The 57,671-nt window shown below is 58.7% G+C and carries 48 protein-coding genes and 1 pseudogene (2 of these 49 running past the window's edge); 23 read left to right on the forward strand and 26 right to left on the reverse strand.

Features of this window, described 5'->3' with window-relative positions; genetic code table 11:
• From argS to tatC, 12 genes are all read left to right on the forward strand, one after another.
• Positions 1 to 1,479, forward strand: partial view of an arginine--tRNA ligase gene (argS, locus tag CFN46_RS12475; RefSeq protein WP_088743696.1) — the 3' portion only. Its footprint begins 207 nt before the window's first position; 1,479 of the gene's 1,686 nt are visible here — the last part of the coding sequence; the start codon falls outside the window, past its left edge; the stop codon is at positions 1,477 to 1,479.
• Positions 1,480 to 1,482: 3 nt separating this feature from the next.
• Positions 1,483 to 2,124: an SPOR domain-containing protein gene (locus tag CFN46_RS12480; RefSeq protein ID WP_088743697.1), complete on the forward strand. Its 642-nt coding sequence runs from the start codon at positions 1,483 to 1,485 to the stop codon at positions 2,122 to 2,124.
• Between the two features lie 346 nt (positions 2,125 to 2,470).
• Positions 2,471 to 2,992, forward strand: coding sequence for an ATP-dependent protease subunit HslV (gene hslV / locus CFN46_RS12485; protein WP_024951281.1), 522 nt, complete (start codon positions 2,471 to 2,473; stop codon positions 2,990 to 2,992).
• A 1-nt stretch (position 2,993) separates the two neighbouring features.
• Complete coding sequence (gene hslU, locus CFN46_RS12490) at positions 2,994 to 4,319, forward strand: ATP-dependent protease ATPase subunit HslU (RefSeq protein WP_024951280.1); 1,326 nt, start codon at positions 2,994 to 2,996, stop codon at positions 4,317 to 4,319.
• A gap of 182 nt (positions 4,320 to 4,501) precedes the next feature.
• Positions 4,502 to 4,966: a gamma-butyrobetaine hydroxylase-like domain-containing protein gene (locus tag CFN46_RS12495; RefSeq protein ID WP_024951279.1), complete on the forward strand. Its 465-nt coding sequence runs from the start codon at positions 4,502 to 4,504 to the stop codon at positions 4,964 to 4,966.
• A gap of 135 nt (positions 4,967 to 5,101) precedes the next feature.
• Positions 5,102 to 5,848: a bifunctional demethylmenaquinone methyltransferase/2-methoxy-6-polyprenyl-1,4-benzoquinol methylase UbiE gene (gene ubiE, locus CFN46_RS12500; protein WP_024951278.1), complete on the forward strand. Its 747-nt coding sequence runs from the start codon at positions 5,102 to 5,104 to the stop codon at positions 5,846 to 5,848.
• 7 nt (positions 5,849 to 5,855) lie between these two features.
• Entirely contained in the window at positions 5,856 to 6,539 is a 684-nt protein-coding gene (locus CFN46_RS12505) for an SCP2 domain-containing protein (RefSeq protein WP_088743698.1), read from the forward strand.
• Complete coding sequence (gene ubiB, locus CFN46_RS12510; protein ID WP_024951276.1) at positions 6,536 to 8,164, forward strand: ubiquinone biosynthesis regulatory protein kinase UbiB; 1,629 nt, start codon at positions 6,536 to 6,538, stop codon at positions 8,162 to 8,164. The genes CFN46_RS12505 and ubiB overlap by 4 nt, the downstream gene beginning before the upstream one ends.
• 262 nt (positions 8,165 to 8,426) lie before the next feature.
• Positions 8,427 to 8,762, forward strand: coding sequence for a phosphoribosyl-ATP diphosphatase (locus CFN46_RS12515; RefSeq protein ID WP_024951275.1), 336 nt, complete (start codon positions 8,427 to 8,429; stop codon positions 8,760 to 8,762).
• A 110-nt stretch (positions 8,763 to 8,872) separates the two neighbouring features.
• Positions 8,873 to 9,127: a Sec-independent protein translocase subunit TatA gene (tatA, locus tag CFN46_RS12520; protein ID WP_024951274.1), complete on the forward strand. Its 255-nt coding sequence runs from the start codon at positions 8,873 to 8,875 to the stop codon at positions 9,125 to 9,127.
• 5 nt (positions 9,128 to 9,132) lie between these two features.
• Entirely contained in the window at positions 9,133 to 9,609 is a 477-nt protein-coding gene (gene tatB / locus CFN46_RS12525; RefSeq protein ID WP_088743699.1) for a Sec-independent protein translocase protein TatB, read from the forward strand.
• On the forward strand, positions 9,609 to 10,406 hold the full coding sequence (gene tatC / locus CFN46_RS12530; protein ID WP_024951272.1) for a twin-arginine translocase subunit TatC: 798 nt from the start codon (positions 9,609 to 9,611) through the stop codon (positions 10,404 to 10,406). The genes tatB and tatC overlap by 1 nt, the downstream gene beginning before the upstream one ends.
• A 134-nt stretch (positions 10,407 to 10,540) precedes the next feature.
• On the opposite strand, the gene elbB is transcribed toward tatC, so the two are convergent.
• The gene (gene elbB, locus CFN46_RS12535; RefSeq protein WP_088743700.1) at positions 10,541 to 11,230 is read right to left on the reverse strand and encodes an isoprenoid biosynthesis glyoxalase ElbB; all 690 of its coding nucleotides are present in this window, start codon (positions 11,228 to 11,230) and stop codon (positions 10,541 to 10,543) included.
• A gap of 420 nt (positions 11,231 to 11,650) precedes the next feature.
• Between elbB and hemB the strand changes: the two genes are divergently transcribed.
• On the forward strand, positions 11,651 to 12,670 hold the full coding sequence (hemB, locus tag CFN46_RS12540; protein ID WP_088743701.1) for a porphobilinogen synthase: 1,020 nt from the start codon (positions 11,651 to 11,653) through the stop codon (positions 12,668 to 12,670).
• A gap of 42 nt (positions 12,671 to 12,712) precedes the next feature.
• Positions 12,713 to 14,998, forward strand: coding sequence for a polyphosphate kinase 1 (ppk1, locus tag CFN46_RS12545; RefSeq protein WP_024951269.1), 2,286 nt, complete (start codon positions 12,713 to 12,715; stop codon positions 14,996 to 14,998).
• Between the two features lie 247 nt (positions 14,999 to 15,245).
• Here the strand turns inward: ppk1 and CFN46_RS12550 are convergent, their stop codons facing one another.
• Positions 15,246 to 17,399: a PhoX family phosphatase gene (locus tag CFN46_RS12550; RefSeq protein WP_088743702.1), complete on the reverse strand. Its 2,154-nt coding sequence runs from the start codon at positions 17,397 to 17,399 to the stop codon at positions 15,246 to 15,248.
• Between the two features lie 241 nt (positions 17,400 to 17,640).
• Complete coding sequence (locus CFN46_RS12555) at positions 17,641 to 18,786, reverse strand: 3-deoxy-7-phosphoheptulonate synthase (RefSeq protein WP_088743703.1); 1,146 nt, start codon at positions 18,784 to 18,786, stop codon at positions 17,641 to 17,643.
• 777 nt (positions 18,787 to 19,563) lie between these two features.
• Between CFN46_RS12555 and CFN46_RS12560 the strand changes: the two genes are divergently transcribed.
• Together CFN46_RS12560 and CFN46_RS12565 are read left to right on the forward strand one after the other, a co-directional pair.
• The gene (locus CFN46_RS12560) at positions 19,564 to 20,118 is read left to right on the forward strand and encodes a sigma-70 family RNA polymerase sigma factor (RefSeq protein ID WP_024951267.1); all 555 of its coding nucleotides are present in this window, start codon (positions 19,564 to 19,566) and stop codon (positions 20,116 to 20,118) included.
• Positions 20,097 to 20,807, forward strand: a complete 711-nt coding sequence (locus tag CFN46_RS12565; protein WP_024951266.1) for an anti-sigma factor — start codon at positions 20,097 to 20,099, stop codon at positions 20,805 to 20,807. Before CFN46_RS12560 ends, CFN46_RS12565 begins: the two co-directional genes overlap by 22 nt.
• A gap of 131 nt (positions 20,808 to 20,938) precedes the next feature.
• On the opposite strand, the gene folM is transcribed toward CFN46_RS12565, so the two are convergent.
• The 5 genes from folM to trxA form a co-directional block, all read right to left on the reverse strand.
• On the reverse strand, positions 20,939 to 21,652 hold the full coding sequence (gene folM / locus CFN46_RS12570) for a dihydromonapterin reductase (RefSeq protein WP_088743704.1): 714 nt from the start codon (positions 21,650 to 21,652) through the stop codon (positions 20,939 to 20,941).
• A 21-nt stretch (positions 21,653 to 21,673) separates the two neighbouring features.
• Complete coding sequence (locus CFN46_RS12575; protein ID WP_024951265.1) at positions 21,674 to 22,468, reverse strand: NAD(P)H-flavin reductase; 795 nt, start codon at positions 22,466 to 22,468, stop codon at positions 21,674 to 21,676.
• An 86-nt stretch (positions 22,469 to 22,554) separates the two neighbouring features.
• Positions 22,555 to 24,024 (reverse strand): 4-hydroxy-3-polyprenylbenzoate decarboxylase, encoded by a 1,470-nt coding sequence (gene ubiD, locus CFN46_RS12580; RefSeq protein ID WP_088743705.1) that lies wholly within the window; start codon positions 24,022 to 24,024, stop codon positions 22,555 to 22,557.
• 164 nt (positions 24,025 to 24,188) lie between these two features.
• Positions 24,189 to 25,448, reverse strand: coding sequence for a transcription termination factor Rho (gene rho / locus CFN46_RS12585; RefSeq protein ID WP_024951263.1), 1,260 nt, complete (start codon positions 25,446 to 25,448; stop codon positions 24,189 to 24,191).
• 526 nt (positions 25,449 to 25,974) lie between these two features.
• Positions 25,975 to 26,301 carry a thioredoxin gene (gene trxA / locus CFN46_RS12590; RefSeq protein ID WP_024951262.1) on the reverse strand — a complete coding sequence of 109 codons (327 nt, stop codon included), beginning with the start codon at positions 26,299 to 26,301 and terminating at the stop codon, positions 25,975 to 25,977.
• Positions 26,302 to 26,667: 366 nt separating this feature from the next.
• Here trxA and ppx point away from each other — a divergent pair, with 366 nt between their 5' ends.
• Positions 26,668 to 28,200: an exopolyphosphatase gene (ppx, locus tag CFN46_RS12595; protein ID WP_088743706.1), complete on the forward strand. Its 1,533-nt coding sequence runs from the start codon at positions 26,668 to 26,670 to the stop codon at positions 28,198 to 28,200.
• On the opposite strand, the gene tilS is transcribed toward ppx, so the two are convergent.
• From tilS to rpsB, 18 genes and pseudogenes are all read right to left on the reverse strand, one after another.
• On the reverse strand, positions 28,197 to 29,594 hold the full coding sequence (gene tilS / locus CFN46_RS12600; RefSeq protein ID WP_088743707.1) for a tRNA lysidine(34) synthetase TilS: 1,398 nt from the start codon (positions 29,592 to 29,594) through the stop codon (positions 28,197 to 28,199). The genes ppx and tilS overlap by 4 nt on opposite strands.
• A 154-nt stretch (positions 29,595 to 29,748) precedes the next feature.
• Positions 29,749 to 30,702: an acetyl-CoA carboxylase carboxyl transferase subunit alpha gene (gene accA / locus CFN46_RS12605; RefSeq protein ID WP_088743708.1), complete on the reverse strand. Its 954-nt coding sequence runs from the start codon at positions 30,700 to 30,702 to the stop codon at positions 29,749 to 29,751.
• A gap of 236 nt (positions 30,703 to 30,938) precedes the next feature.
• Positions 30,939 to 34,439, reverse strand: coding sequence for a DNA polymerase III subunit alpha (gene dnaE / locus CFN46_RS12610; RefSeq protein WP_088743709.1), 3,501 nt, complete (start codon positions 34,437 to 34,439; stop codon positions 30,939 to 30,941).
• A 362-nt stretch (positions 34,440 to 34,801) separates the two neighbouring features.
• A pseudogene (gene rnhB / locus CFN46_RS12615) lies at positions 34,802 to 35,446 on the reverse strand (ribonuclease HII); the annotation flags it as partial.
• A gap of 132 nt (positions 35,447 to 35,578) precedes the next feature.
• The gene (gene lpxB / locus CFN46_RS12620) at positions 35,579 to 36,730 is read right to left on the reverse strand and encodes a lipid-A-disaccharide synthase (protein WP_088743711.1); all 1,152 of its coding nucleotides are present in this window, start codon (positions 36,728 to 36,730) and stop codon (positions 35,579 to 35,581) included.
• A gap of 2 nt (positions 36,731 to 36,732) precedes the next feature.
• Positions 36,733 to 37,500, reverse strand: coding sequence for an acyl-ACP--UDP-N-acetylglucosamine O-acyltransferase (lpxA, locus tag CFN46_RS12625; protein WP_088743712.1), 768 nt, complete (start codon positions 37,498 to 37,500; stop codon positions 36,733 to 36,735).
• Positions 37,497 to 37,940: a 3-hydroxyacyl-ACP dehydratase FabZ gene (fabZ, locus tag CFN46_RS12630; RefSeq protein ID WP_035159064.1), complete on the reverse strand. Its 444-nt coding sequence runs from the start codon at positions 37,938 to 37,940 to the stop codon at positions 37,497 to 37,499. The genes lpxA and fabZ overlap by 4 nt, the downstream gene beginning before the upstream one ends.
• Before the next feature lie 175 nt (positions 37,941 to 38,115).
• Entirely contained in the window at positions 38,116 to 39,153 is a 1,038-nt protein-coding gene (gene lpxD, locus CFN46_RS12635; RefSeq protein WP_088743713.1) for a UDP-3-O-(3-hydroxymyristoyl)glucosamine N-acyltransferase, read from the reverse strand.
• Positions 39,154 to 39,244: 91 nt separating this feature from the next.
• Entirely contained in the window at positions 39,245 to 39,757 is a 513-nt protein-coding gene (locus CFN46_RS12640; RefSeq protein WP_024951253.1) for an OmpH family outer membrane protein, read from the reverse strand.
• A gap of 119 nt (positions 39,758 to 39,876) precedes the next feature.
• Positions 39,877 to 42,213: an outer membrane protein assembly factor BamA gene (gene bamA, locus CFN46_RS12645; protein WP_176426471.1), complete on the reverse strand. Its 2,337-nt coding sequence runs from the start codon at positions 42,211 to 42,213 to the stop codon at positions 39,877 to 39,879.
• A gap of 244 nt (positions 42,214 to 42,457) precedes the next feature.
• On the reverse strand, positions 42,458 to 43,813 hold the full coding sequence (gene rseP / locus CFN46_RS12650; RefSeq protein ID WP_088743714.1) for a sigma E protease regulator RseP: 1,356 nt from the start codon (positions 43,811 to 43,813) through the stop codon (positions 42,458 to 42,460).
• Positions 43,814 to 43,899: 86 nt separating this feature from the next.
• Entirely contained in the window at positions 43,900 to 45,129 is a 1,230-nt protein-coding gene (gene ispC / locus CFN46_RS12655; RefSeq protein WP_088743715.1) for a 1-deoxy-D-xylulose-5-phosphate reductoisomerase, read from the reverse strand.
• Complete coding sequence (locus CFN46_RS12660) at positions 45,126 to 45,929, reverse strand: phosphatidate cytidylyltransferase (protein ID WP_088743716.1); 804 nt, start codon at positions 45,927 to 45,929, stop codon at positions 45,126 to 45,128. Before CFN46_RS12660 ends, ispC begins: the two co-directional genes overlap by 4 nt.
• Positions 45,929 to 46,672, reverse strand: coding sequence for a polyprenyl diphosphate synthase (gene uppS / locus CFN46_RS12665; protein ID WP_024951248.1), 744 nt, complete (start codon positions 46,670 to 46,672; stop codon positions 45,929 to 45,931). Before uppS ends, CFN46_RS12660 begins: the two co-directional genes overlap by 1 nt.
• 55 nt (positions 46,673 to 46,727) lie before the next feature.
• Positions 46,728 to 47,285 (reverse strand): ribosome recycling factor, encoded by a 558-nt coding sequence (gene frr, locus CFN46_RS12670; RefSeq protein WP_024951247.1) that lies wholly within the window; start codon positions 47,283 to 47,285, stop codon positions 46,728 to 46,730.
• A 4-nt stretch (positions 47,286 to 47,289) separates the two neighbouring features.
• Positions 47,290 to 48,030, reverse strand: a complete 741-nt coding sequence (pyrH, locus tag CFN46_RS12675; RefSeq protein WP_024951246.1) for a UMP kinase — start codon at positions 48,028 to 48,030, stop codon at positions 47,290 to 47,292.
• A 116-nt stretch (positions 48,031 to 48,146) separates the two neighbouring features.
• The gene (gene tsf / locus CFN46_RS12680) at positions 48,147 to 49,016 is read right to left on the reverse strand and encodes a translation elongation factor Ts (protein ID WP_088743717.1); all 870 of its coding nucleotides are present in this window, start codon (positions 49,014 to 49,016) and stop codon (positions 48,147 to 48,149) included.
• Positions 49,017 to 49,195: 179 nt separating this feature from the next.
• Positions 49,196 to 49,930 (reverse strand): 30S ribosomal protein S2, encoded by a 735-nt coding sequence (gene rpsB / locus CFN46_RS12685; protein ID WP_024951245.1) that lies wholly within the window; start codon positions 49,928 to 49,930, stop codon positions 49,196 to 49,198.
• A 313-nt stretch (positions 49,931 to 50,243) separates the two neighbouring features.
• On the opposite strand from rpsB, the gene map reads away from it, so the two are divergent.
• The 6 genes from map to dapE all read left to right on the forward strand — a co-directional run.
• On the forward strand, positions 50,244 to 51,035 hold the full coding sequence (map, locus tag CFN46_RS12690; RefSeq protein ID WP_088743718.1) for a type I methionyl aminopeptidase: 792 nt from the start codon (positions 50,244 to 50,246) through the stop codon (positions 51,033 to 51,035).
• 5 nt (positions 51,036 to 51,040) lie between these two features.
• A complete protein-coding gene (locus tag CFN46_RS12695) occupies positions 51,041 to 53,752 on the forward strand; it encodes a [protein-PII] uridylyltransferase (RefSeq protein WP_088743719.1) in 2,712 nt (903 codons plus the stop codon).
• A gap of 166 nt (positions 53,753 to 53,918) precedes the next feature.
• Positions 53,919 to 55,118: a succinyldiaminopimelate transaminase gene (gene dapC / locus CFN46_RS12700; RefSeq protein WP_024951243.1), complete on the forward strand. Its 1,200-nt coding sequence runs from the start codon at positions 53,919 to 53,921 to the stop codon at positions 55,116 to 55,118.
• 37 nt (positions 55,119 to 55,155) lie between these two features.
• The gene (locus CFN46_RS12705) at positions 55,156 to 55,512 is read left to right on the forward strand and encodes an arsenate reductase (RefSeq protein ID WP_024951242.1); all 357 of its coding nucleotides are present in this window, start codon (positions 55,156 to 55,158) and stop codon (positions 55,510 to 55,512) included.
• 38 nt (positions 55,513 to 55,550) lie between these two features.
• Entirely contained in the window at positions 55,551 to 56,576 is a 1,026-nt protein-coding gene (dapD, locus tag CFN46_RS12710; RefSeq protein WP_024951241.1) for a 2,3,4,5-tetrahydropyridine-2,6-dicarboxylate N-succinyltransferase, read from the forward strand.
• Between the two features lie 152 nt (positions 56,577 to 56,728).
• Positions 56,729 to 57,671 carry the 5' portion of a succinyl-diaminopimelate desuccinylase gene (gene dapE / locus CFN46_RS12715; protein ID WP_035159090.1) on the forward strand. 254 nt of this gene lie beyond the right edge of the window, so the window shows 943 of its 1,197 coding nt (coding positions 1-943); its start codon is at positions 56,729 to 56,731; the stop codon falls past the right edge of the window.

The raw sequence follows: 57,671 nt of genomic DNA on the forward strand, positions 1-57,671 counted from the left end.
CTACCAGCGTCCGAGGCCGTCTCCAAGGTTGAGATCGCAGGGCCCGGCTTCCTCAACTTCTTCGCCGACACTGGTGCTGTCGCCGACATCGTGCGCCGCGTGTTCAGCGAAGGCGAGCAATTTGGTCACAGCGAATTCGGGCGTGGCGAGAAGGTCCAGGTCGAGTTCGTATCAGCCAACCCGACTGGTCCGCTGCATGTCGGTCATGGCCGCGGCGCCGCGGTCGGTGACGTGCTGTGTCGCCTTTTATCCGCGACCGGACACGACGTCACCCGTGAGTTCTACTACAACGATGCTGGCGCACAGATCGATAATCTGGCGCTCTCCACTCAAGCACGCACCAAGGGCCTGGGCCCGGGTGATGCGAGCTGGCCGGAGAACGGTTACCGCGGTGACTACATCAGCGAACTGGCCGCCTCCTACATGGCCGGCGATACAGTTGAAGCTGATGGCAAGCAGGTCACTGGGGCAGCTGATACTGACGACCTGGACGCCATCCGTGTCTTCGCCGTTGCCTACCTGCGTCATGAGCAAGACCTTGACCTCAAGGCCTTCGGCGTCGAATTCGATGTCTACTTCCTCGAATCCTCGCTCTACAGCGAAGGCAAGGTCGAAGAGACCGTCAAGCGTCTGGTCGACAATGGCTATACCTACGAAGATGACGGCGCGCTATGGCTGCGCACCACCGACTTCGGCGATGACAAAGACCGCGTAATGCGCAAGCGTGACGGCGGCTACACCTACTTCTTGCCCGATGTCGCCTATCACTTCGACAAGTGGCAGCGTGGCTTCACCCAGGTCATCAACGAGCAGGGTGCTGATCACCATTCCACCGTGACCCGTGTACGCGCTGGTCTGCAAGCACTCAAGGCCGACATCCCCAAGGGTTGGCCGGACTACGTGTTGCACCAGATGGTGACCGTGATGCGCTCTGGCAAGGAAGTAAAACTCTCCAAGCGCGCCGGTAGCTACGTGACACTGCGTGATCTGATCGAGGAAGTTGGCCGCGATGCGACCCGCTACTTCCTCGCCGCGCGTCGTGCAGATTCCCAGTTGACCTTCGATATCGACCTGGCTCGCTCGCAGTCCAACGACAATCCGGTCTACTACATTCAGTACGCTCACGCCCGCGTGCACAGTGTCCTGCGCAAGGCTGATCGCGAAGACAAGTCCTTCGACGAAACCCTGGCCATGGCTCAGCTCACACTACTGACCAGCGATCAGGAAAAAGCCGTCATGAATCGCATGGCGCAATTCCCGGATGTCGTGAGCCACGCTGCACGCGTGCGCGAGCCGCAGCAGGTCGCTCAGTACCTGCAAGACCTCTCCTCCGACTTCCACACCTGCTACAACGCAGTGAAGGTGATGGTCGAGGACAATGCCACCCGTAACGCGCGCTTGGCGTTGGGGCTGGCGACCGCACAAGTCATTCGTAACGGCCTGGCCCTGCTGGGTGTCAGCGCTCCCGAGGAGATGTAAAACATGGCTGCTCGCCGTCCCGCCAGCAAGAAGCCCGCATCCCGTCAGGGCGCAAGCCCTCGCCGGCAGTCCGCTGTAACTCAAAGCCGCGGAATGCCGGGGTGGCTGTGGGGCATCATTGGCCTGATCGCCGGCTTTGCACTGGCGCAATACTTCGAGAAGCAGGCACCGCGCCTGCCAGTGGCCGCCATTGTGCCCAAGGCCAATACTCAACAGAACGGTCAGCAAGGCAATACGTCAACCAGCGACAAGCAGGGCAGCGCTAAAGAGGGCGCCAGCAGCGCCATGCCGACCTTCGAGTTCTACACGCTGCTACCGGAAACCGAGGTGATTGCACCCAAGGTGGAAGCATACAAGTCCACTCCGCGCCCGGGCAGCAAAGAGAGCACCAAGGCATCTACGGCATCCCTGACGAACTATATGCTGCAGGCGGCTTCATTCCGTGAGATGGGTGATGCCAAGAAGCTGGCGGGCAAGCTCAAGGACCTGGGACTGCTGGCCAAGGTCAGTGATGTCAATGCTTCGGGGGGAACGGTGTGGCATCGGGTGCAGGTCGGTCCTTATAAAGACACTCGCGAGCTCAACCGCGCGCAAGACCTGATGAATACTCAGGGCATCGAGCCGCTACTGATCAAGCTCCAGTAACATGGTCGCCGGCTCAGGCTAGATGGCCGGGCCACGGCATGCGTTATCTGCAACACATCAGCAGCAGCCAACAGCCGATAGCAAACGGGCCCGCTCATTACATGAGCGGGCCCGTTTTGTTTGTAACAGCACCAGTCCCCTTCAACGCACCTTGACCGGCCACTTGAAACCCATCATAGCGCCCCCATTTAGTGCTTTCCGGCGAGTTGTCAGCACTGATGACAAGTACTCGACAGCCGCCAACCGTATTCCGCCGATGAGGCCTATGCCTTGTCTGCCCAGTCATATCATGCCCGGCTCTGTTCATCTTATTCCAATCGCCGGCATGTTCTCTCAGGAGTCTCCCATGACCACGATCGTCTCCGTGCGTCGCAACGGCCAGGTCGCTCTGGCTGGTGACGGCCAGGTATCCCTTGGCAACACCGTAATGAAAGGCAATGCCGCCAAGGTGCGTCGCCTGTATCGCAATCAGGTGTTGGCCGGTTTCGCAGGCGGCACCGCTGATGCCTTCACGCTATTCGAGCGTTTTGAAGCACAGCTGGAGAAGTATCAAGGCCAGCTGGTCAAGTCAGCCGTAGAGCTTGCCAAGGAATGGCGCTCCGACCGTGCTCTGCGCAAGCTGGAAGCCATGCTGGTCGTCGCTGACAAACATTCCTCGCTGATCATCACCGGTAACGGCGATGTCGTTGAACCCGAGCACGGCGTGCTGGCCATCGGCTCCGGCGGCAACTTCGCTGAAGCCGCTGCCCGTGCCCTGCTCGATAATACTGAGCTATCCGCTCGCGAAATCACCGAGAAATCCATCGCCATTGCGGCCGATATCTGTGTCTTCACCAATCACAATGTCATTGTCGAGGAGCTGTCCTGAGATGTCCCAGATGACCCCGAAGGAAATCGTCAACGCCCTCGACCAGCACATCGTTGGTCAGCCGGAAGCCAAACGCGCCGTCGCAGTGGCCATGCGCAATCGCTGGCGTCGCATGCAACTCGATGACGATCTGCGCCCTGAAGTCACGCCCAAGAACATTCTGATGATTGGCCCGACCGGTGTCGGTAAGACTGAGATCGCGCGTCGTCTGGCCAAGCTTGCCGGTGCGCCCTTCCTCAAGATCGAAGCGACCAAGTTCACTGAAGTGGGCTATGTCGGCCGTGACGTCGAATCCATCATTCGTGATCTGGTCGAAGTCGGCCTCAAGCTGGTCCGTGAAGATGCGATGAAGGAAGTGCGCGACAAGGCAGAAGATGCTGCCGAAGAGCGTATTATCGATGCCCTGCTACCGCGTGTGCGAGGCGAAGAGTATGACGCTGCCTCCAACAACAGCAGCACGCGCCAGATGTTCCGCAAGAAGCTGCGTGAAGGTCAACTGGACGACAAGGAAATCGACATCGAGCTGAGCCCAGCCAGCCAGAGCCTTGATTTCGCCACCCCGCCGGGGATGGAAGAAATGACCAACCAGCTGCAATCCATGTTCTCCAACATGGGCAAGCAGCAGAAAGAAAATCGTCGCATCAGCGTCAAGGAAGCCCTCAAGCTGGTCCTTGAGGAAGAAGCGGCCAAGATGGTCAGCGACGAAGATCTCAAGAGCCGTGCCATCGAGGCGGTCGAGCAGAACGGCATCGTGTTCCTCGACGAAATCGACAAGGTTGCCAAGCGCGGCGAAACCGGCAGCGGTGGCGATGTCTCTCGTGAAGGTGTGCAGCGCGATCTGCTGCCGCTGATCGAAGGCTCTACCGTCTCCACCAAGCACGGCATGGTAAAGACGGATCACATCCTGTTCATCGCCTCCGGTGCATTCCATCTGACCAAGCCGTCGGACTTGATTCCCGAGCTACAGGGGCGCCTGCCGATTCGCGTCGAACTCAATGCACTGACGCCGGATGACTTCAAGCGCATCCTGACAGAGCCGTCCGCCGCACTGATTCGTCAGTACAAGGGCCTACTGGCGACTGAAGGGGTCGAGCTGACCTTTGCTGACGATGCAATTGAGCGCATCGCGCAGATCGCTTATCAGGTCAACGAAGGCACTGAAAATATCGGTGCCCGTCGTCTGCACACCGTGATGGAGCGTCTGCTGGAAGAGATATCCTACGAAGGTGCTGATCAAGCGGGAGCACTCACCATTGATGCTGCCTACGTCGATGAGCGCCTGGGTGATCTGGCACGTGACGAAGACCTGTCACGCTATATCCTGTAAAAACGCGCCACTCTTCTACACCCAGCACTTCTGACGCCCGATCCGGCTTGGCCCGGCTCGGGCGTCAGTGCATCATGGGGGAGCCGTCACGTTGCGGGCCACTGATACTCAACGAGCCCAGCCATTACGCCTAATTCTGCCGACTAGCGCTTGCTTGTCTGGCCGCCTGAGAGGATTTCCCGATGAGCCACGACACACCCTCCGAGCCCAGCGCACCCAACGAACATCAATATCGCGTACATGAGCGTCAGGCGCGTAATGCCGAGGAAGCGCCAGTCCCCACTCGTGTGCACTATCACAAGTCCGAGCGCGAACTGGAACTGGGCTACGCCGATGGCCAGACCTTCCGACTCAGCACAGAATTCCTGCGCGTGATGTCGCCGTCTGCCGAGGTGCGTGGTCACGGGGCGGGACAGGAAACCTTGCAGGTCGGCATGCGCCACGTCGGACTGGCCAATATCACCCAAAGTGGCCGCTACGCGCTCAAGTTGCACTTCGACGACGGCCACGACAGCGGACTCTACACCTGGGAATATTTGTGGGAACTGGCCAATCGCCGCGACGCCATGTGGGCCTATTACCTGCGCCAGCTGGAAGAGGCCGGTGCCTCCCGTGAGCCGCTGGGCATTCCGCTCAATCAGTTATAGAGCGCAAGGCAACACCACAGTGCTGCGGCATCATGCCAAAAGACAGCCCGCTGGCCAGCGGTTACAATCGAGCCACTGCGAAAGCTCACCATATGCGCTGATGCCGCCTCGCGCGGCATCACAACAGGGGAAGTCATGGACAAGCGTACGACCCACTTCGGTTATCAAGAAGTTGCCGTGGAAGAGAAGGCAGGCCGCGTCGCCGATGTCTTCCATAGTGTCGCCGCCAAGTACGACGTGATGAACGACCTGATGTCATTTGGGGTCCACCGTCTGTGGAAGCGCATCACCCTGGAGCGGGCCGGTGCCCGTCCGGGTCATACCGTGCTGGATATCGCCGGGGGGACTGGCGATCTGACGCTCAAGTTCTCGCGTCTGGTCGGTCCGCGTGGCCGCGTGGTGCTGGCAGACATCAATGCCTCGATGCTCAACGTCGGTCGCGACAAGCTGATCGACAACGGTGTCGGCGGCAATGTCGAGTACGTGCAGGCCAATGCCGAGGCGCTGCCCTTCCCGGACAACACCTTCGACATCATCACCATCGCCTTTGGACTGCGTAATGTCACGGATCAGGCCAAGGCCCTGCGCTCGATGCAGCGCATCCTCAAGCCGGGCGGCCGTCTACTGGTGCTGGAGTTCTCCAAGCCGGTCAATCCGCTACTCTCTACCGCTTACGACCAGTACAGCTTCCGCCTGCTACCGAAGATGGGTGAGCTGGTCGCTGGCGACGCCGACTCTTATCGCTACTTGGCTGAATCCATCCGTATGCACCCTGATCAGAAGACGCTGGCCGGCATGATGGAAGACGCGGGACTTGAGCGTGTCGAGTACACCAATCTGACGGGCGGTATCGTCGCACTGCACCGCGGCATCAAGCTCTGAGGCTGCCATGGCACTGCTGACTCCCCTGCTATTGGCGACGGCTGAGCGAACGCTCAATCAGCTACTCGCCCGCGACCCGGCTTCCACCACGCGTCTCAATGCGCTGGCCGGCCGGCGTCTGCTCTTGCGGATCGAACGACCCGCCTTTGACCTGCTGGTGCACTTCGATCTGCAGGGTCTACATCTGTTACGCCTACCGGACGCGAAAGAAAGCGACGGCGATGTCGTGGTAGAGCTCAACATGGAAACTGCTGCCGCGTTGCTCTCCGGCGAGCCGATCGAGCGATTGATGTTCGAGGGCCGTTTGGCAGTCCGCGGACGCATTCATCTGCTGGAAAGTGCTCGTGATCTGGTGATGGATCTTGATCTGGACTGGGAAGGCGCGCTAGCCGAATGGTTTGGCGAAACCCCCGGCCATAGCCTGGCCAATGGCCTGCGCAGTCTGGGGCGCTTTGGCCTGACCAGTCATCGCGAGCTGGAGCTCGACCTACGCGAGTACCTCACCGAGGAAGCGCGTTGGCTACCCGGCCATGCGCAGATAAAGGTCGCGCGTGACGAACTGACCGAGCTGACCCAGTGCCTAGACCGTACCGAGGCACGCCTCACACGCTTGCACCGCCACCTTGAAGCCACAACGACTTCATCGCCCCTCCCATTTAATCCTTATGACCGGGAGTGCCAGCCGTCGTGAGACTCTATCGCCTGCTGAGCATCCTGTGGGTCATCGCTCGCTATCGACTCGACAACCTGATTCCTCTCGCGCGCGTGCCGGCGCTACTACGGCCGCTGGTCAAGCTATCGCCGCTGTGCCTGTTTCCTGTCGGCAGCCGCTCGCGCGGTGAACGACTGAGACTGGCACTGGAAGCACTAGGACCGATCTTCATCAAGTTCGGTCAGATGCTATCCACTCGTCGTGATTTGCTGCCAGCTGATATAGCCGACGAGCTCAAGCGCCTTCAGGACCAGGTGCCCCCTTTCGAGAATCAGGTGGCGCGTGAGCTGGTGGAGCAGGAACTGGGCATGTCAGTCGAGGAGGCTTTCGCCGAGTTCGAGGCGCAACCGCTGGCTTCGGCCTCGATCGCTCAGGTGCATGCGGCGCGCCTTCATGATGGCTCGGATGTCGTCGTGAAAGTCATTCGCCCCCGCATTGATCAAGTGATGCGTCAGGACATTGGGCTGCTATATCTATTCGCGCGCATCCTGATGAAGATATCACCGGAAGCGCGCCGTCTACGCCCGGTAGAAGTCGTCTCTGACTACGAAGCGACGCTGTTCGATGAACTGGACATGCACAAGGAAGCGGCCAACACCTCCCAGCTCAAGCGCAACTTCCTCGACTCGCCACTGCTCTACGTACCCGCCATCCACTGGCCGCTGACACGGCGCCGGGTGATGGTCCAGGAGCGCATTCGCGGCATCCCCGTCGCGGAGATCGATGAGCTGGAGGCACAGGGCACTGATCTGAAGAAGCTGGCAGAGCGCGGTGTGGAGATATTCTTCACTCAGGTCTTCCGCGACAACTTCTTCCATGCTGACATGCATCCCGGCAACATCTTCGTCTCGCGTGAGAACCCCCATGATCCGCAATTCATCGCCATTGACTGCGGTATCGTCGGCAGCCTGACGCGTGAAGATCAGGACTATCTGGCGCGCAACCTGCTGGCCTTCTTCCGTCAGGATTATTACGAGGTGGCCGTCCTACACATCGAATCTGGCTGGGTCGGCGAAGGCACGCGTGCCAATGAGTTTGCCGCTGCCATTCGTGCAGTCTGCGAGCCGATTCTCGAGAAGCCGCTCAAGGACATCAGCTTCGGCCAGGTGCTGCTGGGCCTGTTCCAGACCGCGCGGCGCTTCAACATGGAAGTTCAGCCACAACTGGTGTTGCTGCAAAAGACACTGCTCAACATCGAAGGGTTGGGCCGCCAGCTGTATCCGGAGCTGGATCTGTGGGCCACCGCGCGCCCCTATCTGGAGCGCTGGATGAAGGAGCGCGCCGGTCCCAAGGCGTTCTGGAACGAGATGCTCAAGCAGGCTCCTGAGCTATCTCATCAGCTGCCACAGCTACCGGTGATGGCCTTCCAGGCGCTTGAGCGCATAGAGGACGAGCACCGTGCACGCACGCGTCAAACCGAGGCCATCACTACGCTGCGCGATCGTGTCTCCGGTGCTGCCAGCACCAGCTGGCGCCTACGAGCAGGAGCGCTACTGGTCGCAGGTGCACTGGGGTGGCAACCGCTGATGGCCTGGGCGGATACTCAGCCTCCGTTAGTACTGGTCGGCGCAGGACTCGGCATACTATTGCTGCTGTGGCGCTGAGCCTATCCGTAGGCCGTATATGGGCTTATTGTCAGCGTGGCTTGCCCGCCCATTGAGTGCAGTGCAATATGAATGTCATGTAACGCTTGCATCCTGAGTCGCATGCCCGAGAGACACTCGCGGGTAGCTGACGAGATGTACGCTCTGTTCTATAGACGACACGTCTGCTTCACGTCTGTAGAACACGATTTGATGCTTTTTGCAGTGATGCTTTTTTTGCAGAGATGCTTTTTTGAAGCGATGCTTTCAGGAACGATGATTCATGAGTGATATTCTCAACCGCCTGTCGGTAGTACTGGCAGAGCGGCGCGACGCTGACCCGACCTCCTCCTATGTCGCAAGCCTGCATCACAAGGGGCTCAACAAGGTACTGGAGAAGATCGGTGAAGAGGCGACCGAGACAGTACTGGCCGCCAAGGATTTCACGCAGGACGATGTGGACTCCCATCGTGCACTGATCGGTGAAACTGCCGACCTGTGGTTCCATTCCCTGGTCATGCTGTCGCATCTAGGGTTGGACCATCAGGAAGTGCTGGATGAGCTGGCGCGCCGCTTTGGCGTTTCAGGCCACGATGAAAAGGCCGCTCGCGGTCAGTGATGGATCAGCAATCTCCCGGCGCAAGCCGTACTCCTCGGCAGCGGTGATGACACCCTGCAAGACTCAAGGCCTCATGACCTGGTGTCAGCGGCCAAAACGGAGAACTTCCCATGTTAGGTGGCATTAGTATCTGGCAGCTCCTGATCGTCCTCGGCATCATCATCTTGATCTTCGGAACCAAGAAACTACGTAACGTCGGCTCGGATCTTGGCGGCGCGGTAAAAGGCTTCAAGGGCGCCATGAAGGAAGAAGAGAAAAAATCAGAAGAGACGGCTGCTCAGCAGAAGGTCGCTCATGAAGAGTCGCGCGGCGAAACCATCGATGTCGAGGCTAAAAGCCACGATACCGCTGACAAGCGCTCGTAACCCGCATGTTCGATATCGGCTTTTTTGAACTGGCACTGATCGCGCTGCTGGCGTTGATTGTGCTCGGCCCGGAGCGTCTGCCTCGGGCCGCCCGTACGGCGGGCCTGTGGCTGGGCCGCATCAAACGCAGCGTCTCGGGTATCCAGCAGGAAATCAGTGCTCAGCTGGAAGCCGAAGAGCTGCGCCAGACGCTCAGTGAGCAGAAGAAGCAGCTCGATGAGACTTTGGCTCACGCACGCAATGAAGCACGTGATGTGGAGAACAGCATCACACAGCCGACATCCCCTGCTGACCCGGTACCTTCTGTCGCCAAGGCACCTTCTCTCGACAAGGCTTCTGCTGTCGACAAGGCACCGACTGTCGATAATACATCTACCGTGCTGCCTACGCCCGAGAGCTCCCGTCCCGCTGGGGCTGGCAAGCCCGACGGTGAGCCGGACGCCGCATCCATCACCAGTGAGTCACGGGAGCCGCGTTCCTGATGAGTGATCCGCATGCCCCGGAGTCGGGTTCGTCCTCTACGGGCGAGACTGTCCACGCCCCGCTCATCGAGCATCTGATCGAGCTACGCTCACGACTGCTGCGTGCCACCGTCGTCGTATTGGTGGTGTTCGCTGCGCTGTATGGCTTCTCCAATCAGATCTATCTCTATGTGGCTGAGCCTCTGATGGCGCTGCTGCCGCCAGGGTCTCAGATGATCGCCACCGAAGTGGCATCGCCCTTTCTGGCGCCCTTCAAGCTGACACTCGTGGTGGCGCTATTCCTGGCCATCCCCATGGTGCTATATCAGGCGTGGGCCTTCATTGCACCAGGACTCTACGAGAACGAGAAAGCACTGGCATTGCCATTGCTCGCCTCCAGCATTGTGTTGTTCTATGCCGGCGCTGCCTTCGCGTACTACGTGGTGTTCCCGCTGCTGTTCAAGTTCTTTACCACTACAGGCCCCGAGAACGTGGCGATCATGACGGACATCAATCAATATCTGAATTTTGTCCTCAAGTTGTTCTTCGCCTTCGGTGTCGCGTTTGAGATTCCCATCGCTACCTTCCTGCTGATCTGGACAGGCGCCACGTCAGTTGAGGCACTAAGCAAAAAGCGTCCCTACATCGTGATCGGCTGCTTCGTGGTTGGCATGATGTTGACGCCGCCAGATGTGATTTCTCAATCACTGCTGGCGATTCCGATGTGGCTGTTATTTGAAGTGGGCATTCTGTCGGCACGCTTCTTCAAGCGTCGTCGCGCATTGCCAGCGAAAGATGCCACACAAGAACCATCGTAAGCGTGCGACAAGCTAGCTAGCCGTGCATCGTCCAAACGCAAACACCCCGCCATTGGCGGGGTGTTTGCGTTTTATATCTTGAAAGTCGTGTCTGGCTTCATGAGTGGTTAACGCGAGTTACCATTCACCGGCGGCTAGTTCTGCTTATCCGCCTCACGTGCCTGATCATCCGTGATCCAGCCATCGATACGATCCACCAGCTTGAAAATACCTTCGGCTGCTTCACTGATGCGCTCAGCCAGCATGTAGGCAGGCGTGGTAATGACGCGATTGGCAGCGTCGATCACGATATCCGTCACTTCACAACTCTTGTGCAAGCCGCCCTGCGCACTGATGGCACCTGCGACACTGGCATCGCTACCCACGGTAACGGAAATGCCCTGCCCTAACAGCTGCGGCACCATTACCGGCGCAATGCACATCACACCAATCGGCTTGCCTTCCTCATGGAAGGGCTGCACTACGGCGCGCAGGCCCTCGACAACCTCTAAATCAGCACCCTTGACAGCAAAGTTGCTCAGATTCTTGGCGGCACCAAAGCCACCGGGCAAAATCAGTGCATCAAAATCATCGACAGAGAGCTCATCCAGAGGGCGCACCTTGCCACGCGCCAGACGTGCAGACTCGACCAGTACATTGCGGGTCTCGTCCATCTCTTCACCAGTGGAATGATTGATCACATGGTGCTGATCGATATCGGGCGCAAAGCATTCATAGACAATGCCCAACTGATCGAGGCGCAGCATGGTCAAGGTCGTTTCGTAGATTTCGGAGCCATCGTAGACACCGCAACCGGAAAGGATCAGGGCTACCTGCTTGGTCATGGGGTACTCCATTGACGGTGAGATGTTTCCGGCGGCGGCCGGATAGGTCAGAAAGACATACTCAAACAACGGGCAGTGACAACCGTGCAGGTGAAGGATGCCAATGCGCCAATGACTCAAGACTATGGGCAGGCCAGCGACAACTCAAGCCATGACCGCGTCATCTCATTTCACTGCATCCTGCGCTGTACCATTGCTATGTATCACAGCCTTACATCCAACGCGACATCGTGCCTCACACCACGCCCCTGCCGCAGCCGGATAGCACTGATATACTCAAGACACCGACGCTGGCCCTGTGCCAGCACCTTGCTTCCCGTCCGTATCGACCGGCCGTCCTTGTAATATCATTGAAATATTATAAATCTAGACTGCCAGCGTCCATCACGAGACCGGACCAGCCGACCCGGAGAGTGATTCTTGAGCCAACGTACCCCGCGCCAGTTTCCTGCGACTCGCATGCGCCGCATGCGCAAGGACGATTTCTCTCGCCGCCTGATGCGTGAAAATCAGCTGACGGCTGATGACCTGATCCTGCCGGTCTTTGTGCTGGAAGGCGCACAACGTCGTGAGTCCGTGCCCAGCATGCCTGGCGTCGAGCGACTGTCCATCGACCTTCTGATTGAGGAATGCCGTGAAGTGCACGCACTAGGCGTGCCCGCCATCGCACTCTTCCCTGTGATGGATACCGAGGCGAAGACGCTCTACGCAGAAGAGTCCTACAACCCCTCAGGCTTGGTACAGCGCTGCGTACGTGCCCTCAAGGAAGCGCTGCCGACGTTAGGCGTGATCACCGATGTGGCGCTGGACCCCTACACCACACACGGCCAGGACGGCATCCTGGATGATGATGGTTACGTGCTCAATGATCGCACCGTCGAGACGCTGATCAAGCAGGCGCTGTCGCATGCCGAAGCCGGCGCGGATGTCATTGCGCCCTCCGATATGATGGACGGTCGCATTGGCTCGATTCGTGCCATGCTGGAACAGGAAGGCCTGATCAATACGCGCATCATGGCGTATTCGGCCAAGTACGCCTCGAACTACTATGGCCCCTTCCGTGACGCTGTCGGTTCCAGCAGCAATCTGGGCAAGGCGGACAAACAGACCTACCAGATGGACCCCGCCAACAGCGATGAAGCCATGCACGAAGTCGCCATGGACGTGGCCGAAGGCGCCGACATGGTGATGGTCAAACCGGGAATGCCGTACCTGGATGTCGTCACGCGCGTGAAGACCGAATTGCAGGTGCCGACCTTTGCTTATCAGGTGAGCGGTGAATATGCCATGCACATGGCCGCCTTCCAGAATGGTTGGCTGGAGGCTGACAAGGTCATCCTCGAGTCGCTGATGTGCTTCAAGCGTGCGGGTGCCGACGGCATTCTCACCTACTTTGCCCGCCGGGCTGCCGAGCTATTGGCGGAAAAGAATCGCCTTTGACAACCCCGGCGACTGCGGCTGACCGGGATCATGGAGTTGATGATGGAACAGACGCACAAGCACACCCGTGACGACCCCTCGGATACTCTGGCAGAGGTCAGTACACGCAACTCGGAAGCTGTCACACCGGCAGCTTCCGGCGATATTCAAATCAGCGGGTCTGATCTACCGACGGATGAGCCGCCAGCGCTTGAGCCTCCTCCTTTGCGCGTCAATCGGACCCGGACCGGCATTCATGCCAAGGTCACGCCCTCACCGGAAGCGGACCTCGCCGACCCTGCCCTGTACTTCAACCGCGAGCTGTCCAACCTTCAGTTCAACATCCGCGTACTCGAACAGGCGCAGGACACCTCGCACCCGCTGCTAAATCGGCTGATGTTCCTGCTGATCTTCACGTCCAACATGGACGAGTTCTTCGAAATCCGCGTGGCGGGTCTCAAGCATCAGATCGCCTTTGATCGTACTGACCCCGGTCCTGATGGACTGCTGCCTGGCAAGGTGCTGGATGAGATATCCCGCGTCACCCATGAGCAAGTGGAGCGCCAGTACCGCATTCTCAATGAGGAGCTGATACCGGCCCTCGAAGAACAGCACATCCGCTTTCGCCGCCGCAATCAGTGGAATTCCAAGCAGAAAACCTGGGTGCGTAGTTACTTCGAGGACGAGATTCAGCCCGTCATCAGCCCTATAGGCCTCGACCCATCTCATCCCTTCCCACGACTGGTCAACAAGAGCCTCAACTTCATCGTCGAGCTCGAGGGTAAAGATGCCTTCGGTCGTGAAGGCGGCTTGGCCATTCTGCCCGCCCCGCGCTCATTGCCTCGCCTGATCCGCGTCCCCGATGCCATCACCGATGCCGGTTACACCGAGTATGTCTTCCTGTCGTCGATGATCCACGCGCATGCCCAGGAGTTATTTCCGGGGATGAAGATCAAGGGCTGCTATCAGTTTCGTCTGACGCGCAACGCCGATCTGTCAGTGGATGCAGAGGATGTCTCGGACCTGGCCTCCGCGCTGCGTGGCGAGCTGCTGGCACGCCGCTATGGCGACGGTGTACGCCTGGAGGTAGCGGACAACTGCCCCGAGACGCTCTACACCTTCCTGCTCAAGCAATTCGAGCTGGAGCTGCGTGATCTCTATCAGGTCAAGGGACCCGTCAATCTCAATCGTCTGATGGAAGTGATTGGTGATGTCGGCCGTGAAGACCTGCTCTACACGCCCTTTACTCCCGGCATTCCCAAGGCGCTCAAGGGCGACGGTAGCCTGTTTGATGCCATCCGCCGCGAAGACATCCTGCTGCATCACCCGTTCCAGTCGTTCTCGCCGGTCGAGAATCTACTGGCCGAAGCGGCGCGCGACCCCAACGTGTTGGCGATCAAGCAGACGCTGTATCGCACCGGTGCCGATTCCAACATCGTCTCATCACTGGTGGAAGCCGCACGCCAGGGCAAGGAGATCACGGTCGTGATCGAGCTGCGCGCCCGCTTCGATGAAGCAGACAATCTGCAGCTGGCGTCACGCCTGCAGGAAGCCGGCGCCATCGTCATCTACGGCGTGATGGCCTACAAGACGCACGCCAAGATGCTGCATATCGTGCGTCGTGAGCATGGTCAGTTACGTCACTATGCACATCTGGGCACCGGCAACTATCACGCCAAGACGGCACGCCTCTATACCGACTACAGCCTGCTGACCTCCAACGAGACGCTGTGTGAAGACGTTCACAAGGTCTTCCAACAGCTGACCGGCATGGGTAAGCAGCGCACGATCGAAAAGCTGCTGCATGCACCCTTTACCCTACATGAGCGCATGGTGGAGATGATTGATCGCGAGACGCGCAACGCCGAGAAAGGCAAACGGGCGCACGTCATCGTCAAGTGCAACTCACTGACCGAGCCCAAGCTGATTCGTGCGTTGTATCGCGCCTCGCGCGCGGGCGTACAGTGTGACCTGATCATTCGGGGTGTGTGCTGCCTACGCCCGGATGTACCGGGCATCTCCGACAACATTCGCGTACGCTCAGTGATCGGACGCTTCCTTGAGCACACTCGCACCTTCCACTTCCACAATGCAGGCAATCCAGAGACCTGGTGCTCCAGCGCGGACTTCATGGAGCGCAACATGTTCCACCGCGTCGAGACCTGCTTCCCATTACTCGACAAGAAGCTGGCCCAGCGCGTGCGCAAGGACCTGGACACCTATCTGGTCGACAACTGCCAGAGCTGGCGCCTGGAGAGCGATGGGCATTATACCCAGCTGGATGCAGGTGATGCCGAACCGATCAGCGTGCAAGAAACGCTATTGTTCGCCTACGCCGCCAAGGCCTGATTTCTTATTTCTTCCCCGCCATCACCGACACTCTCGGCCCTTTCGGCTCTTTCGGCCCTCATGCTAACGCGTGAGGGCCGTTTTCGTTATGAGCAACATCGCACAACACCATCACACAGGATGTTCGTCACGACTCTGCTCGCTTGATGAGCGCTGGTCTGACACAGACACACATGAAAAAGCCCCCGCATCACAGATGCAGGGGCTTCATTGACACTCTGGCGTGATCCGTCACACCACCAGCGTCTCAGACACCGACCTGGCCGCCATCAGCGCGCTGAATCACGACGGTGGATGCACGCGGACGCACGCTCCCTTGTGTCACGGCAGTAGCATCATCGTCCTGCGGCCAGTTCCCCGGATGCTGGATGTTGACGAACAGCGCTGTTCTGTCGGGTGTCGCGAAGATTCCAGTCACTTCACAAGCATTCGGACCAACCGCGAAACGCTTGAGTTGCGCCTGGTTATCGGCACCAATCACGGCTGCATCGCCTTCAGCCTGCTGAAGTGCAGCCGGTACAACCGCCAGCACCTGATCATTGGTGGCTTCTGTCACGCCCTCATAACCGTTATCGGTCTCGATCCACAGAATACCCTGCCCTCCTTCGCGCTCATCGAAGTACAGGCCATCCGGGCTTGCGAACTGATTCATCTCGGTCAGGCCTGACAAGTTGTCAGCATCGCTGGCGGCGGCGCCAAAAACGAAAATCTCCCAGTCAAACTCGGCGTGCGCATCAGACTCGCGCCAGCGGATGATCTGGCCCGCCTCATTATCTGCACGTGGGTTGGCTGCGTTAACCGGGGCGGTTTCAAAGCCGACACCTGGCGCTTCGATGGCAGTGCCTTGGGTGGTGTAGCTCGCGGCACTGCCTTGCCCGGTACGCTTGGAGTTGTTGGTCAGTGTCATGTAGACCTCACCCGAGACCGGATCGACAGCGCCCCATTCAGGGCGGTCCATCGGCGTTGCCCCCATCAGGTCTGCTGCATCGGCGGTATTGATAATGATACCAGCGAGGTCATCAGTGGCCAGATTCAGCGCCGAGGCGAGCGTACGGCCATCTCTGGTGACGGAATCCGGCACCAGCTTCAACCACTTGCCCGTGCCATCTGCCGCAAATTGGGCGACATACAGCGTGCCCTTGTCCATGTACTTGTCGCCGATCGCCAGGCGGTCTTTCACCTCACCGGCAACATGCGCATCCGCGGCATTCCAGACGACATCCGACACGAACTTGTAGATGTACTCGTTGCGGGAGTCGTGGCCGGAGTAGAAGACGACCGGCTGACCCTCGACCAGCTTGCCCGGCCAGCAGCCTTCGTGCCGAAAACGTCCCAGTGCGGTACGCTTGACGGCCTTCTCGCCGGTGTAGGGATCAATCTCGACGATATAGCCGAAGGCGCGTGGCTCGTTGCGATAATCCTTGTCGGCGCTGTCAGCGGTGGGAGTATTGTCGAAACGCGCGAACTCACCATTGATCTCGCTGGTATCCCCAGCTGCCGTTTCCCAGCCATAACGTCCACGTTCAAGCTCAATGCCGATACGATCATCATCCTGCTGGCGATTGTCACGCTTGACGAAATAACCCGGCCAGTTCTCTTCACAGGTCAGGTAGGTGCCCCACGGCGTATAGCCATTGGCGCAGTTGTTATTGGTGCCACGCGCCAACATGCCGTCCGGCGAGAAGAGCGTCTTGACGTAATCACTGCCTGCCACCGGTCCGCTCAATTTCATCTCGCTGGCGCTGGTGATGCGCCGGTTATACTTCGAATCTGTGACGACGCTCCACGTGCCGGCCGTATCTTTCTTGATCTCGACGACGGACACACCATGCGCATTGATCTCGGTGCGCACTTCATCGGCCGGACGCTTGCCTGTCTCGGCGTTGGTCGCGCCGCCCTTCGGTGCCCACAATGCGTCCTGATCGATGTATTCGTTGTTCATTACCAGCAGAAAATGACTGGAGGCTGTCGCGGCGCTCAGGGAAAAATTGTGCATGCCATCGTGATGCATGCCAATGCTGTTGGCCTGAATCTCGGGCGTCAGCGCCAGGTCTTCACGCCAATGCGGCGCAGCGTCATTGAGCGGTGTGCCCCACGGTGCAAGCACCTGAGCGGTATAACCAGCGGGTACCACGAAGGCATCAGTGCGCGAGCCATTGATGGATTCGAAGGCTAGGGTCAGTGGTGTCTTCTCAGCTACGGGCGTCTTCTGCTTGCTGGCATCGCTATGGGCAGCACCACTGACACCGGCAAGACCAAAGCCTCCCAAGACGCTGACAGCCGCCATGCCCAGGCCGCCCTGCAACACATTACGGCGAGAGACATGCTTTTCGATGACAGATGAAAACGGCTCATTGCTACTGGCATTCAGTAGACGATGATCTTCAATTTCCTTGCTCATGAATATTTCCCGGGTCAGGTGGCGGGTGATTCTTCTGGGACATGGCAGCTAATCGCATGCCAAAGACCACAGAAGTGATACGCGAACCGGATGACATTCATGTGACGCGGCCAAGGCAGCCCCTCAGAAACAACAACGCCCAGTGGCGAAAAGCCACTGGGCGTCAGGGATAGAGAAGGTCTTGCGAGTTATCGTCGCTCTATCGAGCACTGTAGGCCATGACGAAATCTGCTGACCAGAGTCAGACGTTACGCAGCCGTTCCGCCGCCAGCGTCAGCAAGTGTTCGGTGGTTTCCCAGCCAAGGCAAGCATCGGTGACTGACACGCCATGGCGTAGCTGAGACAAGCGTGAGGCGGCTGGTAGCGCCTGCTTGCCTTCATTGAGATGACTCTCGAGCATTACGCCAATCAACGCATCATCACCCTGCATGCGCTGCGCCAGCACGTCGAGCATCACTTCACTCTGACGACGGTGGTCCTTGCGCGAATTCGCATGGCTGCAATCCACCATCAGGCGCGGCGTTAAGCCGGCGCTCTCCAGTTCACGGCGGCAGGCAGCGACGGATTCGGCGTCATAGTTGGGTTGACCGTGACCGCCGCGCAACACGACATGTGTATGCGGATTGCCGGCGGTCTCGATCAAGGCCGGACGGCCATCGTCGTCCATGCCGAAGTGGCGATGACCATGGGCAGCGGCGCCAATCGCCTGCACTGCCACCTCGACTCCACCATCGGTGCCATTCTTGAAGCCCACTGCGCAGCCAAGACCAGAGGCCATCTCACGGTGAACCTGGGACTCGGTGGTACGAGCACCGATAGCGGCCCAGCCCAACAGATCTTCCAGGTAAGCAGCCGTCAGCGGCTGCAGTAGCTCGGTCGCGACGGGCAGGCCCATCTGATTGATTTCCAGCATCAGCTGGCGCGCCTGGTGAAGGCCCGCGGCCATATCATCGCTACCGTCCAGATGCGGGTCGTAGGCCAGTCCCTTCCATCCCACGGTCGTGCGCGGCTTCTCGACATAGACACGCATCACCAGTTTGAGGCGATCCCGTACTTGAGGCTCAATGGCCACCAGGCGAGCAGCGTACTCACGTGCAGCCTTCATGTCGTGGATCGAACACGGGCCCACGACGACCAACATGCGGTCATCCTCACCGGCGAGAATGGCATTGATTTCGGCACGATGCTGGCAAATCTCGGCGTTCAACGTCGCACTGACTGGCAGAGTCACTCGCAGTTCAGCGGCACTGGGCAAGGCTTCGCGACTGATGCGTCCAGTAGTCAGAGAAGGTATCGAGCGGGCATCAGGGATCGTCACAGTAGCGTTCTCGGTCTCATTCTCGGAAAGGTCGTTAGCAGTCAGGACACGTTCAAGGCTGGCATTCATGATCTTTATCTCCGGTGATGAAGCACCTGCTTCATCACACAATATTCAGTCTGGCAAACAGGGACTTCGCGACATGTCACTCCGGTGGATATCGCCCTGTCCCGCGGTGACAGCGGCAAGAGACAGGACGCCACTAAATCGCCAGCGCCAATAACCATGCACGACCCGTAAGGAAGCGAGGATAAAGCGAGTCAATGTGGTCGTGGTGCGCATGGAAATTCCTCTGTTCATTCAAACTGCGATCATTCGTGTCGCGATTGCTGACCTGCCAGTCCCGAGACTGCGCCTCTTATCGTACAAGTTGGCCGGGCCATAAATGCAAAAACCCCCGGCCGTGACTGCGACCGGGGGTTTCTCAAGGTGGTGGCAGCCCGTACAAGACAGGCGCGCCGTAACCTCAGGCGCGCCCCTGTATAAACCAATACCAATAATCCGCAGCACACGTACTGCTGGCTACCTGACCCGAAGGGCAGACAGTGGCAGAACGCAAGCTGGAAGATATCGGGTGGTTCATGGGCAAGGCCAGTATCCATTAACAACAATAAAGTGACATTATACCAATAACGTAACGCATGAAGTGCGAGATCTCTATCCTTGCATCCAGAACCGTCGTGCGCAAGCGTGATCAGGCAACTATTCGTTGCCAGCTTGGCGTAAGGGAGACTATCGGCTTAGATATGCATCAGTATAATCATTGGTTGCCGCTGCTAGTCATGACTGGCAACACGCATTCATCCAGCGGTGCCTGGCACCGCGCCCACAGCTTGGAATGCATGCATGCAGGATTCCCGAAATGATGCACTGGTAGAGTATCTGTTGGGATGTGCCCGGCAGGATGCCCAAGCACTGGATCGACTCTATAGAGCTACCAGTGCGCATCTATACGCTCAGTTGCTGCGTATCTTGAGACATGAGGCATCAGCGCAGGACTGTCTTCAGCAGGTTTACATCCGGATATGGGCGGCAGCAGGCCAGTACGACGCCAGTCGCGCTCGACCGATGACTTGGCTCGGCACCATGACTCGCAATATCGCCATCGACTGGATTCGTCGACAGCGCCCTAGCGAGCATGACAGCGATGAATTGATCGCCGCCATGCCAGGGCTCAGTGATATCGAGGCAGATGTCGACTTGGCCCAGCATAGTGGTGAACTCCATCAATGCTTGGCCGAGCTGAATGAAGATCAGCGCCGCGCCCTGGAATTAGCCTATTTCGAAGGGCTAACTCACCAGGATCTTGCCAATCAATTGGACCAGCCCTTAGGCACCGTCAAGAGCTGGGTCCGACGTGGACTCGAGAGGTTGAAGACATGCATGAGTCATTTGATCTGAGCGATCCCCATCTGCGCGAAGCCGCAGCGGGAGAGTACGCGCTCGGTACCCTGACACGTGACGAACGCGCTGCATTTGAGTCGTTGCTGTCAGTCAGTCACGATGTACAACGCGACGTTGAACGCTGGCGTGAACACCTGAACGTGTTCAACGAGCAGCTGACACCCATTGCGCCCCCTGCCAGTGTCTGGAAAGGCATCGCCGAGGCGACCGGTACAGCCCGCCAGCCGTGGTGGCGTCGCCTTGGCCTCTGGCAAGGCATGACGGCCACGGCATTCAGTCTAGCGCTCGCCGTAACGCTGACCTTCAGTCTCGGACAGAACGAGAGCATGGAGAGCGACTATGTGTTCGTGGTCAGCAATCCTGACAGCAGCCCTGGCTGGATCGTCAATGCGTCTCACTCGGGCGAGATGATGGTGCAGGCCGTGAGCCCCAATGCTCCCGCCCCTGGCAAGGTCTGCGAACTCTGGCTGATGACCAAGGATGGCGAGAAGCCCATGTCATTGGGCATCCTGCCGCACTCCGGCTCCATGAAGGTGGAAGTGCCGAAGGAATATCTCGCGGCCTTCCCTGACAGTGATCTCGTGATCACGCTGGAAAACCCGGGCGGCGCCCCCTCTGGCAAGCAGATGGGACCGACGCTCAAGAAGGGTCAGTTCACTGCTGTCGAAGGGCGTCATATCCTGTAGATGACAGGTCGCAGCGCGATATGCCATCAACGAAAATGCCCCCGCTGAAAAGCAGGGGCATTTTTTTGTGCATCATCTGGCTAGCCTTCTGGCGCAAGCGATGCCAGAGGCATCATTGGTCAAAAGCCCCATCACTTGAGGTGACGACCTCCATCTACCGGCATGGTGGTACCCGTCACATAGTGGCTGTCGAGCAGGTAGCGCATCGCCTGCCAGATCACACCCGGCCCCGGCACGCTCTGCATCAGTGACTTGGATTTCGCCCGTTCGGCATAGTCATCGTCGTCGTCAGGCTTGAGCATGATCAATGCTGGCGCAATCGTATTGACCTGAATGCGTGGGGCAAACATGGCCGCAAACGATAGCGTCAGGTTCTCAAGACCTGCTTTGCTCGCGGCGTAGGCAGCATGCCGGCTTGAGCCCTTCTGCACCACGAAATCACTCATGTGAATGATGTCGGCTTGCGACTCGACACCTGCTTCGAGCAGATCGCGCAGCGCCAGATTGATCAGATACGGCGCCTGCATGTGAACACGGAACAGATGCTCGAAATTACTTCCTGCCGCCTCTCCACCGGTGTCCGGCAACCAATCGCTGGCATTGTGCACGATGGCTCTGAGTGTCGGTGTCAGTTCTCGAACCGCCGCAATAAACGCCTGAATGCCGGTCTCGCTGGAAAAGTCCGCCTGCACAGTACGCACGCCAAGTGCTCGCAACGCTTCCAGCTCATCACGCTCCCGGCGATAGCTGATGATGACTGAATGGCCATCATCCACCAGCCGCTCGGCACAATAGCGACCTAGTCGCTGAGCGCCTCCAGTAATCAGAATCGGGGACTGGCTCATCCTCTGGCCTCCTTCAAGCCCTCAAGCAGATGCAAGCACCGGATCAACCAGCGGCACGCGTGGTGCGTAGCTGAACACATCAGAACTCAGCGCTTCGGCTTCGACACCCAAGGGCGTCAGTGCATCAACGCAGGCGTACACCATGCCCGGCGAACCAGACAGATACACCCGCTTACCGGCCATGCTGCCAGCATGCTCACTCAGTGCGGCATCGATACGCCCCAGATGGCCTGTGAAGCCCGGCTCAACGCCGGCGGCTTCCAGTGCCTGATGATGAGCATCACCAAGTGCTGGCGCCTCTTCCAACACCGGGATATAGCGGAAATTGGGCTGACTGGTGGCCCAATTGAGCGCCGCGCTTTCCAGATACAAGTCACGACGCTCACGCGCGGCCCACCACAACTCAATAGGCTGTGTCAGGCCACGCGCGAAGGCAGCCTGCAGCATGGCATGCATCTGGGAAAAACCGGTGCCGGCACAAATCAGCACGATCGGGCTCGGATCCTCGAGATCGAGAAAGCACTCACCGTTCGGCAGCCGTAACTCCAACTGATTGGCTGCAACCAGCAACGAGCGCAGTCGTGCCGAGTTACTGCGCTCCGGCCAGTGCTGGATATGCAGTTCGAGCACACCATCGTCACTGGCAGCATTGGCGATGGAAAACGGTACCCAAGTGGTGTCATCGAGCTTCATCTCGAGATACTGGCCTGGCGCATGCGCCAGAGCCTCGGGACGTGCGGCAAAACGCACACGAAACACGTCCGGGGTCAGATCTTCCACACTCTCGACATGACAGGTCAGGGTCCGCGCCGTCATCGTATCCTCTTGTTGTCCGAAGCCTGACACCACGTACTCGCGCAGCGACAGGGTGTATGCGTAAGTGCCGATAGAAGAAAGGGGTATCAGTCCAGAATGCCCAGACTTTCCCAACGCTCATCGACACGGGATTTGATCTCGTCGCTCATCACGATGGGTTCGCCCCACTCGCGATCCGTCTCACCCGGCCACTTGTTGGTGGCATCCATGCCCATCTTGGAGCCCAACCCCGCAGTAGGAGAGGCAAAGTCGAGATAATCGATCGGCGTATTGTCGATCAGAACGGTATCACGGCTCGGGTCCATGCGCGTGGTGATTGCCCAGATGACATCCTCCCACTTACGGGCATCCACGTCGTCATCCAACACGATCACGAACTTGGTGTACATGAACTGACGCAGGAAGCTCCAGACCCCCATCATCACGCGCTTGGCGTGGCCGGGATACTGCTTCTTCATCGTCACGACCGCCATGCGGTAAGAGCAGCCTTCCGGTGGCAGATAGAAGTCGACGATCTCGGGGAACTGTTTACGCAGAATCGGCACGAAGACTTCATTGAGCGCCAGGCCAAGAATCGCCGGCTCATCAGGCGGACGCCCGGTATAGGTGGAGTGATAGATGGGATCACGCCGATGAGTAATGCGCTCGATAGTGAAGACAGGGAAGCTCTCCACTTCGTTGTAGTAGCCGGTATGATCACCGTAAGGACCTTCCGCCGCCATGTCATCCGGATAGAGGAAGCCCTCAAGAATGATTTCGGCGCTCGCCGGGACTTCGAGATCCGACAACTCGCACTTGACCAACTCGGTACGCGAACCGCGCAGCAGACCTGCAAAAGCGTACTCAGAGAGCGAATCAGGCACCGGCGTCACGGCGCCCAGAATCGTCGCAGGATCCGCCCCCAGTGCCACGGCTACCGGGAAGGGCTCCCCGGGATGTGCCTTCTGCCATTCACGGAAGTCCAGCGCGCCACCACGATGTGCCAACCAGCGCATGATCAGACGATTCTTGCCTATCTTCTGCTGACGATAGATGCCGAGATTTTGACGTTCCTTGTGCGGCCCACGCGTGATGACCAGCGGCCAGGTCACCAGCGGTGCAGCGTCGCCCGGCCAGCAATGCTGGATAGGAATCATGTCGAGATTGACATCATCGCCCTCCAGTACGACTTCCTGACAAGGTGCGCGCTTGACCCGTTTGGGGCCCATGCTCATTACCTGCTTGAAGATCGGCAGCTTGTTCCATGCGTCACGGAACCCCTTGGGCGGTTCCGGCTCCTTGAGGAAGGCCAGCAACTCACCGACCTCACGCAATGCCTCGACTGACTCCTGCCCCATGCCCAGCGCCACGCGCCGCGTTGTACCGAACAGGTTGCCCAGCACCGGCATGGTATGACCCTTGACGTTCTCGAACAGCAACGCCGGCCCACCCGCCTTCAGGGTGCGATCACAGATCTCGGTCATCTCCAGATAAGGGTCAACCTCAACACTGATTCGCTTGAGTTCACCCTTATCTTCCAGCGCCGCGATGAAATCGCGTAAGTCTCGATACTGCATGGGGGTTTCCGCTCGGCTTGGACAAGTCCCGAGCATACCATTGCCAGCCAGCCATCGGCAGGCCATCAACGCAAGACGCCCGCCTCCGGATCAGGGAGACGGGCGTCCTGGTGAAGACAACCTTTTACAGCATGGCTCGGCTCAGAGAGCAAAGCCCGCGCGAATCAACGGCGCTTCATGGCCTCGAAGAACTCGAGATTGGTCTTGGTATCTTTCAGACGATCGATCAAGAACTCTGTAGCAGCCACATCCTCCATGGGATTCAGCAGCTTACGAAGAATCCACATGCGCTGCATTTCATCTTCAGAGGCAATCAGGTCTTCACGACGCGTGCCGGAGCGACGAATGTTGAGGGCCGGGAAGACACGACGCTCGGCCAGCTTGCGATCGAGGTGGGCTTCCATGTTACCGGTACCCTTGAATTCCTCGAAGATCACTTCGTCCATCTTGGAACCGGTATCGACCAACGCCGTGGCGAGAATGGTCAAACTACCGCCTTCTTCGATGTTACGTGCGGCACCGAAGAAGCGCTTCGGCTTCTCGAGGGCATGTGCATCAACACCACCGGTCAGCACCTTGCCGGAGGACGGCACGACGGTGTTGTAGGCACGCGCCAGACGAGTGACGGAGTCGAGCAGAATGACAACGTCTTTCTTGTGCTCGACAAGACGCTTGGCCTTCTCGATCACCATCTCGGCTACCTGCACGTGACGTGCCGGCGGCTCATCGAAGGTAGAGGCCACAACTTCGCCACGCACGGTACGCGACATTTCGGTAACTTCTTCAGGGCGTTCATCGATCAGCAGCACGATGAGGTGACATTCGGGGTTATTGCGCGTGATGGATGCAGCAATGTTCTGCAACATCATTGTCTTACCGGCCTTGGGCGGCGACACGATCAAACCACGCTGACCCTTACCAATTGGCGCGGTCAGATCCAGAATTCGTGAAGTGATGTCTTCGGTAGAACCATTACCAATTTCCATCAGCAGACGCGACTGAGGGAACAGCGGCGTCAGGTTCTCGAACAGAATCTTGTGCTTGGCATTCTCGGGACGGTCAAAGTTGATCTGACTGACCTTGAGCAGTGCGAAGTAACGCTCGCCTTCCTTCGGCGGGCGAATCTTGCCAGAGATAGAGTCGCCCTTGCGCAGATTGAAACGTCGAATCTGGGAAGGTGAGACATAGATGTCGTCAGGGCCAGCAAGGTAGGAAGAATCTGCACTACGTAGGAAGCCGAAGCCATCCTGCAGAATTTCCAACACACCATCACCGTAAATATCCTCACCGCTTTTCGCGTGCTTCTTGAGGATGGCGAAGATAATGTCCTGCTTGCGCGAGCGTGCCAGGTTATCAATACCCATGGTCTGGGCAAGTTCCAGCAGTTCGGGGACGGTATTTTGCTTGAGTTCGGTAAGATTCATCGGCTTTGTTTGAACGTGGCTCATGTCAGCAGGGCTGAAAGAAAAGAAGGGAATCGAGAAGACAGACAGGAGGCAGAGACTGGCACCCAAAGGTGCAGGCAGAACTCGACAGCATTCCCGGGGGCAAGCGCCTGAGTTGGATAAAGACAGGTGCTAAAGGTTCAGGAAAGATCACTCACCACAACCGCACAACAACAAATTTAGCGACGGAGTGTCGAGTCACTACGGCCCAGTCATGATAGACATGGGGCGTCGTGCTTCCTGACTGAAAAGTCTTCTCGATATGGAATCTAGCGGTATGAATCGCCTGGTGGCTGACCTGTAATGGTAGGACAGAGTTACCAGAGGGCTGGCTGACAACTGAGGGACCGTGGGACGGTCGGCATGGCGCAATCAGAGAGCGTGTAATCAGGCGAACGCCTCGATGGTAGTCAAGCCGACGCCTGAACGCAAGCCCCTACGTCAAGGGCCGGAGTCAGAGAGGCATTCACGGAGAACCTGCCGACACCATTAGCATGAACATAACTTAGAGATTGGCATCCAGAAAGGCTGCTAGCTGAGCACGCGGCATGGCACCCACCTTGCTGGCTTCGACATTACCGCCCAGAAATAGCATCAACGTCGGAACACCACGTACACCGAAGCGGGCCGCAAGTTCAGGGGCTTCATCGACATCTATCTTGACGATATTCAAACGCCCGGCATATTCCTCGGCCAGTGCCTCAAGCGTTGGCGCGACGGTCTTGCATGGCCCACACCAGGAAGCCCAGAAATCAACCAGTACCGGCTGCTCACTTTCTAACACGGCTGACTCGAAATCCCTTTCTGCAATCTGTGCCACACGCTCGCTCATCGCGATGTTATCTCCCAGGCCACTTCAGCCTTGCTGATTATTATCAGTAATAATGCTCAAACCATGCACTTTTCTGTCATATCACGAATCTAGAATACCATGCCCTACGCGACTCATGTGCTGCCAAGCTCTCTCCCGCATGGTAGTAGAGAGCTACCTGAGGTTTGACACCTCTCGCAAGTCGTCGCAACCTTGCAAAAGCCTCCTGTCATCACCGTATGCGATGACCATCTGTTGTTCGACAGGCTCGGCGCATCATCTCACGCACATAGCCATCAGGTCCGTGCCGTGCCCTTGTCGTGAAAGGCCTGTCATAAAGGACTCTGCCTCTTGAGTGATTCTGCCCCTCTTTCCTCTCTACGGTCCGTGAATGCTGCCGATAAAAGCTTAAGCAGTAGCGATGATGCGCCACTGCTTAAGCTGGCCGCCATTGATCTTGGCTCCAACAGCTTTCATTTACTGCTGGCCAATTATCAGGCAGGACAGTTACAGGTAGTCGCCAAACAGGGTGAGAAGGTCCAGCTAGCCGCAGGTCTCGACGAAGATGGCATGCTCAGTGAAGACGCGATGCAGCGCGCACTTAATTGCCTTGGCCAGTTTGCGCCCTTCATCGATGGCATTGAGGCCGACAATCTACGCATCGTGGGCACTAACGCATTACGCGCTGCTCACAATAGCCAGACCTTGATTGATCGTGCCGAAGAGCTGCTAGGACATCCCATCGAAATCATCGCCGGCCGTGAAGAAGCACGCCTGATTTATCTTGGGGCGGCTCACGCGCTCGCCGACGTGCATGGCAAGCGCCTGATCGTCGACATTGGTGGCGGCTCTACCGAATTCATCATTGGTGAACAGTTCGAGCCACAGCTATTGGAAAGTCTGCACATGGGCTGCGTCGCTTACACCAAGGCCTTCTTTACTGATGGCGAGATCAGCGAAAAACGCATGCGCCGCGCCGAGCTGGCAGCGCGCTCCGAATTGGCCAGCATTCAGCGTAGTTATCGCGAAATGGGCTGGGAGGATCCTGTGGGGTCATCAGGCACCATCAAGGCAGCCGCCAGCGTACTGGAAGCCCATGGATGGGCAGCACACGGGCTCGTCACACGCGAGGGGCTTCAGCGCCTGCGCTCAGTGCTACTGAGCTTCAAGCGCCTCGACAAGGTTAATCTTCCAGGCTTGAAGAGTGATCGGGCTACTGTCTTCCCTGCCGGCATCGCTATCCTGTGCGCGGTGTTTGAAGCCCTTGGCCTTGAACAGCTGCGCTACTCAGATGGGGCGCTACGTGAAGGAGTCTTGTTTGATCTGGTCGGCCGCAATACGGCCGAAGATTCTCGCATTACGGCCATCGATCTGCTGCGTCGCCGCTATTCGATTGATACACGGCATGCTGACAATGTGCGCACCACCGCGCTCGCGCTATTTGATCAGGTCGCTGACGCCTGGACATTGGGCACGACATCTCGCCAGATGCTGGCCTGGGCAGCAGAGTTGCATGAGGTGGGCCAAGCCATCTCTCACAGCCAGTTCCACCGCCATGGCGCCTACCTGATTGAGCACTCCGACCTGCAGGGCTTCTCACGACCAGAGCAGAAGGCGCTGGCCTTTCTGGTCCGCGCTCACCGTCGCAAGTTTGCCAGTCGAGAACTGGCAAACTTGCCACTGACACTACAGCCGCGTATCGCGCGCCTGGCACGCCTGCTACGCATTGCGGTGATGCTCAATCATTCACGCCCGGAGCAGCCAGTACTCGGCACGCGCATGAACGCGAAAGGCGATGAGCTAACGCTCTCGTTGGCAGAGGAATATCGTGATCACAGTCTGATCTGCGATGACCTGAACCAAGAGAGCGACTTGCAGAAAGCTGCTGAGATGACGCTGATCCTCAAGGGCTTCGACTAGACATTTGAGGCCAGCAGCCACCAGCCACACGAGGGATGCCACAGCCCCTCAACTTGCTCCTCGCCTACTTCCTTGATTCGCCCTTCGCACTGCTCGCTATCCGTCACTTGCCTTGCGACACGCAGCAGGTGACGCTGCCAGGGGGGAATATCAGCCTCTTGCAGCAATCGCTTGAGATCGCGTCGCCCACGCCCCGGCACACGCAACATGTCGCCGGGCTGGCGTGGCGTGATAAGCACTGCTTCGGGATCCCTCCCCAGGGTCTGCCACGCCAAATATGCCTGCACGTCCAAAGCACATATCGCGCCAGCATCTTCATCGTCTTCAACACCAACCCCATTGACCTGCCACCACAGTTGGCCTCGCCATACACGCACGACGACGACATAGCGAGCATTCGTCCAACGCACCTCTCCCACCGAAGTGGGTGGCGTCGCAATCAACTGCTGCAGGCTCATCAGTCGACCACGTGGTGGCACCGGCCAGCCGTGTACCTGGCAGAGATGACGCAGCACCAGTCGCTGACGCGCCTCGCTCAGTGAGGCCATTCTCGCGAGTGATAGACGCAACACCTCACCTTCCGCACACACCCCCTCTGCACTCACTCCCTCTTGCAGATCCGCCAGCAGTTCAGCGGCTAGCTCATCGAGTAACTGCTGCTCTTCCTGTAGCTGAAGAGCTGAACGGGACAGACTGGCGCTAGACTGCGGCCAGCGCTCCTCAAGTTTTGGCACAACAACGTGACGTAGATAATTACGATCGAAATGCTGATCAGCGTTGCTCGGATCTTCGCACCAATCATACGCGACGCTCATACCTTGTTCTCTTGCCAACCCCACCAGCTCACACCGTGAGATATCCAGCAATGGTCGCACCAGCCGCGCGACGCCTCGGCTCCCCAACATCAGCGTACGCTCGTGCGGCATGGCCGCCAGACCGCGCCCACCACTACCACGCAGTGCATTGAGCAGTAGCGTCTCTGCCTGATCATCACGATGCTGTGCTAGCCACAAGCTGTCGCCATCGCGTAAACAGTCAGCCAGCGCCGTTAGACGTCCCTCACGTGCCGCAGCCTCAAGCCCACGCGCCTTCAGCGCCGCGGTAGACAACACCAGATGGCATACGCTAAGCGGCAAACCCAGCCGCGAGGCTACTCGGCGTGCCAATTGCTCAAAGATGTCATTGGCCGCCTGCAGGCCGTGATGTACATGCACTAGCCGTATGCGTCGCGGACAGCCATCCGCCGCTTTCGCCACCAGTCGTACCAGCATCACCGAATCCAGCCCACCGGACAGCGCAATCCATACCGTGCGATCAGCGGCAGTCTGCGCCAGCGCATGACGCACGACACTCAAGGCGGGGGACTCCAGCATTTCACGACACGGGTGGGCCATACGAACTCCTGAATAAAGGGAAGCACAGGCTTGAGTACGATCAGCCACACGATCTTGAACACGGCCGGCAACGAAAAGACGCCTCCGGAAAGCTTCCGGAGGCGTCTCGATTATTACATGCCAGCTCGATAGTCGTTCAGGGCTACCTATCGACTCACGCCGGGGCGCCGTAGCTCATCAAGCGCTTGTAGCGACGTTCCAGCAGAGCATCTGTATCCAGAGCACCAAGACGCTCCAGGCCTTCACTCAGTACCGCCTTGATGCTGTCGGCTGTCGTTTGCGGGTTGCGATGCGCGCCACCCAGCGGCTCCTTGATCAGGTTATCGACAAAGCCCAGCTCCTTAAGGCGCGAGGCTGTGATGCCCATGGCATCCGCCGCGTCAGCAGCACGCTCGGCGCTCTTCCACAGGATGGAGGCGCAACCTTCCGGCGAGATCACCGAGTAGGTGGAGTACTGCAGCATGTTCAGCTCGTCACACACGCCGATGGCCAGTGCACCACCGGAACCGCCCTCACCGATGACGGTGGAGATGATCGGGGTCTTGAGGCGCGACATCACTGCCAGGTTGTAGGCGATGGCCTCGGACTGACCGCGCTCCTCGGCACCGATGCCCGGATAGGCACCCGGGGTGTCGATGAAGGTCAGGATAGGCATCTTGAAGCGCTCGGCCATCTCCATCAGACGGCAGGCCTTGCGGTAGCCTTCCGGACGCGGCATACCGAAGTTGCGGCGTACCTTTTCCTTTACGTCACGACCTTTTTGATGGCCAATCACCATCACCGGCTTGTCGTCGAGACGCGCGATACCGCCAACCAGTGCTTCGTCGTCAGCGTAGTGACGATCACCGTGCAGCTCATCAAAGTCCGCGAACAGGTTCTCGAGATAGTCGAGGGTATACGGACGCTGCGGATGACGCGCCAGCTGGGATACCTGCCAAGCACCGAGATCTTTAAAGATAGACTCGGTGAGCTTGGTGCTCTTGCCCTGAAGGCGTTCGATCTCGTCAGCCAGGCTCACTTGGGAGTCGTTACCGACCAGACGGAGTTCCTCGATCTTGGCCTGCAGCTCGGCGATCGGCTGTTCAAAGTCCAGATAATTGGGATTCATAAGGCGTTTCGTTCGTCGTCTCGGGCAGCCAGGAAAGCGAGTCGGCCGGGTCACTCCCCCTGAGCGAACGCTCAGGCGATCTGTGGCTCGCGGCGGTCACAGTCGGCATGGAAAAAGAAAGAAGAGCATTATCGCACCCTGTTCGACAGGTGCAAACCTTGCCCGCCTGTATCGATGTTCGTTCACAATATTCCGACAGCAGACCGAGCATCGTTACGGCCTACTGTCGGAGGGTATCAGTCGCGATACTTGAGACGCACGCCCCGCTGCCCCTCTACCTCAGCCAACTGTATCAACAGCTCATCACTGGGAGACACTCGCCAATTCTCTCCCAGCTCCAGCCAGGCTTCGGCAGAGGCATTGCGATAGCGCAAGCGCATAGGTAGTCCTTCGCGTGCCAGATATGGCGTCAGTAAATTCGACAGATCACGCGTGAAGCGTCCACCAATATCTTCGGCCGCAATACTTATTTCCACGGCCTCACCGAAGCGCGTCCGCGCATCGATAATCGGCGTAACATCTTTACCGCGCAGTCGCAGACCACCTGAATAATCATCCTGACTGACTTCACCTTCGACAATCACGATCGTGTCTGGTGCCAGCTTGTTTCGCACCTGATCGTAAAGCTCACCGAACATTGATGCCTCGATACGACCGGTACGATCATCCAGTGTCACGAAGGCCATGGTATCGCCACGCTTGGACTTCATGGTGCGCATGGCAATGACTAGTCCGGCAATGCGCTGCGGCTCGCGTGAAGGCTTGAGATCACTGATACGCGCATTGATGAAGCGCTTGAGCTCGCCTTCGTACTCATCGATGGGATGACCCGTCAGATAAAGGCCAAGAGTATTCTTCTCACCGGTCAGGCGTTCCTTGTCAGTCCACTCGCGCGCCTGACGATAGCCAGCATAAACATCCTTCTCTGGCTCGCTGAAAGCATCACCGAACATGTCGATGATACCCACATCGTTGTTGGCATGATTCTGTGAAGCGGCCTTGAGCGCATCTTCGACAGCCATCATCAGCACCGCGCGTGATGGGCCGATGTTATCCAATGCCCCCGAACGAATCAGCGCTTCCAGGGTGCGCTTGTTGATCTTCTTGGCATCGATGCGCTTGCAGAAGTCGAAGATGTCGCTGAACGGGCCACCCTCGGCACGCGCACTGACGATGGCCTCGATCGGGCCCTCGCCAACGCCACGAATGGCGCCCAATCCATATACCACTCGACTTTCCAGGTCGACGGTGAACTTGTAGCCACCGATGTTGACGTCCGGTGGCGTGACCGTCAGGCCGATATGGCGGCATTCCTCGATCAGCGGTACCACCTTCTCGATGGTCTGCATCTCGGTCGAGATCACCGCGGCCATGAACGGCCCCGGATAGTGCGCCTTCAGCCAGCCCGTCTGGTAGGAGACGAGACCATAGGCCGCCGAGTGGGACTTGTTGAAGCCGTAACCGGCGAACTTTTCCACCAGGTCGAAGATGTTGCCCGCCAGGTCCTTGTCGATGCCCTTCTCGGCACACCCTTCCATGAAGCCGGCACGCTGCTTGGCCATCTCTTCCGGCTTCTTCTTGCCCATTGCACGGCGCAGCATATCGGCCTGACCTAGCGTATAGCCGGCCAGGACCTGCGCGATCTGCATGACCTGTTCCTGGTACAGGATGATGCCGTAGGTCGGTTCCAATACCGGCTTGAGCAGCTCATGCTGATAATCCGGGTGTGGATAAGATACTTCAGCGCGACCGTGCTTACGGTTGATGAAGTCGTCCACCATGCCGGACTGCAACGGGCCGGGGCGGAACAGGGCGACCAGAGCGATCATGTCCTCAAGGCAATCGGGCTTGAGCTTCTTGATCAACTCCTTCATGCCACGTGATTCCAGCTGGAAGACGGCCGTCGTCTCCGCCTTCTGCAGCATGCCGAAGGTCTGAGCATCATCCAGCGGGATGTCGTCGATCTCCAACGCACCGAGCCCTTCACGCGCACGGATCTTGTCGACCATCTCGGTCGCCCAGTCGATGATGGTCAGGGTACGCAACCCCAGGAAGTCGAACTTCACCAGTCCGGCTTCCTCGACATCATTCTTGTCGAACTGCACCACCAGGCCGTTGCCATCCTCGTCACACAATAGCGGCGCGAAGTCGGTCAGCTTGGTCGGCGCAATCACCACACCACCCGCGTGCTTGCCGGTGCCGCGCGTAGTGCCCTCAAGCTTGAGGGCCATCTCCCAGATTTCCTGAATCTCTTCGTCCTTCTCGACGAATTCCTTGAGCTGCGGCTCCTGCTCGATGGCCTTCTCAAGCGTGATACCCACTTCAAAGGGAATCAGCTTGGAGAGCTTGTCACCCATGGAGTACGGCTTGCCTTGCGCACGCGCGACATCACGCACCACGGCCTTGGCGGTCATGGTGCCGAAGGTCACGATCTGCGATACCGCGTTGCGTCCGTAACGCTCTGCCACATAGTCGATGACGCGATCACGCTTTTCCATGCAGAAATCGACATCGAAATCGGGCATCGAGACACGTTCGGGATTCAGGAAGCGCTCGAACAGCAGGTCATATTCCAGCGGATCAAGATCGGTGATCTTCTGCGCGTAGGCCACCAGTGAGCCAGCACCAGAACCACGCCCCGGGCCGACCGGCACACCGTTGTCCTTCCCCCACTGAATGAAGTCCATCACGATCAGGAAGTAACCGGGGAACCCCATCTGCAGGATGATATCGAGCTCGAAATCCAGCCGCGCGCGATAGCGTTGCTCAATCTCGGCCCAAGCGTCGGTACCCCGCGGATGCTTGACCAGTGGATACAGCTTGTCGAGACGCTCCGTCAGACCATCATGTGAGACCTTGCGGAAGAATTCATCCATCGTCATACCTTCCGGCACCGGAAATTCCGGCAGGAAGTAAGTTCCCAACTGGACGGTAACCGAGCAACGCGCCGCGATCAGCACACTATTTTCGAGTGCCTCGGGAATATCAGCGAACAGCTCCCCCATCTCCTCGGCGGTCTTCAGATACTGCTCATCGCTATAGCGGGTTTCGCGACGCGGGTCATCCAGCGCCTTACCCTCGCCAATGGAGACTCGAGTCTCATGTGCCCAGTAATCTTCACGTTTGAGGAAGCGCACATCGTTGGTCGCGACCACGGGCGTATCGGTCGCCTCGGACAACGCCACCGAGAGGTGCAGGCACTCTTCCTCGTATTGACGCTGTGTGCGTGTCAGCTCCAGATAGAAGCGATTACCGAAGATGGCCTTCCACTCAGCCAACAAGGCGCGCGCGCTGTCTTCATGATCAGACAACAGATGGCGGCCAATTTCCCCTTCACGGCCACCCGATAGCACGATCAACCCCTCGGCTTGATCGAAGATCCATTGCTTGTCGAGATAGGCACGCCCCTGCTTCTGGCCGTCCGTCCAACCACGCGAGATCAGCTCGGTCAGGTTGCGATAGCCGGTGTCATTCATCGCCAGCAAGGTAATGCGATACGGGCGAGAGGCATCCTGGGCATTGAGCAGCCATAGATCGGAACCAATGATCGGCTTGATACCCGAGGCGCGCGCATTGGAATAGAACTTGACCAACCCGAACAGGTTGGCCTCGTCCGTGACGGCGACCGCGGGCTGGCCGGCAGTCGCCGTCGCCTTGATCAGCGGCTTGACGCCGGGCAGGCCATCGACGAGAGAGAACTCGGAGTGAACGCGCAGGTGAACAAAGGGCGTGGTCATGGAATCGGCTCGTGAAGTCTGCGTAACGGTGAAAGATTCAATCGCGGGTACGGTCGAGGCGGTGGAGATTCCCTGATGAGGTACATCATAGGGTAGTGGCGTATCAGAGGCAGACAACAAGGATAGCGCGTCAGCTTGCTCAGCTGTAGTGACGACTGTAGCGACAACAGGCGCTTCTTGCGGCGCGAAAGCGCTCGTCTCAGGCGTCACGAATGACGGCAACGCCGCGGGCTCACTAGCATCAGTCAGACCGCGGCTGGCAGCTTTTTTTCAGCGGCCTCCGCACCCTCTTCGTACGGTGTCGGCAGCGGAATCAGCGCATCTTCCGGCACGACTTGTGGCACATGTCCTGCCATGAAGAGACGCTTGACCGGCCCAAAGCTCTTGCGGTGTAGGGTCAGAATGCCATGTGCCTCAATCGCGGCCTGGTGCTCTCGCGTCGGATACCCCTTATGACGCGCAAAGCCGTAGACCGGAAAATGTGTATCCAGCGCAGCCATCTGAGCATCACGGTGCACTTTAGCCAGAATCGAAGCAGCACCAATGGCGGCGTGACGCAGATCCCCCTTGACCACCGCCATACCGGGAATGTCATGACCCGGCAGCCGATTGCCATCGACTAGCAGATACTCAGGCCGTACGCCAAGAGCATCAATCGCGCGACGCATGGCCAAGTGAGTCGCTTGATAGATATTGAGCGCATCGATCTCCTCGCTGGTAGCCTCGGCAATCGCCCAGGCCCAGGCACGAGTGCGGATCTGCTCAGAAAGTGCCAGCCGCTTCTTCTCGCTGAGCTTCTTGGAATCGGTGATACCTTCGATGGGGTCACGCGGATCAAGAATCACGGCTGCCGCCACCACTGGCCCGACCAGTGGCCCGCGCCCCACCTCATCGATACCTGCCAGCAATTCACCTTGATAAGGAATAACGAGGGCAGGAAAGTCATCGGCGGGTTTGCGCTTGCGCGTCGAGGGCGAGGAAGTCGTGGCGTCGGCAGAATCAGTCATGGTATCTCGAGGGCGTCAGACAACAGGCAGATCGCTACTGCGGCCAGCCTGTCAGGATGAATCAATATTGGGGAAAAGCGATGCCAGAACAGAGCGATGAGTCCATGGACAAAAGGCGTCAGACAATGCCGCCTAGCGACCCGCCAGTTCACCGATAGCACGTGCAGCAGCAGCGCTGGCATCGCAGGTCAACTCACGATGCATGGCTTCAAAGCGATCGCGCAGCTCACGCTGACGCGAGACATCGCCAGCGGCACGTGACAGAAGCGGTGCCAGACTTTCTTCGATGGCTTCGGGGGTAGCGTCATCCTGAATGAGCTCCGGCACCAGCGTTTCACGCGCAATCAGATTGGGCAGCGAAATCCACTCAGTCTTGACCAAGTGACGCGCGATACGGTGTGTCATGGGTGCCATGCGATAAGCCACGACCATCGGGCGGTGGCACAACAGGCACTCAAGCGCTGCCGTGCCTGAGGCCAACAGCACGGCATCTGCCGCGGTCATTGCCTCACGCGACTGCCCATCGACAAGATGAACGCGCGCACGATCGAGAGACGTGCGGCCATCCATCAGAGCTTCAAGTTCTGTGCGACGCAAGGGCGTCGCTGCAGGAATCACGACTTCAAGGTCAGGATAACGGACACACAACCGCTCGATGGCCGAGAGGAAGGTATCACCCAGAAAGCGAATCTCGTTGCCACGCGAACCCGGCAACACAGCCAACAGCTGAACCTCAGGATCAAGACCCAGTTGCTCGCGTGCAGCAACACGGTCGTCTATCAATGGCAATTCGTCAGCCAGCGGATGACCCACGAACGTCACCGGCACTTGATGCTCACGATAGAAAGCGGCTTCAAAAGGCAGAAAGGTCAGCATACGATCAACAGCACGCCGAATAGTCTTCACACGGCCCTGACGCCACGCCCAGACAGAGGGGCTGACATAGTGTGCGGTGGTGATGCCGCGCTTGCGTAGGCGTAACTCAAGTCCGAGGTTGAAATCAGGAGCATCGATACCGATCATCACATCCGGTTGCCATTCCAGCGCATCGCGCAACAAGTGACGACGCACCTTGATGAGTTCTGGCAGATGCTTGAGCACCTCGACCAGCCCCATCACTGAAAGGGTTTCCAGTGGATAGAGGCTGTCGAAACCTTCGGCTTGCATCCGCGGGCCACCGATGCCCCGAAACTCGACCTCGGGATAGCGCGCCTTGAGGGCCCGCATCAGGCTGGCGCCGAGGATGTCACCGGAGAGCTCCCCGGCTACCAGATAGATGCGCATGCCTAGCGTGTCAAACCGCGAGTAGACGCCTTGAGCGAGGTGATGAAAATATCACGCTCGGCAAGTGGGGGTTCGGCTTCCAGCTGCTCGAGTGCCTGCGCCAACGTCAGCCCCTGACGGAAGACCGTCTTGTAGGCTGTATTCAGCGCAGAGATGGTCTCCCGAGCAAAGCCACGACGCTTGAGGCCAACGCTATTGAGGCCATGGGCCTCAGCAGGATGGCCGTTGACCATCACGAAGGCAGCGATGTCCTTGGTAATGATGGAGCCGCCGCCGGCCATGGCATGCTCGCCGACATGACAGAACTGATGCACGGCAGACAGTCCACCCAGAATGACGTGGTTGCCAACATGGACATGGCCGCCAAGCGTCGCCTGGTTGGCCATTATGCAGTCGTCACCGATGATGCAATCATGGCCAACATGGGCGTACGCCATGAGCAGGTTACGACTGCCGATACGCGTGAGGCTGGCATCCTGGACAGTACCACGGTGCAGCGTCACGCCTTCGCGAATGACATTGTCATCCCCAATTTCCAGCCGAGTTGGCTCACCAGCGTATTTCTTGTCCTGACAGTCTTCGCCTATCGACGCAAACTGAAAGATACGATTACGCTCACCGATGATGGTAGTGCCCTTGATGACGACGTGCGGCCCCACCACCGTGCCAGCGCCGATCTCGACATCGGCCCCGATCACGCAAAACGGACCGATCTCGACATCATCGGCCAAGCGGGCGCCGGGATCGACAATGGCAGTAGGATGTATCAAGCGACCTTCCTCTCAGCACAGATGATTTCGGCCTCACAGACCACGTCGCCGTCGACCTTGGCCTGACAGGCGAATTTCCAGATTCCGCGCTTTTCGCGTAGCACTCGGGCACTGATCTCAAGCTGATCACCCGGCATCACTGGACGTTTGAAACGTACCTTGTCACTACCAACGAGATAATAGATGTAGCCATCAGCAGGACGCTTATCGACAGTCTTGAAGCCCAGAATACCAGCCGCCTGAGCCATGGCTTCCACGATCAGCACACCCGGCATGATCGGGTGACCCGGGAAGTGGCCATTGAAAAACGGCTCATTGATGCTCACATTCTTGCGCGCAACGATGTACTCGCCAAGGGTCAGCTCCATGACCCGATCGACCAGCAGGAAAGGATAGCGGTGCGGGAGATACTCACGGATCTCGTTGACGTCCATAACCATTGGCTTACAACCTCTGAAATAACGAAATGCCTGCCGCGCTCGGGCAGGCATGTAATGACGGTCCGGACCGCCGTTCAGGCAATGGCGCGCATTATAGCGTCCTTGCGCGTGGCTAGCAGCCGCTCATTGACCAAGAGGTCACCGAGCAAGCACGAGAAGCCCTTCAGAACAGGAGCTACTTGTCCTTCAGACGCTTCTCAACCTGGTTCAAACGCCGCGCCAGCTGGTCGAGTTGCTTGAAGCGCACCGCATTGCGACGCCACAAGCCATTATCCATCGCACCGGTGCCGGAAGAATAAACACCCGGCTTGCTGATGGAATTAGTGACCAGACTCATGCCAGTTACCTGCACGCCGTCACAAATCTCCAGATGGCCTGCCAGGCCGACACCACCGCCCATCAGGCAGTAACGCCCCACCTTGGTAGAGCCGGCAATGCCGACACAGCCTGCCAGCGCAGAGTGATCGCCAATCTGCACGTTGTGCGCAATCTGTACCTGAGAGTCGATCTTGACGTCATTGCCAATAATCGTGTCGCCCAGTGCGCCTCGATCAATGCTCGTACAGCTACCCACTTCCGCATCATCACCGATCAGCACACCGCCCAGCTGGGCAATCTTGTGCCAACCCTTGCCGTCGTGCGCAAAACCGAATCCATCAGCCCCGATCACACAACCACTGTGCAGCACGGCACGCGCCCCGATCATCACACCATGATAGAGCGTGACATTCGGGTGCAGCAGAGCACCCTCGCCTACCGAGCTATCGGCCCCGATGACGCAACCAGCCAGAATGCGGGAATTATCACCGACACGAGCACCCGGACCGATCACGACCTGAGGACCGATTTCGACATTTGCCCCCAGTTGCGCAGTCTCATCAACGACAGCACTGGCGTGAACACTCGTTTGCGGTGTTCCTGCCAGCGGGTCAAACAGACGCGACAGCTCAGCGTAAGCCAGGTACGGATTGTCCAGCACCAGTGCGTTGCACTTGCATTCCTCGAGATGACTCTCGTGAAGCAGGACAGCAGTGGCCTCGGATTCACCTAAATACTTGAGATAGGCGCGGTTAGCGAGGAAGGCGATATCGCCTGGCGCAGCATCCACCAAGGTCGACAAACCGGAGACGCGAACTGCTGGGTCACCGACGAGCCGAGCGCTCAGGCGCTCGGCCAAATCCTCGAGAGTGTAGGAGAATTGTTGCTTTTTCATTCTGTCTCTGGGCGCTGGGCGCCTCTGGCTCGCATTCGTGTTGGCATACTCGGATGCAACACACCCCGCACGCTCAGCGCGCGGAATGCACTCAGTTGAGCGAGTTGAACACCTGAGTCACTTCATCAGTCAGGTCAAGCCCGTCCTTGCTGTAGACCGTCGCATTGCGATCTACCACCAGCTCAACACCGTGCTTGTCGACCACTTTCTGGATGGCCTGATCAAGTTTCGGCTTGGACTGCTTGAGGAAAGCCTGTTCCGCCTGCTGCTGCTGCTGCTGTACCTGACCGCGTAGCTGCTGGAACTGGCCGCCCTTCTGGCGTAGTTGCTGCTGCACAGACTGACGCTCGGAATCAGACATCACCGCGCCATCTTTCTGCAGCTTCGCCTGAAGGGACTCGAGCTCCTTGGCAAGTGCCTTGGCCTGATCCTGCTTGCCGGCCAGCTGGTTCTTGAGCTGATTCATGGAACGCTTGGCAGTGTCAGAGCTGAGCAACGCCTGACGCCAGTCAATGACAGCAACATCAGAGGCCTGTGCCAGCATTGGAGTTGCAAAGGCGGCGAGGCCACCTGCCAGACACAGCGCGCGGGTCAATTTACGCATCACAATAACTCCTTGTTGTAGGCCTGTTGTTCGATAACCGACGGCAGAACAGGAACGGCGGCGCCGGTGGTCGTGGCAAAGAGCCGCACCGGCATCAGCGGGTGCGGCATAAAACGACCCTAGAAGGTCTGGCCCAGTGAGAACTGGAAGACCTCGGTATCATCGTCATCATCGCTGCCGATCGGTTGCGCGACACTGAAGGTCAACGGCCCCACCGGCGTGATCCACGACAAACCGATACCTGCGCTGTAATTCAGATCACCCAGATCCACACCGCTTTCACAGCTGCTGCTGTAGCTGGAACTCACGTCATAGCAAGAAGTCTGGAACGTGTTACCGGCATCGACGAAGAATGACGGCTGGACGCTACGCTTGTCCTTCACGAAGGGCATCGGGAAAATCAGATCGATTCCGCTTTCAATCAGGATGTTACCGCCCAGGGTATCGTCATCACCATCGTCAACTTCCGTGGAGGACTGGCCCAAGGTATTTGAGCTATAACCTCGCACGCTGCCAAGGCCGCCCGCATAGAAGTTCTTGAAGAACGGATAGCTGTCGCCAGAGAACGAGTTGGCGTAGCCCAGTTCGGTACGGAACTTGAGTGACCAGTCATCATGCAGCTCGAAGAGCTTCTGGCCCTTGTAGCGGAACTTATAATAATCCGCATCAGAGCCGGGAACAGCAACCTCAAGTGACAAGGTCTGCGAACTCCCCGCCGTCGGCAAGATGCCGCGGTTGAGGTTGTTGCGCGACCAACTGGCGGTCAGCTTGTAGAGATTGAAGTCTTCGCCTTCATCCTCGAGGTACTCGGTGACTTCTGACGGGCTGTCATCGAAGTCCTTCACACGCACGAATTCATAGCCGGCACCGAAGTTCAGACGCGACAGCTCATTGATCGGATAACCGAAGTTGATGCCGCCACCAAAGCTGTCTGTCGCATAGCTTGCAACATCATCATCATCGTCATAGTCCACCTTGCGGTAGAAGATGTTGTAGCCACGAGAGATGCCGTCCAGCGTCCAATACGGGTCGGTATAACCGAAGCTGACGTTGGTGTAGTCATCCGACTTCTGGGCATTGATGTTGACTTCGTTACCGGTGCCCAGGAAGTTCTTCTGCGACAGGCCGACCCCGTAGATGACACCATCACCCTGCGAGAAACCGACAGACGCCGAGATAGAGCCTGACGGCTGCTCTTCGACATTGTAGTTGACGTCCAGCTGATCCGGCTCTCCAGCCACAGGACGAGTATCAACATCGACCTGCTTGAAGAAGCCAAGACGTTCAAGCTTCTGCTTGGACTGCTTGATCTTGTCGGTAGAGGCCGGTGCACCTTCATATTGGGTCATTTCACGACGCAGGACTTCGTCTGCGGTCGTGGTATTCCCCTTGAAGTTGATGCGACGCACATAAGCACGCTTACCCGGATCGACAGCGAAGGTCAGATCGACGGTATCGGTCTCCTCATTCACCTCGGGGATAGCGTTGACCTTGGCAAAGGCAAAGCCATCGGCGCCGAGCGCCTGGCGCAGCGCCTCGCTGGAGGCCGTCACCTCGCGCTGAGAGTACAGGGCGTCCGGTGCCAGCTTGACCAGGTCACGCGCACGCGGCTCCTTCATCTTGATGTCGCCCGCAAAACCGATCTTGCCAATCTTGTACGGCTTACCTTCGTCGACATTGATGGTGACAAAGATTTCGGACTTGTCCGGTGAGATGGAGACCTGAGTCGAGCGCACCTGGAAGTTGACGTAGCCGCGATCAAGATACCAGGACTTGAGTGTCTCGATATCGCCAGTCAACTTCTCGCGGGAATACTCGTCATCAGAGAACCAACCGAAGAACCAGCCTGGGCGATCCTCGAGTTCCAGTTGTTCGCGCAGGGTCTCATCATCGAAGGCACTGTTGCCGACGATATTGATCTGATGAATCTTGGCGACCGTACCTTCCTTGACGTCGATATTGACCTGCACGCGATTGCGCTCAAGTTCTTCGACTGAGGTTTCGATACGTGCGCTATAACGTCCCTGAGCCTGATAGACACGCTCAAGCTCACGCTGCATTTCTTCCAGCGTGGAGCGTTGCAGCACCTGTCCTTCAGCCAACCCAGCTTCCTTGAGGCCCTTGCGCAGGTCCTCATCGGGAATCTGAGAATTACCATCAATTTCGATCTTGGAGATGGTAGGACGTTCGACGACATCGATGATCAATACATCGCCGTCACGCTTGAGGCGTATGTCATCGAACAAGCCAGTGTCGAATAGCTGACGCGCCGCAGAGGACAAATCATCCTCTGCGACATTCTGATCTGCAGACACGGGGAAGGCGTTGAAGACAGTGCCCGCAGACACACGCTGGAGCCCCTCTACCCTGATGTCCGATACTTTGAAAGACGCGGCCAAGGCGCCCTGGCTGGCCCCGAGCAGCGCAGCTGCCAATCCAATGGTCTTGAGTTTCATGCAGTCGCTTCGCTTCTCTGGATTCCGCCCGCTTGGGTGAACAGGCACCTTATACACAACCCCCTGCAACTGACAAGACAGCTATCAGCGGAGGTCGGTAATCGGGGCCGAAGTCGTGTGGGCATGATGACGGGAGTTGGGCACATTGACCAGCCCGCGCAATGAATTGACCCTCATGGGCACTGACAGTTCAGATTCGGTTCATATTGCCGAGGTAGCGATACACCTTCCCCGGCCGAATTCATCACCACAGACGCATGAGGTCGAAGTAGATGGCCATCAGCATGAGCGATCCTACCAGTGCCATGCCGATCTTGAGGCCTGCATTCTGCACTTTCTCGGACAATGGCTTACCACGAACAGCCTCGATCAAATAGAACAGCAGGTGCCCCCCGTCCAACACGGGAATGGGCAGCAGGTTCAATACGCCAAGACTGATAGAGAGATAGGCCATGAAACTCAAGAATGATTCAAGTCCGGAGCGCGCCGTATCACCCGCAATACGCGCAATGGTAATCGGGCCTGACAGGTTGGAGGGGGCAATCAATCCCACCAGCATCTTGCGAATGGAATCGAGCGTCAATACGGTCATTTCACTGGTCTTTCCGATCGCCTGACCCACAGCTGCGAGCGGACCATAGCTCAGCTCGCGTTGATATTCAGCCGGCCAGCTGATGTTCTCGACGCCCGCCCCCACCTGGCCAATGGTACGGCCATCTTCCAGAGAGTGACTGGCCGGTGTCAGTGACAAGGTCTGCTCGCCACCCTCGCGCGCGATCAAGACTGACAATGTCTCGCCTGGCGCGCCGCGCACCCTCTCAACGAAATCGATCCAATCGACCACCAACATGCCATCGATGCTGACGATGCGATCCCCTGCCTTGAAGCCGGCTGCCTGTGCGGCGCCGTCATCCAGCACCTGCCCCAACACTGCGGGCAACTGTGGACGCCAGGCAGTGATGCCCAGCGTTGCCAGTGGACGCGGCGGATCCTGGTCGACCAAGAAGTGATTGACCGCAAGCGCCTGCTCACGCGTCACGCTGGCACCGGCAGCACGCGTGGTGATACTCAAGCGATCATCGCCGATGGCACCGATCAACCGGAGGTTTATCTCGTCCCACGAACGCGTCGGCTGCCCATTGATCGCGACTATCTCAGCCTTGGGTGAAAGTCCCGCCTGCGCTGCTGGTGAATCCGCCGTCACGCCACCGATCATCGGTACCACAGTGGTAGTACCCGCGACGAAGAGTGCCCAGTAGGCAAAGATGGCAAGCAGGAAGTTGGCGAGCGGCCCGGCACAGACCACCGCGATGCGCTTCCATACGGATTTGGTATTGAAGGCAAGATGGCGCTCTGAGGGATCAACCGGACCTTCGCGCTCATCCAGCATCTTGACATAACCGCCCAGCGGTATCGCTGCCAACCCATACTCTGTGCCATGACGATCCGTCCACGACCACAGCGGCTTACCGAAGCCGATGGAGAAGCGCAACACCTTGATACCGCAACGGCGTGCGACCCAGAAATGGCCATATTCATGGATGGTGATCAGCACACCCAGCACGACAATCACCGCAAGAATATTCTGGATCACACCCATCATTCGCTCCTGGAAATTAGTGCCCGACATGGGCAGCCCGCCCACCGCTTCTCATATCGAGAGTGGCAGGCGGGCCAAGGTACGACTCAGGGACCGAGAACGGCAAGCTGTGCGCTGGCCAGTTCACGTGCAGCGGCATCTTCAGACAAGATGACCTCAAGGCCATCCACCACCTGAGGTGGTCGCGCCTGCATCACCGCCTCAACCAGCAGGGGGATACGATCAAAGGCCAGCTGGCCTTCAAGGAAGGCCGCGACAGCGACTTCATTGGCAGCATTCATCACCGCAGGCCAGGTACCGCCCGCCGCAATAGCTTCACGCGCCAACCGCAGACACGGGAAGCGCTCTTCATCGGCGGCGCGAAAATCGAGCCGCGCAACCTGAAACAGATCGAGTGGTTCGACACCAGCATCGATGCGTTCCGGCCATGCCAGCGCGTAGGCAATCGGCGTACGCATGTCCGGGTTACCCATCTGCGCCAGTACCGAGCCATCGCTATAAGCTGCCATTGAGTGAATGACGCTCTGTGGGTGCACTACGACCTGAATGTCATCGGGGCGACAGGCGAATAGCCAGCAAGCCTCAATCAGCTCCAACCCCTTGTTCATCAAGGTGGCGCTATCCACTGAAATCTTGCGCCCCATCGACCAGTTGGGATGCGCGCAGGCCTGTGCTGGTGTTACCGCTGCCAGACGCTCTGGCGGCCACTCCGTTTCATCACGAAAGGGGCCACCAGACGCCGTCAGCAATAATTTTTCGACGCCGATCGGGGCAAGTCCTTCTCGATGCTGAGCCGGCAGGCATTGGAAGATGGCGTTGTGCTCGGAATCGATCGGCAGCAAGGTCGCACCATGCTGCTTCACAGCATCCATGAATAACTGACCGGCACACACCAGCGCCTCCTTGTTGGCCAGCAAGACACGCTTGCCAGCACGCACAGCGGCCAGCGTCGGCAGCAAGCCTGCGGCACCGACAATCGCCGCCATCACGCTGTCGACTTCAGGCGCTTCGCTGATATCGACCAACGCCTGCTCACCGTAACGGACTTCGATCGGCGCACCGGTATAGCTCTCAATACCTGACAGTGCTTCACGCAGCACTTCTGCTGCGCCAGCAGACCCGATCACGACCACCTGAGGCCGGTGCGTCAGGCACAGCGCCAACAACGCTTCATGCCGGCTGGCGGCGCTCAGGGCGTGTACGCAGTAGCGCTCAGGGTGGCGCGTTATCACATCCAGCGTGCTGGACCCGATGGAGCCAGTAGCACCGAGGATAGTAATGCGCTGTCGAGCAGGAAGGGGGGCGGCGGCACTCATGCGCCACCTCCCAGGATCCATGGCAGCAATAGTGCGAACATCGGCACTGCTGCTGTCAGGCTATCGATACGGTCCATGATGCCACCATGCCCCGGTAACAGCTGACTGGAGTCCTTCAGCTTCCGCTCACGCTTGAACATGCTCTCGAGCAGATCTCCCAGTACCGAGACAGCCGTCACCCCCAGCGTGACCACCAGCAGCGGCAGCCAGTCGGCCTGCCCTGCCAGTGCATAGCCGGTGGCCAGCAATCCGGTGGCGACCAGCCCGCCGTAGACGCCTTCCCAGGACTTGCCCGGACTGACACGTGGCGCCAGCTTGCGCTTTCCGAATCGCTTGCCAGAGAAATAGGCACCGATATCCGCCGCCCACACCATCAGAAGTACGTACAGCAGCCACTCAGCACCACCGGCCTTGAGCTGAATGAGCCCAAACCAGGTCGGCAGCAATGCCAATGCACCCACGCCCAGACGCACGCCTATTGCACGCCATTCCTGACTTGCAGCGGGATAGCGCATCACCCAGCGCAGATTGATTGCCCATGCCATCGCCGCCAGATACAGCGGCCAACGTGCTTCAAGACCATCCGACATACCCGCCAGCAGCATCAGAACGACCAGTGTCAGCGGAAATAGCAGACGAGCCTTACCCGCACTCACACCGGATAGATTGGCCCATTCCCAAGCGCCCAGCGCCACTATGCCGCCGGTAAAGACGGCAAAGGGCGCGCCATCGAGGCCGAACAACCCCAACAGTGCCAGTGGCGCGAGAATAACTGCGGTAATAATACGTTGTCTGAGCACTAGAGCCCCTCGGCGTCGAGTTGTTCGCTGGTCATGCCATAACGACGCTGACGCAGGGCATAGGCATTGAGCGCCTCATCAAAGGCCGCCGCATCGAAATCAGGCCATAGCACCGGCGAGAAGTAGAACTCGGCGTAGGCCAACTGCCAAATCAGGAAGTTGGAGATACGCTGCTCGCCGCTGGTGCGGATACATAGATCCACTTCCGGCAACTCATGCAGACATACCTCAGCACCTAAACGCTCTTCGTTGATATCGGCTGCCATCAGCTCACCACGCTCGACCTGCTCCGCCAGACGACGAGCCGCCTCAGCGATATCCCAGCGGCCACCGTAGTTGGCACAGATCACCACGTGCATGCCGCGGTTATCGCGCGTCATGTCTTCGGCGCTCTGAATATGCTTCTGAATAGAACTGGAAAAACGACTGCGCTCACCGATGACGGAGAGGCGAATATCATGACGATGAAGCTTCTTGACCTCACGCTTGAGCGCCATGAGGAACAATTCCATCAGCGCGCTGACCTCATTGGCCGGACGCTTCCAGTTTTCACTGGAGAAAGCAAAAAGGGTCAGCACCTCGACGCCCTGCTCAGCAGCGCGACGAATGGTACTGCGGACGGTCTCGGCACCGGCACGATGGCCGCGTATGCCTGCCCAGCCGCGGGATTTTGCCCAGCGGTTGTTGCCGTCCATGATGATCGCCACATGGCGTGGCGTAGAGAGGGAATTCGGTGACGTCATGGGGTCTCACTACGAGCACCGGATGCCGCCGACAGAGCGCCGGCGACAGACCCGATCAGACCTGCATCAGGTCGGTTTCCTTGTGCTCCAGAGCACTGTCGACTTCCGCCACATACTTGTCGGTCAGCTTCTGGATCTCATCTTCTCCGCGACGTGCATCGTCCTCGGACACGTCCTTGTCCTTGAGCAGGCTCTTGATGTCGCCGTTGGCATCACGACGAACATTGCGGAGTGCAACACGGGCGTTTTCGGCTTCAGCGCGCGCTTGCTTGGTGTAACCACGGCGCGTCTCTTCCGTCAGCATCGGCATCGGGACACGAATCACGTCACCGTTAGAAGACGGGTTGAGGCCCAGGTCGGAGGTCATGATCGCCTTCTCGACCTTCTGCACCATAGGCTTTTCCCACGGCACAACTGTCAGGGTACGCGCGTCTTCGGTGGTGATGTTCGCCACCTGATTCAGCGGTACCTGACTGCCATAATAATCGACGGTCACGGCATCCAGAATACTCGGATGCGCACGCCCCGTACGGATCTTGCTGAAGGCGGCACCGAGAGACTCGATGGTCTTCTTCATACGTGCTTCGGCGTCTTTCTTGATGTCGTTGATCACAAACTTACCCTCTTCTGTCAATCAGCGTGCCTTCCTTGCCACCCACCACCAGGTTGAGCAGCGCGCCTACCTTGTTCATGTTGAACACCCGCACCGGCATGTCATGGTCACGCACCAGACAGATGGCGGTCAAATCCATCACGCCAAGCTTCTGATCAAGTGCGTCGTCGTAGCTCAGACTGTCGTACTTCACGGCATCCGGATATTTGACCGGATCCTTGTCGTAGACACCATCGACCTTGGTTGCCTTGATGACCGCGTCTGCATCGATCTCGATACCACGCAGACAGGCCGCGGAATCGGTCGTGAAGAACGGGTTACCGGTTCCGGCGGAGAAGATGACCACATCTCCCGACGTCAGATAGCGAATCGCGGTACGGCGATCGTAATGCTCGACCACACCACTCATCGGAATGGCAGACATCACGCGAGAGCGAATATTGGAGCGCTCAAGAGAATCGCGCAGCGCCAGACCATTCATGACAGTCGCCAGCATACCCATATGATCACCGGTCACACGCTCCATACCAACTGCCTGCAGGGCTGCGCCGCGGAACAGGTTACCGCCACCGATCACGATGCCGACCTGGACGCCGATACCCACCAACTGACCGATTTCCAGCGCCATGCGATCAAGCACCTTAGGATCGATACCAAACTCGCCATCGCCCATCAGGGCCTCACCGGAAAGCTTGAGCAGTATGCGCTTGTACTTGGCATTGCGTTCAGCGGGAATGGTGGCCATGCGAAACTCTCCTGATACTGACACTACGGGGAACGGGGTGGCCCGAAGGCGGGGGCCAGATACACGATGGCGTGCGACTATGCGCACGCCATCGTGAGAACGGAATCAGTCAGCCATTACGCGCGGCTGACCTGCTCCCGGACTTCAGCTGCGAAGTCGACTTCTTCCTTCTCGATACCTTCACCGACTTCCATGCGTACGAAGGACACCACTTCACCACCGGCGGCCTTGGTAAACTCGGCGACGGTTTGGTTCGGATCCTTGACGAACGGCTGTTCGGTCAGGCTGTTCTCAGCCAGATACTTCTTCAGACGACCCAGGGACATCTTCTCGGCGATTTCTGCCGGCTTGCCAGCCATGTCCGGCTGAGCAAGGATGATGGCCTTTTCTGCGTCCATCTGTTCCTGCGGCATGTCGGACGGACGTGCACAGACCGGATTGACGGCTGCGACGTGCATGGAAACGTCCTTGGCCACTTCACCAGTACCACCGGTGAGCAGCGTCAGCGCAGCGATACGACCGCCGTGGACGTAACCACCGACGACACCGCCAGCAGGCGCTTCGACCACTGCAGCACGACGAACGGAGATATTCTCACCGATCTTCTGAACCAGTTGGCCACGAGTATCTTCCAGCTCACCTTCCATCAGGGAGGCGATATCGGTGTTCTTGGTAGCGAACACGCGATCGGCGATCAGGTTGGTGAAGGCCTTGAAATTGTCATCACGAGCGACGAAGTCGGTCTCGGAGTTGATTTCGACCATCACACCATAGCTGGCATCGTCGGCGACCTTGATGACGATGGCGCCTTCAGCGGCCACACGGCCAGCTTTCTTGGAGGCCTTCAAGCCGGAGTTCTTGCGCAGGTTCTCAATCGCCAGCTCGATGTCACCACCGGCTTCGGTAAGAGCCTTCTTGCATTCCATCATGCCGAGCGCAGTACGCTCACGCAGTTCCTTTACCATAGATGCACTGATAGCTGCCATGGGATGAAACCTCTGTCGTGTCGACGTCTTTGAATACGGGAATTCGGTCACGACCGCACAAGGCGGTCGCAAATGAGGGGGCCGTGGCCCCCTCATTGCTTGACCTGACTGCCGTTGGGCTAGGCCATGCTGCCTCAGTATAGCGCAGCGTTCATGACAGTCAGATCAAGCCGCCAGGATCACTCAGCTGCGTCTTCTTCAGCCGCAGTCTCGACGAACTCACCGGCCAGCTCTTCTTCCTTGTTCTTGCCACAGGCGTTTGCAATTGCCTGGACATAGATCTGGATGGCGCGGATGGAGTCATCGTTACCCGGGATGACGTAGTCCACGCCGTCCGGGTTGGAGTTGGTATCGACGACGCCGATGACCGGGATGCCCAGCTTGTTGGCTTCGTTGATCGCGATGCGCTCGTGGTCAACGTCGATCACGAACATTGCGTCCGGCAGGCCGCCCATGTCCTTGATACCGCCGATGGAACGCTCGAGCTTGTCTTGCTCACGAGTGGCCATCAGGACTTCTTTCTTGGTCAGCTTCGCGAAGGTACCGTCTTCATGCATCTGCTCGAGTTCACGCAGACGCTTGATGGACTGACGGATCGTCTTGAAGTTGGTCAGCATGCCGCCCAACCAACGATGGTTGACGTACGGCTGGCCTGACTTGCGAGCTTCTTCCTTGATGATCTTGCCGGCAGCGCGCTTGGTGCCCACGAACATGATCTTGTTGCCATTGGCAGCCATCTTCTCGACCACAGCGACGGCTTCATTCAGTGCCGGCAGGGTGTGCTCAAGGTTGATGATGTGGATCTTGTTGCGAGCGCCGAAGATGAACTTGGACATCTTCGGGTTCCAGTACTTGGTCTGGTGACCGAAGTGTGCGCCTGCCTTGAGCAGATCGCGCATGTTGACTTGCGCCATGTGAATATCTCCTGGATATCGGGTTGGGCCTCCACGTCCCCCATGGATCCGACCGCTTGCGCGGCACCCGGGACCATGTGACGGAACGTGTGTGGATTGGGGTTATGTACGCGTTTCTGCAAGCGATTGCCGTTTGGTCTGCCTAGAGGTGACCTGTCGGGTAAATTTGCAGGAAAGCGCGCGGCTTTATACCATAGCTCAACTGCGATATGAAGTCGTCGATGTCCTGGCGGATATGCGACCCATCCAGTCGCCACCCCGCCACGCGCGGTCTAGCGGCGTTTCGCCTCCCTCATTCCCACCTCGAGTCCTCATGAACATTCCCATCAAGACAGCTGAAGAAATCGACAAGATGCGCGTCGCCGGCCGTCTGGCGGCCGAAGTACTGGAAATGCTCGACGAACACGTTCGTGCCGGAGCCACTACCGGCGAACTCAACAGCATCGCGCACCATCACATCACCGAGATTCAGGGCTGCATTCCGGCACCGCTCGATTATCACGGCTTCCCCAAGTCCATCTGCACCTCGATCAACCATGTGGTGTGTCACGGCATCCCTGATGACAACAAGAAGCTGAAAAAGGGCGATATCCTCAACATCGATATCACCGTGATCAAGGATGGCTACCACGGCGACACCTCAAAGATGTACATCGTCGGCGAGCCGACCATCCAGGCCGAGCGCCTGTGCCGCGTCACCCAGGAATGCCTCTACAAGAGCATTGAACTGGTACGCCCGGGCGTACGACTGTCAGAACTGGGGCGTGTCATTCAAAAACATGCAGAGTCCGCAGGTTATAGTGTCGTGCGCGACTTCTGTGGTCACGGCATCGGTGCTGGCTTCCATGAAGATCCGCAGGTGCTGCATTATGATGGCTATGAAGCACGTGCTGACGCAGAGCTACTCGAAGGCATGTGCCTGACCATCGAACCGATGGTCAATGTCGGCGGCTACAAGGTGAAAGTCCTCAAGGATGACTGGACCGCTGTCACCAAGGACAAGAGCCTGTCTGCCCAGTGGGAACATACACTGCTGGTCACGGCTACCGGCGTCGAGGTGCTCACGCGTCGCGATGAAGAGGACTTCTCCTTCCTCGAGGGTTGATCACGATGCTCCTGCACCACTACCACTTCGTCGAACGCGAAGCGCTTTACGACGCCGCCACCTTCGATCGCGAGCTGGCCACGACGAAGACGCCCATCCCACTGTTCAAGCGGGCATTGGCGCAGGTTCAGGAGCGGCTTGAAACCCGCTTCAAGGCAGGCGCCGATATCCGCGACCTCATTCATGGTCGTGCCCGCGCATTGGACCGCCTGCTGGCCATCGCTTGGCATCGACAGGCCTGGCCGGACACGGGCATTGCACTGCTCGCCGTGGGCGGCTATGGCCGCGGCGAACTGCACCCTCATTCTGATATCGACCTGTTGCTGCTATTGGAGCAGGACGATGACACGCACTATCGCGAAGCGCTGTCCGCCTTCATCACCTTCTTATGGGATATCGGGCTCGAGATCGGCCAGTCAGTGCGCTCGTTGAATGATTGCGAGCGTGAGGCACGCGCTGATGTCACCGTCATCACCAACTTGCTCGAGTCGCGCATTGTCGCCGGGCCTCAGCGGCTACGCGAAGCCATGCGCGAACGGCTGGCGACCGAACACCTGTGGCCAGCCGAGGCCTTCTTCGAGGCCAAGTGGCAGGAGCAAATCACTCGTCACCACAAGTTCGCCAACACCGAGTATCACCTCGAGCCCAACATCAAGTCATCACCGGGCGGGCTGCGCGATATCCAGATGATCGGTTGGGTCGCCAAACGCCACTTCGGGGTTGAGCGCTACGACAATCTCGTCGAGTTGGGTTTCATGAACGATGCCGAGCTGCGCATCCTCAGCCAGGGCCAGGCCTTCCTGTGGCAGGTACGCTTTGCCCTGCACATGCTGGCCGGCCGCGCCGAGGACCGCCTGTTATTCGATCACCAGCGTGCTATCGCTGAGCTATTTGGCTTCATCGACACGCCGGAGCACCTCGCGGTCGAGCAGTTCATGAAGCGCTACTACCGTCACGTCACCGCGCTGGCCGGCCTCAACGACATGCTGCTGCAGCATTTCGATGAGGCAATTCTACGGCGCGATGAATCCGTCAGCACCATACCGCTCAATGCACGTTTCGAGATTCGCAGTGGCTATATCAGCCTGCGCGAAGAAGGTGTGTTTCGGCGGCGTCCTGCCGCGCTGCTGGAGCTATTTCTGCTAATGGCGCAGCATCCGGAAATCGAAGGCGTGCGCGCTGACACCATCCGTGCGCTGCGCGATCATCGCCATCAGATCGATGATGCCTTCCGTGACGATGTCCGCCATCAGAGCCTGTTCATGGAGCTGATGCGCTGCGGCGGCAACGTGCCCCGCGTACTCAAGCGCATGGCGCGCTACGGGATTCTCGGCAAGTATCTACCGGCCTTCGGTCGTGCCGTGGGGCTGATGCAGCACGATCTGTTCCATGTCTATACGGTGGATGCTCATACGCTGCGCCTGCTCAAGGTCGCGCAGGAATTTCGCGCGCCAGATGCCGAGGAAGAGTTTCCGGTTGCGGTCGCCCTGATTCGTGAACTGCCCAAGCTGGAACTGCTGTGGATCGCTGGGCTCTATCACGATATCGGCAAAGGGCGTGGTGGCGATCACTCAGAACTTGGAGCGCTCGAGGTAGAAGACTTTGCGCAGCGCCATGCACTCAGCCTGCGTGATACCCGTACGCTGAGCTGGCTGGTGCGCCATCACCTACTGATGTCAATGACCGCTCAAAAGCAAGACATCGCCGACCCGGAAATCATCACGCGCTTTGCTGAAATCGTCGGTGACGAGACGCATCTGGATTATCTCTACGTGCTGACGGTAGCTGATATCAACGCCACCAACCCCTCGCTGTGGAACGGCTGGCGTGCATCGCTATTACGTCAGCTACACATGGAAACCCGACGCGCACTACGACGCGGGTTAGAACATCCACCGGAGCGTCACGAGTGGATTGCTGAAACACGTGAAGAAGCACTCTCGCTACTGATCGGCATGGGCACCACACGCAGCGATGCCGAGGCGCTGTGGGCCAGCCTGGGCGATGACTATTTCGTGCGCTACGCCCCCAGTGAAGTCGCATGGCATACCCAGGGCATTCTCGCGTGCCAGGCCGCTCCCCAGTACGACGCAAACGGTGAGCCGCTGCCATTGGTGCTGACCAGCGCACCGACCGAAGAGATGACCGAAGGTGGCACCAAGGTCTTCATCCACACCCGCTCGGTTGACAACCTGTTCGCTGCTACCGCTGCTGCACTTGAGCAGCTGGGCTTGTCGATTCACGATGCACGCATCGCCACCTCCAGCCACAACTGGACACTCAACACTTTCATCCTGCTGGATGACGATGGCGAGCCAATCCGCGATACCGCGCGCCTGACCGACATTCGTACGCATCTGGTGGAGGAGTTGGACGACCCCGATGACTACTCGGTCATCGTCAATCGCCATACACCACGTCAGCTCAAGCACTTCCGCATCGCGCCGCGCATCACGCTAAGTCAGGATTACACCAACGGTCGCAGCGTGTTGGAAGTGGTCGCCTCGGACCGCCCGGGCCTGCTGGCGCGCATCGGCCGTGTGTTCATGGAGCAAGAAATCGCCATCGATGCCGCCAAGATCGTCACCCTTGGCGAGCGGGTAGAAGATATCTTCTTCATCACTGATCGCGACGGCGACCCCATTACTGACCCTGCTCGTCAGGAGCGTCTGCGCGACGCCCTGACGGAGGTCCTTGAAGTCGGCGAACGCGGCTAGATCAGCACATAGAGAGGCTGGGCGGCGCGCACACGATTGAGGGTACCGCCTCGCTTCCTTATAATTGCGAATCGACTTGCATGGCCGTCCAACACAGTCGCCGGACGCCTTTTCCTCTTGCTCGGCCCTATGCGTCACGCCCACGGCCATCACCCATGGAATGTGCATGAATCCGGATCTCGACCAGCTCAAGCCCTACCCGTTTGAAACCTTGGCCAAGCTGCGAGAAGGCATCGCCCCTAACCCGGCGCTGGAACCTATCGCACTGACCATTGGCGAGCCACGCCATGCACCGCCCGAGTTCGTACTCGACACCCTGCGCGAGCACATCATGGGCGTGGCCAAGTACCCCGCTACCGGTGGCATGCCGGAGCTGCGCACAGCCATCGCCCAGTGGTTAGAGCGTCGCTTCTCACTCAATGCCACACCCGATATCGAGCGACAGGTGCTGCCGGTCACCGGTACCCGCGAAGCGCTATTTTCCTTCATCCAGGCCGCGCTGGACCGCACCCGCCCTGCGCGCGTACTGGTGCCAAATCCTTTCTATCAAATCTATGAAGGTGCGACGTTACTGGCCGGTGGTGAAGTGACCTACCTGCCCTGCCCCGCCGAGAACGGCTTCCGCCCCGACTACGCCGCGGTGCCGGCCGATGTCTGGCGTGACACCCAAATCGTCTTCATCTGCTCGCCGGGCAATCCCACCGGCGCGGTAACGCCGCTGGCCGACTTCCAGCAGCTGATTCGCCTCGCGGATGAGCACGACTTCCTGATCGCCTCTGATGAGTGCTATTCGGAGCTGTATCTCGACGAATCCACACCGCCGCCAGGCCTGCTGCAAGCCTGTGCCGCCATGGGTCGCGATGACTACGCGCGCTGCGTGGTCTTCCACTCGCTGTCCAAGCGCTCCAACCTGCCGGGGTTACGCTCCGGTTTCGTGGCCGGCGATGGTGAGGTGATCCGTCGCTTCCGTCATTACCGCACCTATCATGGCTGCGCGATGCCGCAACATCACCAGTACGCCTCCATTGCCGCCTGGAATGACGAGGCGCACGTGCTAGCCAACCGTGATGCCTACCGCGAGAAATTTGCCGCGGTGACCAAGATATTGGCACCGGTAATGGACTTCCCGACCCCCGAAGCCAGCTTCTACCTCTATCCCGCCGTACCAGGTGGAGACGATGCTGCCTTCACGCGTGATCTGCTGCGCGAAGAGGCCGTGGGCGTACTGCCCGCCAGCTATATGGCACGTGAAGTGAACGGCGTGAATCCGGGAGCAGGACGCATTCGTCTGGCACTGGTGGCCGAGCTTGAACAGACCATCGAAGCCGCCCAGCGCCTGCGTCGTTTCGTGGAACGCATCCACTGAGCTCTGCTATTTCTCAAGGCCACTCAAGGAGATCGTCATGCACGTGCTCTACGGCATCAAGACCTGCGACACCTGCCGCAAGGCACGTCGCGCACTCGATACTCAAGGAGTGCCCTATCGCTGGCACGACCTGCGCGAGGACGGCCTCTCCGCCAGCCTGCTGGAATTCTGGCTGGAGCGCACCGCATGGAGCAATCTGCTCAACAAGCGCAGCACCAGCTGGCGCGCGCTAGGCGATGAACAACGTGACAGCATCGATGCCAACAGTGCACGTGCGCTGATGCTGGAGCATCCGACCCTGATCAAGCGCCCCATTCTCGAGCGACATCATGCCGAAGATGAGGTGGATCTGGTGATCGGCTATGACAAAGCGGTCTATGAACCGCAAGACTGACACCCTCTTTTTTACTGGACACCCTGGAGATTGACACGATGTTGAGCCTTGCCCTCGGAATCGGCACCCAGAACACCACCGGCGACTGGCTGGAAGTCTACTATCCTGCCCCGCTGCATACGCCGAACGCTGCCGTCGCTGACGCCGCTCGCAAGGCACTGGACGCGCCGGCTGGCACCACCGCCACCAGCTTCCTGCCGGAACACTGCGCCGCACTGGCCAGCGCCCTGCGTGACGCCGGTGACAGCGCTCAGGCTGAGCTGGCTGAAAGCCTGGCGGCCTCCCAGCGCCCGCTGGTCGCCATGTTCATCGAGGAAGACGCCGCACCGCAGAGCGTGCCGGAGGTCTACCTCAAGCTGCACCTGCTGTCCCACCGCATGGTTCGCCCGCACGGCATCGACCTGACCGGCATGTTCGGACTGCTCAAGAATGTCGCCTGGACCAGCGAAGGTGCCATCGACATCGAAGAACTGCCGGCGCGTCGCCTCAAGGCTCGCCTGGAAGGTCGCACCCTGTCCGTGGACTGTGTCGACAAGTTCCCGAAGATGACCGACTACGTGGTGCCGACCGGCATTCGCGTCGCCGACACCTCACGTGTGCGTCTGGGTGCCTATCTGGGTGAAGGCACCACCGTGATGCACGAAGGCTTCTGCAACTTCAATGCCGGCACCGAAGGCCCGGGCATGATCGAAGGCCGCATCGCCGCGGGCGTCTTCGTCGGCAAGGGCTCTGACCTGGGCGGCGGCTGTTCCACCATGGGCACCCTGTCCGGTGGCGGCAACATCGTCATCAAGGTCGGCGAAGGCTGCCTGATCGGTGCCAACGCCGGTATCGGCATCCCGCTGGGCGATCGCTGCACCGTGGAAGCTGGCCTCTACATCACCGCCGGTACCAAGGTCATGGTCTTCGACAACAAAGGTCAGGAAGTCGAGACGGTCGCGGCACGTGAGCTGGCGAGCCAGGACGACCTGCTACTGCGTCGCAACTCCGTCACCGGCCGTGTCGAATGCCTCACCAACAAGAGCGCCATCGCACTCAATGATGCCCTGCACGCACACAACTGATGCGTGTGGCGAGTGACTGTCGGACATGACTTTCCGGCCACTCGCGGTACCTTCTGGCCCGGACGCGTCCGGGCCAGTCTGACGATCTACGTCACTCCCCCCGAATTCCGCGCTGTCGCTCCTCGCGACGACGCCTGCAGCGATGGCCCATGATGACTGATTCACACGCACCGCTTCCGCCACGCCCTTCTGACCTCTCACCGACACTGGAGCTGGCGTTCGACCTGATCGAACGCCCCTCCGTCACGCCAGATGACCTGGATTGCCAGGCACTGATGATCAAACGTCTGGAAGCCATCGGATTCGAGATCACACGCTTGCCGTTCGGCGATGTCGAGAATTTCTGGGCGGTGCGCGGCCATCATGGCCCTGTAATGGCCTTCGCTGGCCATACCGACGTCGTACCGACCGGCCCTGAGGCCAACTGGCAGTACCCGCCATTCTCGCCGTGCATCGACGCTGACGGCTTCCTGTGTGGCCGTGGCGCGGCTGACATGAAGGGTTCACTGGCGGCGATGCTGACCGCCACCGAACGCTTCGTGACTGCGTACCCGGACCACGAAGGCCGTATCGCCTTCCTGATCACGTCTGATGAAGAAGGCCCTGCAGTCCACGGCACCCGTGCGGTGGTCGAATATCTACGTGAACACCACGAGCGTCTCGACTATTGCATCGTCGGCGAACCGTCCTCCACCGACTATGCCGGTGACGTCATCAAAAATGGCCGCCGTGGCTCACTGGGCGCGGTGATGCGTGTGCGCGGCGTTCAAGGCCATGTCGCCTATCCTCACCTGGCACGCAACCCGATCCACGAAGCAGCACCGGCGCTGACCGCACTGACCGCTGAGCATTGGGACGACGGCAATGAGTTCTTTCCGGCGACCAGCTTCCAGATTTCCAACATTCGTGGCGGCACCGGCGCAACCAATGTCATTCCCGGTGAGCTGGAAGTCGTATTCAACTTCCGCTACTCCACCGCGCTGACAGCTGATGATCTCAAACGTCGCACCCACGAAATTCTCGCGGCGCACGGGCTGGACGTGGAGATCGACTGGACCTTGAACGGCGAGCCCTTCCTGACGCCGGAGGGTGCGC

It is taken from the genome of Cobetia sp. QF-1, from assembly GCF_002213105.1.
Taxonomy (GTDB): Bacteria; Pseudomonadota; Gammaproteobacteria; order Pseudomonadales; family Halomonadaceae; genus Cobetia; species Cobetia crustatorum.

Bases quoted from the DNA above. Each gene is read 5' to 3' on its own strand.
- CFN46_RS12480 (WP_088743697.1), top strand. From the start codon at position 1,483: ATGGCTGCTCGCCGTCCCGCCAGCAAGAAGCCCGCATCCCGTCAGGGC.
- hslV (WP_024951281.1), top strand. From the start codon at position 2,471: ATGACCACGATCGTCTCCGTGCGTCGCAACGGCCAGGTCGCTCTGGCT.
- hslU (WP_024951280.1), top strand. From the start codon at position 2,994: ATGTCCCAGATGACCCCGAAGGAAATCGTCAACGCCCTCGACCAGCAC.
- CFN46_RS12495 (WP_024951279.1), top strand. From the start codon at position 4,502: ATGAGCCACGACACACCCTCCGAGCCCAGCGCACCCAACGAACATCAA.
- ubiE (WP_024951278.1), top strand. From the start codon at position 5,102: ATGGACAAGCGTACGACCCACTTCGGTTATCAAGAAGTTGCCGTGGAA.
- CFN46_RS12505 (WP_088743698.1), top strand. From the start codon at position 5,856: ATGGCACTGCTGACTCCCCTGCTATTGGCGACGGCTGAGCGAACGCTC.
- CFN46_RS12515 (WP_024951275.1), top strand. From the start codon at position 8,427: ATGAGTGATATTCTCAACCGCCTGTCGGTAGTACTGGCAGAGCGGCGC.
- tatA (WP_024951274.1), top strand. From the start codon at position 8,873: ATGTTAGGTGGCATTAGTATCTGGCAGCTCCTGATCGTCCTCGGCATC.
- tatB (WP_088743699.1), top strand. From the start codon at position 9,133: ATGTTCGATATCGGCTTTTTTGAACTGGCACTGATCGCGCTGCTGGCG.
- tatC (WP_024951272.1), top strand. From the start codon at position 9,609: ATGAGTGATCCGCATGCCCCGGAGTCGGGTTCGTCCTCTACGGGCGAG.
- elbB (WP_088743700.1), bottom strand. From the start codon at position 11,230: ATGACCAAGCAGGTAGCCCTGATCCTTTCCGGTTGCGGTGTCTACGAT.
- ppk1 (WP_024951269.1), top strand. From the start codon at position 12,713: ATGGAACAGACGCACAAGCACACCCGTGACGACCCCTCGGATACTCTG.
- CFN46_RS12550 (WP_088743702.1), bottom strand. From the start codon at position 17,399: ATGAGCAAGGAAATTGAAGATCATCGTCTACTGAATGCCAGTAGCAAT.
- CFN46_RS12555 (WP_088743703.1), bottom strand. From the start codon at position 18,786: ATGAATGCCAGCCTTGAACGTGTCCTGACTGCTAACGACCTTTCCGAG.
- CFN46_RS12560 (WP_024951267.1), top strand. From the start codon at position 19,564: ATGCAGGATTCCCGAAATGATGCACTGGTAGAGTATCTGTTGGGATGT.
- CFN46_RS12565 (WP_024951266.1), top strand. From the start codon at position 20,097: ATGCATGAGTCATTTGATCTGAGCGATCCCCATCTGCGCGAAGCCGCA.
- folM (WP_088743704.1), bottom strand. From the start codon at position 21,652: ATGAGCCAGTCCCCGATTCTGATTACTGGAGGCGCTCAGCGACTAGGT.
- CFN46_RS12575 (WP_024951265.1), bottom strand. From the start codon at position 22,468: ATGACGGCGCGGACCCTGACCTGTCATGTCGAGAGTGTGGAAGATCTG.
- ubiD (WP_088743705.1), bottom strand. From the start codon at position 24,024: ATGCAGTATCGAGACTTACGCGATTTCATCGCGGCGCTGGAAGATAAG.
- rho (WP_024951263.1), bottom strand. From the start codon at position 25,448: ATGAATCTTACCGAACTCAAGCAAAATACCGTCCCCGAACTGCTGGAA.
- trxA (WP_024951262.1), bottom strand. From the start codon at position 26,301: ATGAGCGAGCGTGTGGCACAGATTGCAGAAAGGGATTTCGAGTCAGCC.
- tilS (WP_088743707.1), bottom strand. From the start codon at position 29,594: ATGGCCCACCCGTGTCGTGAAATGCTGGAGTCCCCCGCCTTGAGTGTC.
- accA (WP_088743708.1), bottom strand. From the start codon at position 30,702: ATGAATCCCAATTATCTGGACTTTGAACAGCCGATCGCCGAGCTGCAG.
- dnaE (WP_088743709.1), bottom strand. From the start codon at position 34,439: ATGACCACGCCCTTTGTTCACCTGCGCGTTCACTCCGAGTTCTCTCTC.
- lpxB (WP_088743711.1), bottom strand. From the start codon at position 36,730: ATGCGCATCTATCTGGTAGCCGGGGAGCTCTCCGGTGACATCCTCGGC.
- fabZ (WP_035159064.1), bottom strand. From the start codon at position 37,940: ATGGTTATGGACGTCAACGAGATCCGTGAGTATCTCCCGCACCGCTAT.
- lpxD (WP_088743713.1), bottom strand. From the start codon at position 39,153: ATGAAAAAGCAACAATTCTCCTACACTCTCGAGGATTTGGCCGAGCGC.
- CFN46_RS12640 (WP_024951253.1), bottom strand. From the start codon at position 39,757: ATGCGTAAATTGACCCGCGCGCTGTGTCTGGCAGGTGGCCTCGCCGCC.
- bamA (WP_176426471.1), bottom strand. From the start codon at position 42,213: ATGAAACTCAAGACCATTGGATTGGCAGCTGCGCTGCTCGGGGCCAGC.
- rseP (WP_088743714.1), bottom strand. From the start codon at position 43,813: ATGGGTGTGATCCAGAATATTCTTGCGGTGATTGTCGTGCTGGGTGTG.
- ispC (WP_088743715.1), bottom strand. From the start codon at position 45,129: ATGAGTGCCGCCGCCCCCCTTCCTGCTCGACAGCGCATTACTATCCTC.
- uppS (WP_024951248.1), bottom strand. From the start codon at position 46,672: ATGACGTCACCGAATTCCCTCTCTACGCCACGCCATGTGGCGATCATC.
- pyrH (WP_024951246.1), bottom strand. From the start codon at position 48,030: ATGGCCACCATTCCCGCTGAACGCAATGCCAAGTACAAGCGCATACTG.
- tsf (WP_088743717.1), bottom strand. From the start codon at position 49,016: ATGGCAGCTATCAGTGCATCTATGGTAAAGGAACTGCGTGAGCGTACT.
- rpsB (WP_024951245.1), bottom strand. From the start codon at position 49,930: ATGGCGCAAGTCAACATGCGCGATCTGCTCAAGGCAGGCGCACACTTC.
- map (WP_088743718.1), top strand. From the start codon at position 50,244: ATGAACATTCCCATCAAGACAGCTGAAGAAATCGACAAGATGCGCGTC.
- CFN46_RS12695 (WP_088743719.1), top strand. From the start codon at position 51,041: ATGCTCCTGCACCACTACCACTTCGTCGAACGCGAAGCGCTTTACGAC.
- dapC (WP_024951243.1), top strand. From the start codon at position 53,919: ATGAATCCGGATCTCGACCAGCTCAAGCCCTACCCGTTTGAAACCTTG.
- CFN46_RS12705 (WP_024951242.1), top strand. From the start codon at position 55,156: ATGCACGTGCTCTACGGCATCAAGACCTGCGACACCTGCCGCAAGGCA.
- dapD (WP_024951241.1), top strand. From the start codon at position 55,551: ATGTTGAGCCTTGCCCTCGGAATCGGCACCCAGAACACCACCGGCGAC.